The organism is Boudabousia liubingyangii (genome assembly GCF_001907245.1).
GTDB lineage: Bacteria > Actinomycetota > Actinomycetes > Actinomycetales > Actinomycetaceae > Boudabousia > Boudabousia liubingyangii.
The window spans coordinates 57672-115342 of the sequence record NZ_MQSU01000004.1 but is presented as its reverse complement, the minus strand read 5'-3'; the positions used below and the strand labels follow the sequence as shown (position 1 = coordinate 115342).

The following is a 57671-nucleotide window of genomic DNA, read 5'->3' as shown; positions in this document are numbered from 1 at the left end:
CGCGGAATCCTGTACTTCCAGTGGCGTCAGTCCCCCGGCGGTGCCGAAGCCATGCACTCTGCGATGGTTCCCCACAGCGGAAAAGCTTCCTATATTTGGGATGAGGTCTGTGAACACGGCAGGCTGCTGAAAGACCTGAGCGCCCTTGGTTCAGAAAACCAGGAGCAGCTAGATCTAACGACCCTACCCGTTGAGGCAAAGGTAGCTATCGTCCTTGATTGGGAGGCCCTGTGGGCCGCTGCCAGCAGTATTGGTCCGGCCGATATCGATGTGCAAAAACAGCTACGTAACTGGTACAAGACCTGTTATGAGGCCGGTCAGCGCGTTGACTTCGTGCGCCCCGGAGACGACCTCAGCCGCTACCAGGTAGTCATTGTCGTCGCCCAGATGGCTACCAGTCAGGGCCTGGAAGCGTCGCTGACTTCTGCCACTGAAGCCGGCGCTCAGGTCATCATCACGGCCCCCTTCGGAGTTTATGACCAAGACCTGCGGGTTCACCTAGGCGGATACCACGGTCCCTTCAGCCGGTTCACCGGAGTTAAGGTCACCGATGTGCTTCCCAAGACCACCGCTCCCTGCGAGGACCTAGCAGATAACGATCCGCGTACCGATCGCATTACCTCGGTGATTTACACTCCGGGCTACAACGAACCAATCCTGATTCGTGCCCACGGTCCCCTCTCTGAGATCCTGCCTGATTTTGATCTGGCTGAAGAAAGCCAGATTAAGGGCGGTGTCTGGGCAGAAAGAGTACAGCTAGAAAATGAGTCCGTTAAGGTCTTGGCAGAGTTTGCTCCCAATGGGGCCGTCGGCCAGCTGGCTGGTTCGCCCGCCCTCACCGTAAACCCCTGCGGAAAAGGCCAGGTTTGGTACAGCGCTACTGACCTAGACAATCTAGGTCGTGCCCTACTATTAGAGCTGGTCGGACAAGAAGCTGGGCTCCTACAGCCCGATTGGCTACCCGCCGGCCTAGAAATTGCCGAACGTGGCGGTTACGTCTTCTACCTAAACCATGGAGAACTAACTCAGACTCTACCCGAACCGGTGATGGACCTAGTTTCGGGCGAAACCGTGGACACCATCGAACCCCGACAAACGGTCATCGTTCGCAATTAATAAAAACTAGCTGCATTAGTGGTCGGTAGGGAGTTAATCCTACCGACCACTAGCTTTTTCCTGCTTAGCGCGGGCAAAGAACAAGTAAATACGATATTTTTATGCTCATGAGTGTGACCAAAGACCCGACTAAACTAGACACCCACGAAGACCAGAAAAATACTGCTGCCGAAGCCTCCTCGGCTGAAAAACAAAAGGTAGCAACACTAGAACTAGCCGACGGTACTACCGTGGTTGGGACCGAATTCGAAGACCTGACCACCAAACAACGCTACCTAGCAAAACCGCCCACGCTAAAAGAGGTCTTTACGGAACCGGGTCTACTCAACAAGGCCAAACTGGCCGGACGTTACTGGAGCGGCTCCCGCCTAGGGCGCACCATGTCCCGTTACGGCATGCAACGTGGCGCCATGATGTCCGGTGGTATTGCCTACAGCGCCCTATTCTCAATCGGTGCTGCGTTGACCATTGCTTGGACGATCCTCATGGCTTTCCTTGGCACGAACGAGGAACTGCTTAACCGCGTGATTAAAAGCGTTAATCAGTCCATGCCGGGCCTGCTGACCACCCCCGAAAAAGAGGGCTTGATTGACCCGGCAAGCCTAGTGATGGACTCCTCCTTCTCGATCGCGTCAGTAATCGCCATCATCACCCTGATCTTCGCAGCCACTCGCGTCATGGCAAACCTAAGAATCTCCATTCGCGCCATGTTCGGAATCGCCCGCTACCCGGTTAACTTCCTCATTGAAAAACTACGCGATATCTTAGGCTTCCTGATTTTGGCGCTGGGTGTACTAGTTACCACGGTTCTAGGAATCTTGGTTTCTAAAGTCGGTTCCCTAGTCCTACAGTACCTACAGCTCGACGGCCCCTGGGGCAGTTTCCTCCTGCGTCTGGGCTCGCTCAGTGCCGCAGCTTTAACCGATGCCACCGTGTTCGTCCTACTAATCACCTTCGTCTCTGGGGTACACCCTCCGCTAAAGGATCTTTGGATTGGTGGCGCCATCTTCGGCGTGCTCTCTGGGGTACTTCGCTACCTAGGCACCAGCGCCGTTGGCTCCGTGGCGGACAAGCCGCTACTGGCCTCTTTCGCGGCCCTGGCCACGCTAATGCTCTGGGTAAACCTCTTAGCTCGTGTCACCCAAATGGTCGCAGCCTTCACCGCGAACCCACCCGCCCCGGCGGCCCCGGCCTCACTTGAAGAACTACACCTAGATGAGCGCCCGAACTACGTGACGCTGACTCGCCCGGAAACTCTCAACTGGCCCCACCAGACCATCACTGGTGATGTTGATGCCGATCCGGAAGAGGATCCCAATAAGCCTGAACCGGTTAGCGAACCAGAACCCTACTGGGGTGGCCTGATTGGATTCCTCAAGCGTCAGCGAATCAAGTCGCTAGAACGACGCCTAGCTAAAGCTAAACTGAAGCTCTAGTCCCCCGCTTCAAAGTCTAACTGCTCAGATCAGGCTAAAAGTCCGCCAGAGCAAACCTTAGTAGACTCCAGAGCACTACCCTCAAAATTACAAGGGATCCTAATAATGCCCACTGCGTCCCCCGCTCCCCTTCCCGGAGACACGCTCCTAAAACTAATGGATCGTGCCCTGGGCTTGGCCAATCAGGCCGCCCAAAACGGTGATATTCCGGTAGGTGCACTAGTTGTAGACGCGCAGGGGAACATCGTGGCAGAAGGTTACAACACCAAAGAAGCCCAGCTCGATCCCACTGGCCACGCCGAGGTTAACGCCATCCGTCAAGCCGCGGAGCAGCTGCACCGCTGGCACCTAGAAGACTGCAGCCTGTTAGTAACCTTAGAGCCCTGCGCCATGTGTGCTGGAGCAATCATTCAAGCTCGACTAGGGGCCGTCTATTTTGGTGCTTGGGATCCCAAAGCCGGCGCAGCTGGCAGTCTCAGGGACCTGCTACGCGATGATCGTCTCAACCATAATCCAGCGGTCAAAGGCGGCATCCAAGCACAGGCCTGTCAAACCCAACTACAGGAGTACTTTCAAGCCCGGCGCTAAGGAGGCAGCGACCTCGGGCCAAGTGGGAACAGCCCCTCGAGGTTTAGGCTTCATCCAGCTGAGTAGTTAGCTCAAGCCAGTCCATCTCCAGCTCTTCAACCTGCGCTAACAGCTGCGCATGTTCGCGCGCAGTCTGGGCCAGATCACCAGCTCGCCCATTGGCGATGTCCGCCAGCTTTTCCTCTAGAGCGGCCGCCTGCTTCTGAGTCTGGTTCAGTCGTTTTTCAACTCGCGCAACCTCTTTCACCAGTTCGCGACGCTGCTGGGAGGTAAGGGTAGGACCAGCGGAAGAAGCATCCTGGCCACCTTGAGGTGAATCAGTAGCCTCCGCCTCTGCGGTTTTTGTCGCCGAGGATGCCGCACCACTAGCACTATCGGCCTGTTTAGCTTCCTCCCGCATTTCAAGGTACTGCTCTACCCCGCCGGGCAAGAAACGCACCTGCCCGTCACCTAGTAGAGCCACCTGATGGTCAGTGACGCGCTCCAATAGGTAACGATCGTGTGAGACCACCACGAGCGTGCCCGCGAAACCATCTAGTAAGTCTTCCATGGCAGCTAGAGTGTCGGTGTCAAGGTCGTTAGTGGGTTCGTCCAATAGCAACACGTTCGGTTCGCTCATCAATAGACGCATCAACTGCAGTCGGCGACGCTCACCACCAGAGAGTTCAGCAATGGGGGTCCAAGCGCGTTCCTTGGTAAACCCAAGACGTTCGACCAGCTGGGAAGCGGTTAGTTCCTTTTTGCCCACCTGAACCGAGGCCGCCACCTGGTTTACTGCCTCGACGACCCGGAGCTCTAGCAGGTCATCTAGCTCATGAGTCGACTGCGATAGCACGGCCACGGATACCGTCTTACCGCGTTTAATCCGACCCGCGGTCGGTTCCAGAACGCCCTCCAGTAAACGCAGGAGCGTGGTTTTTCCCGCCCCGTTCACGCCTACGATCCCGACGCGTTCTGCGGGGGCTAGTCGCCAGGTGACATCCTTCAGGATGGTGTTTTCAGTACCGTCAGGAGCCTGGTAGCTCAGGGTGACGTTCTCCAGGTCCAGCACGTCTTTACCAAGACGAGCGCTGGCCATACGCATCAGCTCTACTTGATCACGAGGTGGTGGCACGTCGTTGATTAGGGTTTCGGCAGCCTCGATGCGGAAGCGTGGTTTGGAGGTCCGCGCGGGTGCCCCGCGTCGGAGCCAAGCTAGTTCTTTGCGCAGTAGGTTTTCGCGTTTCGCTGCGTTCACTTGGGCCTGTCGGGCGCGCTCCGCACGGGCCAAAATATAGGCCGCGTACGAGCCTTCGTACTGTTCGATTCGGCCCGGTATCTGGGGGCGGCCGCCACCCGGATCAACACCCGGCACGACCTCAAGGACACGGGTACAGATTTCGTCAAGGAACCAGCGGTCGTGGGTTACTACGATCAGGGCACCTGTTCCCTTACTGGCCCCCTGGTAGCGATTTTTGAGGTGTTGAGCCAGCCAGTTTACGCCCTCCACGTCTAGGTGGTTGGTGGGTTCGTCCAGTAGTAGTACTTCCGCTTCAATGCAGAGTTGAGCGGCTAGGGCCACGCGTCGCTTTTGCCCACCGGAGAGTTCCCCCAAACGCTGGTTTAGGTCAAGATCTGCTAGCAGCCCTTCGTGTACTTCCCGATTGGCACGCTTGGAGGCCCATTCGAAAGCTTCCTTGCCGGGGTGTACGGTTTCTAGGACGGTCGCTTGCGGGTCCATCTGGTCGGCCTGTTGCAACATGGCGATTCTGGTTCCCTCAGCTCGGGTTACGAGGCCGGCATCGGGCGCTTGCGTGCCTGCGATTAGACGCAAAAGGGTTGATTTACCGGCTCCATTGGGTCCTAGCACGCCAACTCGGGCACCATCGTCGAATCCTAGGTTGACTTCGTCAAGGAGGATTCTTGGTCCGGCTAGGGCGCGGACGTCTTGTAAACCAATCAGGTGGGCCATAGGTGTCTTTCTGTTACGAGGTGCCTAGTGAAGTTGGGCGCCTGGGACGGGACCCTGCAGGATATAGCAGCGTTCAATCCCCGGATAAGTCTGGAAGGTTTGGGCAATCTTTTGGGCACTGGGTAGATCCAGAGCTGGAGCTGCCAGCGTGGGACCGGATCCAGAGAGTATGGCCCTTGTGAGGGGCTGCTGATCAACGTCTTTGAGGGCGTTGACGCCCGCTAAGGGGGCAGCTAAGTCCGGGCGCAATTCTAAGGCAGGCAGTGTTAGATCATTTTCTAGTAGTTCCAGAAAATCTGTCCAAGTATCAGATGAGTCGGTACCCTGCAGCAGTTTTAGTTCTGCTTCGCTAATTTCGGTCGGTAGTTCGGCAGCTAACTGCTCTGGGTGCCTATCAGCCTGTTGGAAAACTAACGGAGTGGATAGACCAGTCTGGTTGGTGGCCATTACCCAGTAGCGTTGCGGGACGGGACCAAGTAGTTTCAAGTGGTCTCCATACCCCGTTCCTAAGAGGATCTCTCCCAGGAGGCAAGCGGGGACATCGGCCCCCAGTTGGCGGGCCAAAGGCAGCAGTTCAACTTTTGGAACGCTCAGCCCGAAGGCATGTTTAGCGGCCCAGAGTGCAGCAGCGGCATCAGCCGAACCTCCCGCCATGCCTCCGGCGACGGGAACGGCTTTAGTGACCACTAGGTCAGCACCGGTTTTAATCCCATAGGTGTCTTGGATGAGTTTCACGGCCCTGACGGCTAGGTGTTTTTCTGCGGGCAGCTCATCGAGTTCGGGTGGGCAGGTGATTGCGCTTTGACTGAGGTCTGCCGGCTGGTTAGTGACCGTGATTTTCCCGTCTTCACGGGGCGTCAAACTGACGGTTTCCCGTAGATTTAGCGAGTGAAAAACGGTGAATAGCTGATGGTAGCCTTTTTCGTCAGGCTGGCCACAGCGCAAAAGCAGGTTGACCTTGGCAGGCGCGGAGGCAGTGAAAGTTGGACTCATACGGCCTCTGGTTTTGGGGAGTCAGTTAGGGTTTTTGCCGGCCCACAATCGAGTGCTTGGCGGGCCTCAACCAGGCGGATGAATTCGGCGATTTCGAGCTTTTCGCCGCGCAGGGTCGGGTCAATATTGGCTGCCCGTAGATAGGTTTCAGCCGCTTGCGGGCTGCCGGCCCAGGTTGCCAGCGCACTGCGTAGGGTTTTGCGGCGCTGACTAAAGGCAGCATCGATTGCTGCGAAGACTTCATTTTTTAGTTCCTCAAGTCCCTCTGGACGAGGCTGCACCTCTAGTAGTACCAGGGCCGAGTCAACATTGGGGCTGGGCCAGAAGACATTGCGTCCGACGGTGCCCACGCGCGAGGCCTTTCCGTACCACTGAGCCTTGACGGAAGGAACCCCGTAGGCTTTACTGCCCGGTTTGGCGGCTAGGCGGTCAGCGACCTCGGCTTGCACCATGACGAGGATACTCTGCAGGTCCGGTAGCTGAGGCAGCAGGGTGAACAGGACCGGGACAGCCACGTTATAGGGTAGGTTTGCCACCAGGTGGGTGATGGGACCAAAATTTGGTTCCGAGGTCGCTTTGGTGCTGGCCGTTACCGGTACCGCCTGGGCGGCCTCGAAGTCTTTTTGGTCTTTAATGGTCAGCGCGTCTTGGTTTAGGATCCGCAGGTGCCCGGCGTAAGGTCCGGCATGATGCTGAATGGTGGTCGGCAGGATTTGAGCCAGTTTGGGATCGATCTCTACCGCGGTCACGCTAGCGCCGGCTTGCAGTAGTGCTAGGGTCAGGGATCCTAAGCCGGGTCCGACTTCAAGGACGTGGTGTCCGGCAACGTCCGGGGCGAGGCGAACAATCTTGGCTACCGTTCCGGTATCGTGCACGAAGTTTTGGCCTAGGGTTTTGGTGGGCCGGATATCGAGGGATTCGCACAGGTCCCGTACTTGGGCTTTCCCCAGTAGGGTGACGGTTTCGGGAGCTACTTGTTCATTCACGTTTATAGATTACCTGCCAATGGGCCCGTCGGCTGCCTCAGGTGAGGTATGCCGCGGGCCCATTAGGTCGCTGTTTCAGCGGTTTTGACTTCGCTTACTTGATCTTAGCTAAGTAAATCTTGGATTTACTTTTCGGCTTAGTACCAGTGCTTAGCGTAGGAGTGGCTGAGTGCCGCACAGGGAGTACCGTAGCGGCCGGAAATATAGCCAAGTCCCCAACGAATCTGGGTGGCCGGGTTGGTACGCCAGTCAGCACCGGCAGAGGCCATCTTGGAACCGGGTAGGGACTGGGGAATACCGTAGGCTCCTGAGGAGCGGTTTAGACTGCGGTAGTTCCAGTTGGATTCGCGGTTCCAAAGGGTAACTAGGCAGCGGAATTCGCCGTCGCCCCACCCGCGGGCGGCTACCATCTGACGGGCGATTGCCTGTGCGCCAGCGGGGGTGGTTCCGCTTCCGCCACCGGCTGCGGGCTCATCAAGTTTCATTCCGGAAGCGCCCTGGGTGTCACCGCCGGCTGCGAGGATTTCCTCTTCCGGCTTGGGCGGTTCCTTGGTGCCGTTTAGTTCAACGCGGTCGACTGGGTTTTCCACGTTGGCGTCAAAGGTGACCGTGGAGAGGACTTCTTTACCGCCCACGATTTCCCGATACACAACCTTGCGGTGCTTTCCGACTTTGCCTTCGTTTTCGACCTTGGTTTCGCCCTTTAGTAGGTTCGCGTCATCCTTTTTTACGGTCTTGAACGGGACTTCACTTTCGGTGACTACCGTCCCGCGCTGTACGTGGTCAACGTGGATCTGTAGTTTTCCGTCTTGGTGGCGGTACTTTACCTGGTCAATGGGGCTGACCTTCACGTTGGCTGCGGCTAGAACCTGGTCGATCGTTTGACCGGCTTTGACCTGGATTTCTTTAGCTTTTCCGTCCTCGATTAGGAGACCTTTGGTGTCCTTGGTGGTGAGGATGTTCAGAGCGTTACGCACTTCCGAGCGGGAAGCAGCAATGGCAACGTTTCCCTTTCGGGCAGAAAGATCCGCAAGTACATCTGAGCTGGATTTTCCGGTAGACCAGAGTTCCACGTGTTTGCCATCCAGCTGTACCTGGTATGGGCGGGCCTTGAGGAAGGTGATCTTCGAGTTATCGAAGACTTCTGAGTCCAGCGCGGGGGTGACATGGTCCTTGGGGCTGACCTCGACTCCACCGGCTTTGAGGGCGTCGGCGACGGTATTACCAAAGAAGGAGACCTCTTTGGTGGTGCCATCGACATTCAGGGTGACCCGGTGGTGGGAGGAGGCAATCTGGAAGGAGCTCAGTCCGGCGACTGCGAGGCTGGCCACTACGGCAGTGGTCCAGACTCCGCGGGCGGGTAGGGCTCGCAGGCGAGCGCTAATCCCCTTTTCGCGGTGGGTTCGATGCGGGATTGCGTCAGCTTCGGGTGCCGTAGTTTCGGCACTGGCTGCTTGAGCTACTTCCGCTTCGTGGTTTTCTAGCTCTTCACTCATGTTCAGCGAACCCCGATCTTCCTAGAGCAGGCGGGCCACTGACCCCAGCCAGAGCGAGCCTGGATGATCTTAGCGCGTTTTAGCTGCTCTGCGGGAGAAGCTTGGGAGGGTAGGCCGCTACCACCGACGGAACGCCAAGTGGAAACGGTGAACTGGTATAGGCCGTGGTAGGGTCCGTGCACTAGGCGCGGGTTACCGCCCGATTCGCACATGGCGAGGGCGTGCCAAACGCCGCTGCTGGGTACGCTGCCCTTTGCTGGGGCTTCGGGTTTCTTAGCTTCCGGCTTTTTAGCTTCCGGTTGCTTCGCAGCCGGGGCTTTTCCGTCCGAGGAAGGCTGCTTCTGCTCAGCTTCTTCAGGGGCGGGTTTGGGCTGTTCTGCCACTACGACTTTGGTGCCCACGTTAATAACCTGTTTTACGGGTTCTTTGGTAACTTCATTAGCTACCTCTTTAGCGCTGGTCACCACCCCATTGGTCTTGGTTTCTTCGATGGTGAGGGTTCGTTCACCAGGCTGTCCCTTAGTGACTACCTTGGTTTCACCCTCGGCTAGGGAATCGTCGTTTACCCGTTGGGTTTCGAAGTCAATCTTCTGGGTTTCAGTCCGTTGACTGGTACGGATCTGGGTTACCTCAGCGGTAATCTGGCCGTCCTTTAGGGTCAGGATGGCAGAGTCTTGGTCCTGTAGGTCAGCGTTCGCACTCTTAAGAACTGAGCTTAGGTCCGCATCTTTGGTCAGCTTCACCTTGACCGGTTTGCCACCGATCATGAAGTTGGCTTCTTGTTCTTTGTCGCTTAGCGGGTGGCCAGCGTAAGTATTCTTGGCGTCAGCCTTCAGAGTGGGAGTGGCACCCGGATTCTGCTTTACAGCCGCCTGTAGGATGCTGTTCAGATCCTTAGCGGTACTCCAGACTGGAGTCTCTTTGCCATTCAGTAGTACTTGATACTGTTCAGCACGCAGGACCTTGATCTGGCTGTTATCGGTAAGTTTGGTGTCGAGGGCTGGTTGCACCTCATCGTGGTCGCCAAGCTTAACTTTAGACTTTTCAAGTGCTTGGCCGACGGTACCCTGGTAGAGACTACCGGTTAGGGTCTTGCCGTCTACGTTAATCTCGTAAGAACGGTACTGGCTATTTAGGTAGGCGGCTGATCCGCCTCCGGCTAGGGCTACGGCTAGTACGCCAGCGCCAATCATCCATAGGCGTTTCTTTTTGCCTTGGCCTTGATCGTCGGTGTTCTGCAGCTCAGAATTGGGCGCAGAGTTTTCATTGACAGTCATAGGGACCTTCTGTTTGGAAACACAATACCTGCTTAGCGTAACCGATTTGTTACCTAATTGGATAGTCCTAGCGCAGAGATTAAGGTATTTCACCTAGCCTTAAGGTTCACCACTGTCCGTAAACTTCTTCAGTATTTCGTTGAATTTGCTGGATAAAATCGAGCTCCGTCAAGCCTAGGAACTGAGCCATGAAACGAACCGTGTCCGCCATTAGATAAGAGGCATTAGGCTGTCCACGATGTGCCTTAGGGCTGAGATAGGGAGCATCAGTCTCTACCAAGATAAGTTCTTTAGGTAGTACCGCTAGGGCAGCTCGCAAGTCATGATTAGCGGGGTAAGTTACCGGCCCAGCAAAAGAGGCATACCATCCTTCTTCAGCTAGAACCCGAGCCATCTGTTCATCACCCGAGTAGCAGTGGAAGATAGTTTTTTCTGGTGCCCCACACTCTCTTAGGATCGCAATCGTGTCCTCATGCGCGTCACGATCATGAATCTGCATGGGCAGGTTTAAGGCTTTCGCTAGTTCAATATGAGCACGGAAGGAGACTTTTTGGGCTTCACGACCGGGTCCTGCAGTACGGAAATAATCCAAACCGGTTTCCCCGATCGCCGCTACGGCGGGATGAGCGGCAGCATCACACACGGCAGCAATGGCCGATTCTAGGGACATGGAATGATGGGCAGAGAATTCCGGCTCCAAGCCATCTGGAGAGGGCTCGTTAAAGCCGGCGTGCAAAGCGGCCTCGTTGGGGTGAATCGCGACTGCCACGCGTACTTGCGGATACTGTTCGGCAAGTGCAAGGGCCGGAGCTAGATCCATTACTTCACAGGCGGAGGTAATTACCTGGGTAATGCCGACTTCGGTGGCGCGTTGCAGTTGCTGCTCCAAAGAGAGCGAAGGTCCTTCGGTTTTCGGAATTTCCGAGGAGCGCAAAGGCAAATGCGTATGGTTGTCGGTGATCGGTGCAGCTAGCGGTTCTGGCGCTTCTGGCCAGTTTCGGCTTCGTTTTTTACCCATAAATGTCATTTTAGGCGTTTTGCACAAGCAGATTCACTTTTCTGCCCTCTGAGCAAACAATGTGGAAGTCTTAACATCTATCAAGCGAAATTTGACGTGATTCTCAACACATAGTAGAGTGCACGGTATCACATTGAGAGAGGGGATCCACATGGAGAAGCTGCCAAAGCTACCTCCGGGGCATTTAAGAGGAGAAGATGAAGCCGCGACAATCGAACTGATTCGGCTAGTAGAAGCTGGACTTGTCGCCACTAATCGTCTGAACCAACCAAGCCCGCGAGGTAAGTCTGCCGAGCTCAATGCGCTGGCAGAAGCTGGTCAATCCGCGTTCCAGCACCTGTTCTGGGTGTACCAGCCGCTAATTGTGGAACTCACCAATGCCCTCTGCCTAGGCTCGGCCGCCGTCCGCAAACCTTGGATGCGCCAACTTTTACTCCGAAAAGGTGGCCGTAGTCTGCGTTATGCCCTGCAGAGTTATGACTACCAAAAAGACGGAGAGCTGAGCGCCTATATCAGCGCCCAGCTCTCAGAGACTATTGGGAAATCACTCCCACTCGATGGTCCCCGGCGGCTTGGAAGTGCAGTCTAGGACCACGCGGTTAACTTCCTCAACCGAGTTGGTGATGCGGTTAGAAATCCGCGCCAACAGGTCATAAGGTAGGCGGGTCCAGTCAGCGGTCATCGCGTCCTCGGAAGAAACCGGGCGCAAAACAATCGGGTGACCATAGGTACGGCCATCGCCCTGTACGCCCACAGAACGCACATCAGCCAAGAGCACTACCGGGCACTGCCAGATTTCAGAATCCATACCGGCCTTGGTTAGTTCTTCACGAACAATCAAGTCGGCGGCACGGAGGATATCTAGACGTTCACGGTCTACCGCGCCCACAATGCGGATGCCCAAGCCGGGACCCGGGAAGGGCTGGCGGGCTACTAGCTTCTCAGCTAGACCCAAGCGACGACCGATCTCACGGACCTCGTCCTTAAAGAGTTCACGTAGGGGTTCGACCAGTTCAAAACGTAGGTCTTCCGGCAGACCACCAACGTTGTGGTGGGACTTAATATTTGCCGCGCCTTCACCGCCACCGGATTCAACCACATCCGGGTAGAGGGTGCCCTGCACTAGGAACTCGATTTCCTTACCGTCAGCACCGGCCTCAGCGATGAGCTGGCGCTGGGCGGCCTCGAATGAGCGAATGAACTCGTGACCGATGATCTTACGCTTCTGTTCCGGATCGGAAACGCCCTCAAGGGCTGCTAGGAAACGTTCAGAATCATCGATGGTGACGACCTTAATCCCCATGGATTCGGCATAGTCACGTTCCACCTGTTCACGTTCGCCGGCACGCAGCAGACCGTGATCGATGAAGAAGCAGGTGAGCTGATCGCCCACGGCTTCGTGAACCAGAGCGGCGGCCACGGAGGAGTCAACCCCACCGGAAAGCGCGCAGATAACCTGCTTATCGCCGACCTGCTCACGAATCTTCGCAACCTGTTCGTCAATAATATTGCCGGTGGTCCAAGTCGGTTCAATCCCAGCACCGTGGTACAAGAAGTTCTTTAGGGCGTCCTGACCGAAAGCAGAGTGACGCACTTCCGGGTGCCACTGCAGACCAAAGAGGCGACGCTTGGGATCTTCGAAGGCAGCTACCGGAGTCTGTTCAGTTGAAGCGGTAACGGTAAAACCTGCCGGAGCTTCCTGGACGGCATCTCCGTGGCTCATCCACACGGACTGATCAAGCGGGGTGCCAGCGAAGAGGCAGGACTGGTCCTGCACGGAGGTCTCAGTGTGCCCGTATTCGCGGGTGCCGGTCCGACCAACCTTGCCACCCAGGGCGGCGGCCATGGTCTGGAAACCGTAACAAATACCCAAAATCGGCACGCCGGATTCGAAGATCGCCGGGTCGATGGAGGGCGCACCCTCGGCGTAGACAGAAGCCGGGCCGCCAGAAAGAATGATCGCAGCAGGATCCTTTTCTAGCATCTTAGCCACCGGCATGGTGTGCGGGACAATTTCCGAATAGACACTGGCTTCGCGGACTCGACGAGCAATCAGCTGAGCATACTGCGCCCCGAAGTCAACGACCAGAACCGGACGTAATGGAGTCTGTTTATCTTTAGTCACGTCAATAGCCTACCGCAGGCAGTACTAATTAGGCTCTCTCACTGAGCAAAGTAATAGTGTGTGAAGGTACATAGGTCTTTGGGTTTAGTCTGGCGGCTGTGAGGACTAACATTAGAGGCGTAAACTAGGGTAAAAGCTCGAAAAGTTCAAGGAAGGAACATCATGCCTCAAAGCCTGTCCGTTTTAACCGTCGCCAACGTGCCCGCACGTGACGCCGTCATCGAAGGACTAAAAGTCCTAGTTCAAGAAACCGGCAAGAACGTCAAGGTACTACGGACCTTTGGTCGCGACAAGGTAGTTTCGGAAATGGGTACCAACCCCTACGCCGCCAGCTACCAGGAAGTTCGCGAGAACTCCGAGGCTGCTCTTTCCAAGATCGTCGAAACCTTCCGCGCTCAGGACGAAGATTTCGTCCTCGCTGCTGGTTCCGCCTACAACTACGTCGCTGGCTGGGATGAGTTTGGCTTCAATGCCTCCGTCGCCGCGAACTGCGACTCCCCCGTCCTGCTAGTCCTCAGCCGCACTCACGGCTGCCCCTGCAAGACCACCCGCGCCGCTCTAGAAACTCTAGAATCCAAGGGCGCCACCCTAGCTGGGGTACTACTAACCGACGCACCCGATCCGGCCGCTCAGGTTGCTCACCTAAACGAAAAGCTCGCTGATCTGATGCTACCCATCGGTGCCGTGGGCCAGCTCGGTGACGATGTCAACGCCAATGCCAACGCGCTGCGCGCCGGCTTCGGCGATCAGCTAGGCCGTCTGCTAGCTGCCCGCTCCACTGAGATCACCACTCCCCTACAGTTCCAGCTGAACCTAGTTGAACGTGCTCGTTCCCAGAAGACCACCATCGTACTTCCGGAACCCGATGACGATCGCATCCTGCAGGCCACCGACCAGCTACTCAAGCTTGGCGTGGCCGATATCGTCCTCATTGGTGACGAAAACCAGGTCCGTAACCGCGCTCAGGAACTAGGCCTAGATATTGCCGCCGCGCGCGTTGTCTCTAACCACGATCACGACCTCGTCGAAAAGTACGCGGAAGAACTAGCTAAGCTGCGCGCCAAGAAGGGCATGACCATCGAAAAGGCCCGCGAGACCGTTCAGGATGTCTCCTTCTTCGGCACCATGATGGTTTACTTCGGCGATGCTGACGGCATGGTTTCCGGCGCTGCTCACACCACCGCTCACACCATTCTGCCGTCCTTCCAGACCATTAAGACCGCCCCGGGAACCTCCATTGTTTCCTCGGTCTTCCTCATGCTCATGCCCAAGGAAGTTCACGTTTACGGTGACTGCGCTGTGAACCCGAACCCGACCCCGGAACAGCTTGCTGATATCGCCATCTCTTCAGCTCAGACCGCTGAAGCTTTCGGTGTGAAGCCGCGCGTGGCCATGATTTCCTACTCGACTCTTGGTTCTGGCTCCGGTCCGGACGTTGACGCCGTGGTCGAAGCTACCCGCATCGCTAAGGAAAAGGCTCCGGAGCTGGTCCTAGATGGCCCGCTTCAGTTCGACGCAGCCTACGACCCCAAGGTCGCTGCTTCGAAGGCTCCTGAATCCCCCGTTGCCGGCCAGGCTAACGTCTTCATCTTCCCGTCACTATCCGTTGGTAACGCCCTTTACAAGGCCGTGCAGCGCACCTCCGGTGCCGTTGCTGTGGGCCCCGTACTACAGGGTCTAGCCAAGCCGGTTAATGACCTATCCCGTGGCGCCCTGGTGGAAGACATTGTTAACACTGTCGCCATCACCGCCGTTCAGGCCCAGGCTTACAAGCAGGCCTGACCCCAGCTTTTCCCTCCGGGGAGGTTCGCCTTCCCGGAGGGTTCTCACGTCAATAAAAGATCCCAAAATAAAAGGTTAAAAATGACTCAACAGACTGTCCTAGTCATCAACTCTGGTTCCTCTTCCATCAAGTACCAGCTAGTTGATCCGGCAGCCGGCACCTCGCTAGCTTCTGGTCTAGTAGAACGCATCGGTGAAGAAACCGGTCACATCGAGCACAAGTTCGGTGACGTCACCCGCGAAATCGACGGCCCGGTCCCGGATCACGGCGACGGCCTCCGTAAGGTCCTGGCCCTGTTTGACGAGGTCGGCCCGAACCTTCACGAAGCTGGCATCGTAGCCGTTGGTCACCGTGTCGTTCAGGGTGGCAAGTTCTTCTCTGGCCCCGCCATCATTGATGAGGCTGTTGAGCAGAAGATCCGCGATCTGTGCCCGCTAGGCCCGCTACACAACCCGGCTCACCTGAAGGGTATCGAGGTCGCCCGCGAGCTCATGTCCGACGTGCCTCACGTAGCCGTCTTTGACACCGCTTTCTTCCAGAGCCTACCCGACGAGGCTGCCACCTACGCCCTAAACAAGGAAGTAGCTGAGAAGTACCAGATTCGTCGTTACGGCGCTCACGGCACCTCCCACCAGTTCGTTTCCGGCGAGGTTGCTCGCTTCCTTGACCGTGATGACCTAAAGCAGATTGTCCTACACCTAGGTAACGGCGCTTCCGCCTCTGCCGTAGTTAACGGCCACGCCGTTGACACCTCCATGGGTCTAACCCCTCTTGAAGGTCTAGTCATGGGCGGCCGCACCGGTGACATTGACCCGGCTGCCGTCTTCCACCTAGTACGTGAAGCCAAGATGGAAATCTCTGAGATCGACGACCTGTTCAACAAGCAGTCCGGCCTCAAGGGTCTAACCGGCGACAACGATATGCGCGTGGTTCGCTCTCGCATTGAAGCTGGCGACGCTGACTGCCGCCTAGCCATGGACGTCTACGTCCACCGCTTGCTCAAGTACGTTGGTGCCTACACCGCCGTCATGGGTGGTCTAGACACCATCACCTTCACCGCTGGCGCTGGTGAGAACGACTCTGATCTACGCCGCGAACTATGTGCTCGCCTCGAGTACACCGGTCTAAAGCTAGATCAGGAAAAGAACAATGTTCGTTCCAAGGAAGCTCGGGTTATCTCTACCCCGGATTCCACCATTACCGTGCTAGTTGTTCCCACCAATGAGGAACTAGCCATCGCCAAGCAGGCCATGACCCTGATCTGAGCCCCTGATAAACAGCTAGGTTTACTAGCTGTCTAGCAGCGTTGAGCCCCGGAACCGCAATGGTTTCGGGGCTCTGCTTTTTGCTTTCGGGAAGATTTTGCACAGCTGGAACCATCCCCTTGGTGGACATGGCATAATCAAAGGCATGGAGTTTAATAATATTTATCGTCATGGCATGATTCGTGCCGCGGCCGTCACTATGCCTCTAGTTCCCGCACAACCGGCTAAAAATGCTGCAACTGTAATCGAAGCAGTTAAGGAACTACACGAAAAAGATACGGCTTTGGCCGTTTTCCCCGAGCTTTGTTTATCAGGCTATGCCATTGATGACCTGCTGCTCCAAGACCAGCTCCTAGCGGATGTCCGCACCGCCATTGGCACCATTCGGGAGGCCTCTACTGAGCTGCTCCCGGTGATCGTAGTGGGCGCTCCCCTGCTGAACGGTAACCGCCTCTACAACTGTGCAGTCACCATCCATAAGGGTCAGATCCTAGGTGTCAGCCCCAAGTCATACCTGCCCAACTACCGTGAGTTCTACGAAAAGCGCCACTTCGCGCAGGGCACTGACTACATTGAAGACTTCATCTACCTAGATGAGGCCTACGTTCCCTTCTCGAATAAGCTGATCTTCGAATGTGAAGACCTGCCCGAGTTCCGCCTCTTCAACGAGGTCTGTGAAGACTTCTGGGTCCCGGTACCGCCCTCGGCTCATGCCGCCCTAGCGGGAGCTACCGTCCTAACGAATATTTCAGGCTCCCCGATTACGGTAGGTAAGTCAGCTGAACGTCACCAGCTCTGTGCTTCCCAGTCCAACCGCTGTCTAGCCGCCTATGTTTACTCTGCTGCCGGCGAGGGCGAATCCACTACGGACCTGTCTTGGGATGGTCAGACCATGATCTACGAGATGGGCTCCCTACTGGCCGAATCTCCGCGCTTCCAAACCGGCGTGCACTATTCCTTGACCGACCTAGATGTGGCTCGCATTGCCGCCGAGCGTCACCGCAATGGTTCTTTGGATGATAACCGTCGCGCCCTAGGGATCGACTCGGCCACTCAGCCTGAAAGCGAACGCTACCTGCGTATCCCCTTCAACCTAGAGGCCCCACAGGGTGAGGTTCCGCTGGTTCGCAGCATTGATCGTTTCCCCTTCGTTCCCGACGATCCGGCTCAGCTGGATCAAGACTGCTACGAGGCCTACTCCATCCAGGTTAGTGGCCTAATTAAGCGCCTCAAGGCGATTGGTGACGCGAAGGTCGTAATCGGTGTTTCGGGCGGCCTCGACTCAACCCAAGCGCTAATCGTGGCGGCTCGCGCCATGGACCTGATGGGGCGTCCTCGGACTGATATTTTGGCCTACACCATGCCCGGTTTCGCCACCTCCAAGCGGACCCGCTCTAATGCGGAGCTACTCTGCGAAGGCCTAGGGGTCTCATTCGAAACCATCGATATCACCCCCGCGGCAACCCAGATGCTCAAGGACCTCAAGCACCCCTACCACCCGGGCGTCACCGACGATTCCGTCTACGACGTGACCTTTGAGAACGTGCAAGCCGGCCTCCGAACCGACTACCTATTCCGACTAGCCAACCACCTGGGCGGCATTGTCTTGGGAACCGGTGATCTCTCTGAGCTAGCCCTAGGCTGGTGCACCTACGGGGTGGGCGACCAAATGTCCCACTACGCAGTCAACACGGGCGTCCCGAAGACCCTGATTCAGCACCTAGTGCGCTGGGTGGTCGCTGATGGACAGTTCAATGAGGCCACCAATAAGGTGCTGCTCTCAATCCTAGACACTGAGATTTCACCCGAACTGATCCCCGCAAAGGAAGGCGAAAAACCGCAGTCCACGCAGGACAAGATCGGCCCTTACGCGCTGCAGGACTTCAACCTTTACTACCTGCTCCGTCACGGCATGAAGCCCTCCAAGATTGCCTTCCTAGCGCAGGCCGCTTGGTCTGATGCCAGCCAGGGCGATTGGCCTCGTGACTACCCACAAGAGGATCGGATTGCCTATGATCTACCCACCATCTACAAGTGGCTACGCCTGTTCCTGTGGCGGTTCTTCTCGAACCAGTTCAAGCGTTCGGCACTGCCCAATGGCCCGAAGGTAATGGCTGGTGGGGCGCTCTCACCTCGCGGTGACTGGCGGATGCCTTCTGACACTTCCGCTCAGGCTTGGGTTGATGAACTAGACGCTGCTCTAGGTCACCTAACGTAACGGGATTCTTAGAGTCCGGTCTGGACGTTTTAAAGGTCGCTAGTAGTCTTCGGACTATTAGCGACCTTTAGTTTTGCGGGAAAGTTTAGCCGGCTTGCTCCCTAAAGCGCTGACCGCAAGCTAGGATAGGAACCTAGTTGCCTTCAGCGCCTAGTTGCTGCGCACTCAAAGCTACCTGCAAACAGAAGTTGAAACGCGGATTACCCAGATCCCAACCGGTCAGTTTAGAAATCTTAGTGATTCGATACCGGACCGTATTGGCGTGCACGTAAAGTAGTTTGGCCGCCAGTTTCGGGTCTGCCCCCGCGGAAAGGTAGGCTCTTAGAGTTTGGACGTATTCCTCATCTAGGTTCTCCATGGGGGCGAGGAAGCGTTCTAGATAGGGGGAAGCGACCTCGGCCCCGGAAAGACAAATAATCTCAGGGAGCAGCTCTTCAACCGAAGTCACCTGTTCAACCTGGGGGTTCGCGGTGCGGCCATGCGAGGCTAGCTTAAGCGACTCCATAAGCGGTATTAGACTGGCTAGTCCAGACTCAGTATTAGTCATCACCATAGGCTTTTCCAGCAGCTTAGCGATTTCATGGACCAGCTCGGTCATGCGCTCAAGGATTGGTTGTTCGGCGCCCAGCATCAACAGGTAGTGCTGATCTTGGGAATACCACTGCCACTTAATACTTTGGCTAGCCAAACGTCGACGGACCGCGGCACTCTGTTCTGGTAAAACCAGGCCTTCACCATGGGCAACCACGATGGTTCCAAGCTGTCCCCACCCAAGGTCTGCCAGCTTATCAGCGGCCGTCTGTCTACCTGCCAACAGGGCCTGAACGGCAATATTTTGCGCTTCCTCGTCCTGAATAGACCCGCGGGCCCCAGTACGAACCGCATAGTCAGCAGCCCAGAAAGCCAAGTCACGAGTGTAAGCCAGATGCGTGTGTGTAAGACATTCACGCTGAGCCGAGCTTAGCTGGGTGCCGAACATCGGAAGGAACTGCTCAGCGGTAGCACGCAGGTAGGCAATAAACTCTTCACGCGAGCGTCCCACCAGTAGTTCTTGAAGAGCCTGGTTGATAGCCGCCCGAAAAGCCGATAGGTCCAGTCGCTCCTGGTCGTTAAGCAGTGCCTGACAGTACCCCTGGAGGACAATCTGGGTTAGTCGGACAACCAGCGGACCATCATCGTTAAAGGCGCGACCGATCCAAGTCTTGGCGGTGGTGCATTCACGGTAGAGGCGCTGGGCCAGGGGGGAGATCTGCGGAGCTAGAATCTCCCCGATTTCGGGTCGCAGGGTCATTATTCTGAGGCTGACTCGTTAGCTAGGTGCTCTAGGCAGGCGGTTACATGAGCTACGGCAGCTTCTGCCGTATCAACTACGTGCAGTAGCTGGAGGTCGCTTTCCTTGATCATGCCGGCCGGCAGCAAGGTTCCCTGGACCCAATCAAGCAGACCCTGCCAGTAGTCTTTACCCACCAAAACCACGGGGAAGTTACGGACTTTCCCAGTCTGGACAAGGGTTAACGCTTCGAAAAGCTCATCTAGGGTGCCAAAGCCGCCAGGCATGACCACAAAGCCCGAGGAGTACTTCATGAACATGGTCTTACGGGCAAAGAAGTAACGGAAGTTAATGCCTAGGTCGACCCATTCATTGAGGCTCTGTTCGTGAGGGAGTTCGATCCCCAATCCCACCGAGCGGCCTCCGCTTTCGCTGGCGCCGTGGTTAGCGGCTTCCATCATGCCGGGGCCACCACCGGTAATGACTGCAAAACCGGCTTTCACTAGGCCTTGGGCGACCTCACGGGCCACCTGATAGTAGGGGTCTTTAGGGCTGGTACGGGCGGATCCGAAGACGGAGATCGCAGGGCCAAGGTCGGCTAGTGCGCCAAAGCCTTCCACGAACTCGGACTGAATACGTAGCACCCGCCATGGGTCTTGGTGCAGCCAGTTAGTTTTTTCTTGACTGGCTAGGAGTCGAGTATCGTAGGTTTCTTTAGGGGTCATGACTCCCCGGAAGACCAGTGAGCCCGTCTGGTGAGTATTTCGTTGTTCCATTGGTTCCCCTGACGTTTAAGTCTTACTTGGTTTGGCAGTCGCCTGGTTCGATTTCCCGGCAGCGCAGGGATGCGTCCCAGGCACCGACTGAGTCATCTTCCGGCAGGATTGAGACGGTTGGTAGTCGTTTTGCTTCATCAGGTCGGAGGGTGATGGCTTGTAGGGCTCGGGTTTCTGCCCCACGCCCGTTAAGCTCATAGGTTTCGTCACCGACCTTAATCTCCATACTACCGGTTCCTAGGTAGGAAACTACCAGTACTAGTTTCCCCTGCACGGAATAAGGTAGGGGTAAGAAACGCTGGGATTCGATGATTCCATCGGATGAGATCGTGGGTGTCCCTGGTTGCGTAAAAATAGCCTTTTCTGAGGACGGCACGAAGAGCGGTTCGGCGTCTAGCGCTTCTGCCATTAAGTGGCTATTAGCGGCGTCTGAAGAGTGTTTTTGCCGACGAGGAGGCTTCGGCGCTTCCGGGGTGGACGGCTGGTTCTTTTGCGGGTTAAGACCCGGGGTTTGGGGGCCTTCGGGGGATTCTTTAGTTTCCCCAGGGCGGCTTTCTTCCTTGGGGGCCGTTGAGGGGGCTTCCTGCGTCGGTGCCGGCTTTGAGGGGGCGGGGGCGGTCTGCGTCTTATCCTGCTTGATTGCCGGGTAGTACGGATTATCTGCGAGGTCGCTTCCACAGGCAGAGAGTGTCAGCGTCGCGCAGGCTAGGGTTAGCATCAAACCACGTTTCAGGCGTGCCATGTGTCCTCCAAGGTTTTCTCAATGAGGAAATCTTACCTGTTTTTGTGTCTTGCGTGCCATAATGGAGACCTATGTGGACAGAAGGTACTGTCCTTTAGCGGCCAATGGGGTGCGCTCCAGTACCTTTCTGGATTGCTTTTTATTGGGAGGTTACCCGATGGTAGCGAAAGAAAAGGTCGCAGCTTGGATTGCTCAAGACCCTGAGCCTCGTGATGTTGCCGCACTTGAAGGACTACTAGAACAGTTAGAAAACGGTGGCGATCAGGCCTCTGCCGCCCAGGTTGAGCTTGATGATGCTTTTGCCGGCGAACTACGTTTTGGTACCGCTGGCCTACGCGGCAAATTGGGGGCTGGCCCAAACCGTATGAATCGTGCGGTGGTTATCCGTGCAGCTGCCGGCCTATGTGCCTACCTGAAGGAAAAAGTCGGTCCTGACTTTGAAATCGTCATTGGCTACGATGCCCGTTACGGTTCCAAGCAGTTTGCTGAAGATACCGCGGCGGTGGCGGTAGCAGCGGGTGGCCGAGCCAAGCTCTTCCCCCGTTCCCTACCTACCCCGGTGACTGCCTATGCGCTTAAGTACCTGGGGGCAGATGCCGCGGTGATGGTTACCGCTTCTCACAATCCCCCGCAGGATAACGGCTACAAGGTCTACCTAGGCGGCCGTGCCATTTCGGGTTCTGGCCAGGGTGCTCAGATTGTGCCCCCAGCTGATGCGGAAATCTACGCTCAGATTCAGTCGGCAGCGCCCGCCAATGAAGTGCCCCTAGCCGAATCGGGCTGGGAGATGATTGGTGAAGACCTGTGGGAGAGCTACATCGCACAGGGTATTTCCCTAGCCACCCCGGGAAGTAAGGATTTGAAGATTGTGCTGACTTCCATGCATGGTGTGGGTGGCGAAACCTGCCTGCGCGTCTTGAATGGGGCGGGCTTTAAAGACATTCACGTCGTGAACGAGCAGCAGGAACCGAATCCTGACTTCCCCACCGTGGCCTTCCCGAATCCGGAAGAGCCCGGCGCGATGGACCTAGCCTTGGAGTTGGCTGCCAGTGTTGGTGCTGACCTAGTGTTGGCTAATGATCCGGATGCTGACCGTTGTTCTGCAGCGATTGCTGATGTACAGAACCCGGGCAAGTACCGTCAGCTTGCGGGCGATGAAATCGGCGCCCTGCTGGGTTGGCAGGCGGCTGAATTCTGGTCTGAGAATGCCCAGCAGCGCGAAGCCGACGGCCTGAATATGTTTGGTCCGGGCACGACCGGCACTTTAGCTTGCTCGATCGTTTCATCCCGTTTGCTCTCTCAGATTGCTCAGAGTCACCAGATGAACTTCCAGGCCACACTGACTGGCTTCAAGTGGATCTCCCGGACTGAGAATCTAGTTTTCGGTTACGAGGAAGCGATTGGCTTCTGTGTCGACCCGCAGCATGTTCGCGATAAGGACGGGATTACCGCCTGCGTCCGTCTAGCTTCCCTAGCGCAAGAACTGAAGCGTGAAGGTCGCACCCTACAGGATGTCCTAGATGATTTGGCCCGCGAACACGGTCTTTACCTGACTTCTCCCCTGTCGATCCGGGTAGAGAATCTAGCTTTGATTCAAGAGGGCTTGAAGAACCTCAAGGAACGCGGGGTTGAGTCCCTAGCTGGCTCAAAGGTCGTTGAGTTTGCTGACCTATCCACCGGCTATCAGGGTCTTCCAGGCACTGATGGTTTCTTGATCCTAACTGAGGCCCAGGATCGTGTCATTGTTCGTCCTTCTGGTACTGAACCAAAGCTTAAGTGCTACCTAGAGGTAATCCTCCCGGTCGACCAGGATGCAGACCTCACTCAGGTCCGCCAAGAGGCTCAGAGCCGCCTAGCACAGATGAAGGTGGAAATCCGTCAGGTACTTGGTATCTAGGCTGCACCTAGTAGGTGTTCGTAGAACGCACTTAAGGCTACCTTCCCGGCGCTTGGGGATCATTCTCCGGTCTAGGCAACGGGTTGGTAGCCAGAGAGTTTAGATAGAGCTGTGGGGTGGTTCCAATAGGGAACCACCCCACAGCTTTTTCTGCTTTGCTAACGGCAAGCTTCACCTTTCTAGGGCGTCGCTCCCCTAGTCTTCTTTTTGTTCCTTGCGGAGCTTTTGAGCTCGGTTCTTAGCGCCCGTATGCGGAGCATTGGTCCGGTTTACCCGTCGGCCAGAGGCCGTGAACTTGGTAATCCCGGTACTCATGCGTTTAGCAGCCCGAGGCAAGGAACTAACCGCGTCAAAGACCGGTTGGAATCGTTCCCGCTGCTCTGAACGGCGTGCCAGCTGATCATAGATTGGTTCGCAGTGTGCCGCTGAGGCCACTAGCATGGCCACGGCGCAGGCACCCAGCATCGGCGGCAACATGGTCGTCGTGCCGGTCATTTCGGTAGCAAGGATGAGACCCGTAACAGGAGCGCGTACGGTAGCCGTGAAGAAGGCTGCCATACCTACGATTGCCATACCGTGAATGGGCGGGTGTCCGCCTAGCCAATCGTACTTTTCCGCAATAAAACCAATCAGTTCGCCGGTCGTCGTACCGATAACCAGCATCGGGGCAAACAGACCGCCCGGGGTTCCCGCGGCGTAGCAGATTGGTCCCAGCACAAAACGAATCACCAAAATCGAGAGGGCAATGTAGAGGTCCCCGTGGGCAAAGAGTGCTTCTTGAGTGAGGTTGTCACCGCCGCCCACTAGATCAGGGTGGAACCAACCCAGTAGGCCAATCACGAGGGCAATAGCACCGGCACGAACCGAAATCGGAAGTTTTGCCCGGTCCGCAACGTGCAGGCAGAACATCACATACCAGTTGTAGGCGATACCCATCAAACCGCAGATTAGCCCCACTAGGATCGTCCAGTGAATATCACCTAGGTCCGGGGTTGGCAGCTGTCCCATGCGGAAGTCGGTGTCATCACCCACGATCACAATCGAGGTTAGGAAGCCCGCGGCAGAAGCCGAAAGGGTCGCTAGCGAGGTTCGGACATCAAAGCGTTTAACCAGCTCTTCCAAAATGAAAACGCCACCAGCGATAGGAGCGTTAAAAGCGGTCGCCAAACCGGCAGCAGCACCGGCACCAATAATGACGCGCAGGTCGTCTTTATCAAGGTGCAGTAGCTTATTGATGGTGATCGCAATATTTCCACCCATCTGCACCAGCGGGCCTTCACGACCAAGCATCATGCCAGAGCCGATTGCGAGCACACCGCCAGAGAACTTCACCGGTAGGATTCGCGAACGTCCCGGCTTCATATGCCCAGCCACAATCGCTTCAACCCGGGGAATACCCGAACCTTCAGCAGCTGGTTCAATACGCTTAACTAGTTCAGCGGCAACAATCACCGCGACTACCACGGTGATCAGGTAGAGCACGAAGCCCAAGTTGTCCTTGGACGACATGCCTTCATGGAACCAGAGGCGAAATTCGGCAGCCCAGTGTAGACAGAGCCGGAAAGTGGCAGCGACAGCACCGGTTAGCAGCCCGACGAGGGAAGAAACAATCGTCAGAACAACAAGAGAAATGGACTCCGGTGACGGACGATGAATATGTTTCACTTTTCTAGTGCGTCAAAGCCTGCTAGGACGGCAGCTGAAGAAGACAGGCCCAAACGGTTAGCGCCAGCTTCGATCATGGCCTGAGCGGTCTGGGCATCACGGATACCACCAGAAGCCTTCACCCCCATATCGGGGCCAACGGTCTTCCGCATCAGTTCCACCGCGTGAACACTGGCACCACCTGCCGGGTGGAAACCGGTGGAGGTCTTAACAAAGTCCGCCCCGGCAGCCGCCGCGGCTTCACAGGCCATGACGATTTCATCATCGGTTAGGGCGGCAGATTCGATAATCACCTTGAGGACGTGATCGCCCACCGCTTCCTTAACGGCCTGGATTTCGCCCTGTAGGGCGTGCCAGCGGCCTTCCTTAGCCAGCTGCAGGTTGATGACCATATCGACCTCGTCAGCGCCCTTAGCGACGGAATCTGCCGCTTCAGCTGCCTTAATAGCAGCGGCGTGGGCACCCGAGGGGAAACCACAAACGGTGGCTACCTTCAAACCGGCCGGCACCTGAATGGGTAGCTGGTTAGGGCTAACGCAAACGCTAAAAGTGCCCAGCTTAGCGGCCTCGTCAACTAGGGCCTGAACCTGCTCGGTAGTAGCTTCGGGCTTTAGTAGGGTGTGGTCGATCAGGACGGCAACCTCTGCGCTTTGCATTTGAACTCCTAAATGGTCGTTTAAGTCGTTAACGGGGCTTATTTTACCCCGCTCCTGCTTAACTGTCCGAGGGGGCGAGGGACGCGAACCTACGGGCCGCCTGATTTCCCGCCTCAAACTTTGCCTCCACCTGCGGATTCGGGCGGTAGGTGAGGTGCGAAATAATCATGGTGACCAGCAGGTTCACTACGAATCCGGGCAGGATTTCGTACAGGTCAAAGATGCCGCCGGTTAGCTGTTTCCAGATGACCACGGTGGCCGCGCCGGAAATCATGCCCCAGATTGCCCCTGCGGGAGTCAGGCGCTTCCAGTAGAGGGAAAGAATGATGATCGGGCCGAAGGAGGCACCGAAACCGGCCCAGGCGAAACCGACTAGGTCCAGAATCGTGTTGTTCGGGTTTAGCGCCAGGAGGGCCGCCACCACTGCGACGATTAGGACGGCTGCACGTCCCAGAATCACGCCATTATTCCCGCTAAACTCCTTTTTGCGAATCCCCCGGTAGATATCCTCAACCAAGGCTGATGAGGTCACCAGCAGCTGGGATGAAATCGTGGACATGATCGCGGCTAGGATAGCTGCCAGCATGAAGCCCGCGATGATCGGGTGGAACAGTAGCTGGCCGAGGGCGATGAAAACGGTTTCCGGGTTATCTAGCGGGTGTCCCTTGGCGCTGTACATGGCGATTCCGACTAGTGCGGTACCGCCAGCGCCGAAGACGCCTAGCAGCATCCAAGTGATACCGATACGGCGGCCGCTGATGGCTTCTTGGGGGTTGCGTAGCGCCATGAAGCGGACCAGAATGTGCGGCTGGCCGAAGTATCCAAAACCCCATGCCAGAGCTGAGACCATTCCCAAGGTGGGTGCGGCTAGGCCTAGGCTTAGCAGGTCGGGGCTGACCTGGTTTACGGCAGATACTAGATTGCTAACGCCACCTAGTTCGTAAATGCCCACTAGCGGGACCATAACGAGGGCGGTGACCATCATCAGGCCCTGGACTAGGTCAGTCCAAGAAACCGCTAGGAAACCACCGATCAGGGTGTAGAGCACGGTAATCGCGGTGACCAGCACTAGGCCTAGTCGGTAATCCATTCCGAAGGAGGATTGGAAGAAGACGGCGCCAGAGACGATGCCGGAGGAAACGTAGAAGGTGAAGAACAGCAGGATGATCAAGCCGGCGGTAATCCGGATGATGTTCCGTTGGTCTTGAACTCGGTTGGAGAGGAAGGATGGAATCGTAATCGAGTTATCCATTACTTCAGACTGGGCTCGAAGTCGAGGAGCGACATACTTCCAGTTAAGCCAGGCGCCGATGGTCAGACCAACTGCGATCCACATGTTGATTAGACCGGCACTGTAGATGGCCCCTGGGAGGCCCATAAGTAGCCAGCCAGACATATCAGAGGCACCGGCAGAGAGGGCCGCCACGAAGGGGCCTAGACCACGGCCACCTAGCATGAAGTCATCTAGGTTGGTGGTACGAAGGTAGGCGAAGAAACCGATCAGTACCATGACTGAAAGGTAGATGACCATGGTCATCGCTTGGTAGGAAGTTGCGCTCATCGGTTTCCTTTACTCTTGAGCAATACGATCCAAGATGAGTGACTGCGGTAGTTCAGGCACGTCGTGGCCGATCGTCCAGGCACCTTCTAGGGTGTCTAGGGCGCGGTCAAATCGGCTGTCTGAATCTGCGTGCAGGGTGGCTATCGGTTGGCCCTTGCGGACGGCTTCGCCCGGCTTGGCGTGAATCTCGACGCCTGCGACTGCAGAAACGGGGTCTTCTTTGCGAGCTCTTCCAGCTCCTAGACGCCATGCTGCCACACCAACCTGTAGTGCGTCAAGACACATTACGTAACCATCATCCTCAGCAAGGAGCTGATGTTGGCACGGAGCAACCGGCAAAGGTGCATCCACATCCCCACCTTGAGCGCTAATCATGGCTCGCCACTGGTCCATGGCGCGCCCGTCTTTCAGGGCCGCGGCCACATCCTCGTCAGGTTTGCCAGCGCAGGCCAGCATCTCCTGTGCCAGTGCAACCGTAAGTTCCACAATGTCTTCCGGTCCCCCGCCGGCTAGGACGTCAAGGGATTCTTGGACCTCTAGGGCGTTACCAACGGTGCGGCCTAGGGGCTGGTCCATCCGGGTTAGTAGCGCCACGGTATTTACGCCAGCGTCGGATCCAAGGTCAACCATGGTCCGAGCCAGCTCTGCGGCTTGCTCCTGCGTCTTCATGAACGCCCCGGAGCCGACCTTGACGTCAAGGACTAGCGAGGCGGTACCCTCGGCGATCTTCTTTGACATAATCGAGGAGGCAATCAACGGGATGCAATCGACCGTGCCGGTAATGTCCCGTAGGGCGTAAAGCTTCTTATCCGCCGGGGCTAGGTCGGCACCCGCCGCACACACAACGGCGCCCGGGCCACTGTCGAGCATCTGGAAGATCTCTTCATTGCTAAGGTTAGCGCGCCATCCCGGAATGGATTCTAGCTTGTCTAGAGTGCCACCAGTGTGCCCCAGTCCCCGACCAGAAAGCTGTGGGACGGCCACTCCGAAGACGGAGACTAGTGGTGCTAGCGGCAGAGTGATCTTATCGCCTACGCCCCCGGTGGAGTGCTTATCGACCGTGGTTTTTGAGAGCTTGGAGAAGTCTAGCCGCACGCCCGATTTGATCATGGCGTTCGTCCACTGCTGTAGTTCCGGACGGTTGAGCCCATTGAGGAAGATGGCCATGGCCAAGGCAGACATTTGTTCGTCCGCCACTACGCCGCGGGTGTAGGCATCGATGACCCAGGCAATCTGTTCTGGGTCTAGTTCCTGCTGATCGCGCTTGGCGCGAATAATATCAACTACGTCGAATGGTTCAATCTTTGGGGTCATCGTGAAACTCCTTCGTCCTCGATCGGTCATAGGGATCGGCAACAGGCTCAAAACGACGAGCCTAAAATCCAATAAAGTAGTTATTCTACGCTTCTAGATAGTCAGGCCCAAATGCTTCTGGAAGCACCTCTTTGAGGGAACACACGCCAGAGGGCATTGCCATCATTAGTTGGGCTCCGCCGTGTTCCCAAAGGAGCTGACGACAGCGTCCGCAGGGCACCAGGAGCTTGCCTTCTTTATCGACACAGGCGAAAGCTACCAGGCGACCACCACCGGTAAGGAGTAGTTGCGAGACGAGGCCGCATTCGGCGCAGAGGGTCATCCCGAAGGAGGCGTTTTCAACATTACATCCTTTAACGATGCGGCCATCGTCGGTGAGGGCGGCTGCACCCACGGGATAGTTTGAGTAGGGCGCGTAGGCATGCTGCAGGGCCTCTTGTGCCTCTGCTTGAAGCATTTCAAAGACTTGGTTATCGAGTTCTTGGTTGGCTTTCATAGACTTCCTTTCAGACTCAATTTGGGTTCTTAGAGAGTGAGCGCCCGGCCGGGTTGGTACCCGACCGGGCGTCAGTTATTGACTTAGTTATTTGTTTCGACGGTCTCCCGTAGTTGGGATTAGGCCGGGTAGGGCTTGCCTTCAGCGGCAGGCGCACGAACTGAACCGACGAAGCCGGCCACCGCCAGGATGGTGACCACGTAGGGCAGCATCAGCATGTATTCAGCAGGCAGCGGGGAACCAACGGACTGCATTACGGAGGCTAGGTTGGTAGCGAAGCCGAATAGTAGTGCCGCGGCTAGGGCCCCCTTCGGGTTCCAGCGACCAATGATCATAGCGGCTAGGGCGATGAAGCCGTTGCCAGCGGTCATTTCCTTTGAGAAGGCTAGGTTCTGTCCTAGGGTGAAGAAAGCGCCACCCAAACCGGCTAGAGCGGATGCGGCGATCACGTTGATCCAGCGTAGTCGGTTGACCTTCACGCCAACGGTATCAGCGGCCTTGGGGTGCTCACCGCAGGCGCGGGTACGTAGGCCCCAACGAGTGCGGAAGAGGGCGAACTGGAGTCCGATCACGGCCACGTACACCAGGTAAACCAGAATGGACTGGTTGAACATGATGGGGCCAATGATGGGAATGTCCTTCAGGATCGGAATTCCGATGGGCTTTAGCGGGACCGCGCGATTGTATTCGGCGGAATGCGTGAGCACGGTTGAGTACAGGAATGAGGTTAGGCCCAGTACCAGCATGTTAAGCACAACGCCGACGACGATGTGGTCAGCCCGGAAGTGCACGGTGAAGAGTGCCAGTAGGACACCGACCAGCGCGCCACCGACTAGGGAGCCGATTAGGCCCACGTACGGGGACGAGGTGGCCGAGGCTACGACTGCACCCATGAAGGCACCGAACAGAAGCTGGCCTTCAATGGCAATGTTGATAACGCCGGAGCGTTCACAAACCACACCAGAGAGCGCACCGAAGATGAGCGGTACTGCTAGGGTTAGGCCACCGATCAGCAGGGATACGGTGGGCATTACGGAAGAGGGCTTGTCGGCCACAGTCCAAACTAGGAAGCCAAAGACGAAGGCGAAGCCAGAGACTCCCAGCATCCAAGCCGGCGGGCTCTTCCGGGCATTAGCCTGGATCCAGGCCCAAACGGCTAGTGCGATCGTCAGTACCGTCAGGACCCAAAGGGTGATGCTGGCGGGTAGGGAAACGTTCGGGATTGAGAACCAGGAGGTAGCGCCCTCGAAAGAGAAGATCGAGTTGCCCTTAGCGCCAATGGCCATGGCCACTAGGAGGGCCGCGAAAACCGAGATCACGATCGGGTTGCGGACCGGCATGGGGAGCTTAATTTGCTCCTCCACGGGGGCTTTCTTAAGTGCAGTTTCGTTGCGGCTCATTTGGTGCCCTCCTGTCCAGTCATGCCACTAGTTGCCGGGGTTGCCTCCTGTGGCTCTGGTGGAGCTTTGGTACTGGCATCCTGGGTTTTGGCGGTAGCCTTTAGTTCGCGCTTCATGCGGAAGTATTTACGTCCCTCAGAGGCGGCGATCAGTAGCACGATGACGGCCTGGGTGATGGTGACGATATCGATCGGAATATCGGCGGCAGCCTGCATGGTTGAACCACCGGCGTTAAGTGCACCGAAAAGCAGGGCTGCTAGCACTACGCCCAGCGGGCTAGAACGTCCTAGCAGGGCGACGGTGATGCCATCAAAGCCGTAGGTGCCCTGGCTGGAGCCGGTGAGGAAGTGTTCGGTACCCAATACCGGGGCGGTGGCAGCTAGGCCGCCTAGGGCACCGGAAATCACCATGGTCAGGACGGTGACCTTGCGGGTGTTCATACCGGCAGTAGCCGCGGCGTCAGGGTTTGCACCGACGGCGCGAAGTTCGAAGCCGAAGGTGGAACGCGAGAGTAGCCACCACACTAGGTAGGCGGCCACTAGGGCCACTAGGAATCCTAGGTTCAAGCGGAAGCCAGTTCCTAGGAGGTGCGGGTACCAGGCGTTTTCGTTAATATTCGCGGACTTCGAAGGCAGGCCTTTGCCGATCAAAATGGGTAGCTGCAGCATCCGCGAGACCAGAAGGAGCGCGATGGTGTTCAGCATGATCGTGACGATCACTTCGTTAGCCCCTAGTCGGGCCTTAAGAATACCGGGGATCGCACCCCATAGCGCACCACCAAGCAGGGCGGCCAGCATGGCAACCAAGACGGCTAGACCAACCGGTAGGTGTAGGTTGACGCCTACGATGGTCGCGAAGATGCCACCTAGGATGATCTGTCCCTGGACACCAATGTTGAAGAGGCCAGCTTGGAAAGCGACCGTGACTGCTAGACCCGAAAGGATTAGCGGGGTGGCGAAGACTAGGGATTCAGTGAGCGGGTAAAGCATCCGCGCAAAGGAGGTTGCTTCCCAGTCGAAGAAGGCGCCTCGGACCAGTGCAATGAAGAAGCTGGAGAAGGCATCCCAAGCGGCGCTAAAGAAATCAGAGGGGCGTGCGAATAGGTAGCCCATGGTTTCTTCGACGCGCTTGTCGAAGAAGACAACTAGTAGCGCACAGATCAGTAGCGACCAGACGATGGCCTGGAAAATGGTGAAGGCGTCGGTGCGGAAGAGTCGCTTGAAGAAGCTCTGCTCGGCGGCCGGTTTTTGGTTTGCCATCAGTTTTCTTTCCCTTCTGCTGCAGAGTTTCCAATCTCTTCTAGCGGTACGCCCGCCATCATCAGGCCGAGCGTATCACGGGGAGTATCAGCAGGAACAATACCCATGACGCGACCGTGGTACATGACCACGATCCGGTCGGCTAGAGCCACGACCTCGTCCAGCTCGGTAGAAACTACTAGGACTGGGATACCGGAATCACGTTCGGCAATGATTCGTGAGTGCACGAACTCGATGGAGCCGACGTCCAGACCACGGGTGGGTTGTGAAACGACCAGGAGCTTGAGCTTCTTGGACATTTCACGGGCCAGGATCGCCTTCTGCGCGTTACCACCGGAAAGGGTTGAAATCGGGTCATGTACTGAGGTGACGCGAACGTCGAACTCGTCACGCAGATCTTCGGCGTTCTTGTTGATCACGGACTTGGAGAGCGCGATGCCCTTAGCGAAGGGGGCCTCATCGTACTGGTCCAGAATCATGTTTTCCGCAATGCTGAAGGTGGCAATCATGCCGTCACGGGAACGGTCTTCAGGGACAAATCCCAATCCGGAACGTAGACGTTCCTTGGGCTTTTGATTGGAGATGTCTTTTCCGTCTAGCAGCATTTGTCCGGCGGCTAGCGTGCGGGCACCCAAGATAGCCTCGGTTAGTTCGGTCTGACCGTTGCCTTGCACGCCGGCAATACAGACCACTTCCCCACCCTTGACATCGAAGCTGACCTGGTCAACTAGGATGTGTCCGGTGTCGGTAGCGACCGTAACGTCCTTGATTTCAAATAGGGACTCAGAGTACTGGGGGTCTTGCTTGTGGACGTTGAGGTCCACGGGACGGCCCACCATGGCGGAAGCTAGCTGGGTTTCCGAGGCGGAGGGGTGTTCTTTACCTACGACCTTGCCGCGGCGAATAACGGTGATTTCGTCGGCGATTGCCTTAACTTCACGCAGCTTGTGGGTAATCAGAATGATTGAGGTTCCCTGGCGGCGTAGCTGACGCATGATTTCGATGAGTTCATCGGTTTCCTGCGGCGTCAGCACGGCGGTAGGTTCGTCCAGAATCAGGACGGAGGCGTCGCGTGAGAGTGCCTTGATGATTTCTACGCGCTGCTGGGCGCCCACGGGAAGGTCTTTAATCAGGGCGTCCGGGTCTAGGTCGAAGCCGAATCGGGCTGAGAGGTCCTTGACGATCTTGCGTGCCTTAGGAAGATCGAGGACGCCACCGGCCTTAGTGGGTTCGTATCCGAGGGCGACCGATTCGGCGACCGTGAATACGGGAACTAGCATGAAGTGCTGGTGCACCATGCCAATACCGGCAGCAACGGCGTCGCCCGGGCCCTTGAAGGAGACCGGCTGGTCGTCGATAAGGATTTGGCCCCCGTCGGGCTGATAGAGCCCGTAGAGGACGTTCATAAGAGTTGATTTACCGGCACCGTTTTCCCCTAGTAGGGCGTGGATGGTTCCCGGTTCTACGACTACATCAATGTGGTCGTTGGCTACGAGTGGTCCGAAGACCTTGGTGATTCCACGTAACTCAAGCTTCACAGTGGCTCCTGACCCTAAGTCACAGATATAAAAACAGACGTGGCCTAAGCATAATGCCTAAGCCACGTCTGTGCTGAACTTAACGTTGATCAGTTTGGCGCTTTCTGCGGATAATCCGCAGAGTTAAGCCATTTTGACCAGTTTAGATCACTTGGGTGAGTTCGGGGATTCAACCTTTAGCTGACCGGAAGCGATCTGCTCGCGAAGAGCGTCGATCTGCTTCTTTAGGTCATCCGGAATCTTGCCATCGAACTCGTGGAACGGAGCGATGTCTACGCCCTTGTTCGCAATGGTGCCGATGTAAGGATCAGAGGTGAACTTCTTGCCATCAACCTGTTCCTTGATGGTGTCGAAGACGGCTTCACCGATCTGCTTCATGACGGAGGTCATGATGATGTCCTTGGAGTCAGGGTTGGTTAGCACACCGTCGGAGTCAACCCACACGACGGAGACGTCCTTGCCCTGACCGTTAGCTTCCTTGACGGCAGCTAGGGTACCAGCGCCAACCGGGCCAGCCACGGGCATGATCACGTCAGCGCCCTGGTTGATTAGGTTGGTGGTGGTTGCTTTACCCTTGTTCTGGTCAGAGAAGTCACCGGTGGCCTGGCCATCCTGCTTGGCCTTGTCCCAGCCTAGAACCTCAACATTGGTGCCCTTGTCCTGGTTGTACTTGGCCACACCATCAGCGAAACCATCAGCGAAGATGGCGGTGGTGGGTAGCTTCATACCTAGGTAGGTGCCGACCTTGCCGGTCTTGGTGGTGCCAGCAGCAGCGTAACCAGCTAGGAAGCCAGCTTCAGCGGTGTTGAACACTAGAGACTTTAGGTTCGGTAGGGCGGGTAGCGGTTCGAAGGTCTTCGGATCGGTGGGGATCGCGTCGATCAAACCGTAGTTGATGTCCGGGTGAGCCTTAGCAGCGTTGTAGGTAGCTTCTGCCAACATGAAGCCAACACCGAAGATGATGTTGCACTTTTCAGCGGCTAGCTTGTCTAGGTTCGGTGCGAAGTTTGCGGCATTTGAAGACTCAGCGGTCTTGATCTTGATGCCTAGTTCCTTTTCGGCTCGCTTTAGGCCCTCATAACCGGACTGGTTAAAGGACTTATCATCGAACCCGCCTTCATCAGAGACCATGCATGCTACGAAATCAGATTTCGGCGTGCCTTCAGCCGTGGACTTGCCAGCGTCTGCAGACTTATCTTCCGGGGCAGCGCCACAGGCACCCAGGGTCAAAGCTAGAGCAGAGGCAGCCGCGACTACGCTAAGAGCTTTCTTCAATTTTTTCTCCTTCAATGAGATGAACGGGCCGACGGCCGGTTCAGGATTGCAAACGCGAGGAGGCTCAGGCTTCTTCGCCAGCTTCAGCTTCTTCAGCTTCAGCGGCTTCTTCACCTTCGGCTTCTTCGCCTTCAGCTTCTTCGCCTTCTTCCGGCAGTTCTAGCTGCGGGATGGAGACGGTTAGAAGTACGGTTTCCGGATCGATGGAGGTTTCCACGTCAGCCGGTAGGGTGATGTCTTCTAGACGGATAACCGAACCATCTTCAAGTCCTTCAACGGAGATTTCGATGGATTCGGGGATTTCCATAACGGGAGCGGAAACCGCTAGAGTCATGGATTCAACGGAAACCATGGTGCCCTGTGCAGGTTCACCGGTGGTTACGATGGCGACGTCAACGTCAACCTTTTCGGAGCGGTTAATGCCTAGTAGGTCCACGTGCTGTAGAACGCGGGTCACGGGGTGACGCTGTACGTCCTTAACAAGTGCTAGCTGCTTATCGCCATCTAGTTCCACAGAGATAACTGCGTTGTCGGAGCCCTTTAGGATCATGAACATTTCGTGTGCGTCTAGGGTGACGTGCACGGGGGCGTCTAGGTGAGATGAGTAGATAACTGCGGGAACCTTGCCGGCCTGACGGGCGCGACGGGCAAAACCCTTACCAAAATCTTTACGTGCTTCTGCAGCGATGCGAGTTACTGCCATTTGTTTTTACCTCCGGGTACTTTTCATATCAAGTAGCCCCGGACGTCACAACAAAGGACACGGCCCAGTCGATAACGGAGTATCCCATTGGGGATCTCCCTCGCCGAGGCAACTGCTAAATACTAGCAGAAAACGCGTTTATGCGACACCGTCAAACAAAGAAGTGACCGATCCGTCATCGAAGACTTCACGAATCGCCTTTGCCAACAGTGGGGCGATGGAGAGGACGGTCAGTTTGTCGAACTTCTTATCCTCTGTTAAAGGCAGGGTATCAGTAATGATGACCTCACGGGCACCGCAAGTGGAAAGTCGTTCCTTAGCGGGGCCGGAAAGGACGCCATGAGTAGCGGCCACGAGGACGTCTTTGGCGCCTGAAGCCAGTAGTACCTTGACGGCCTCGGCAATGGTGCCGCCGGTATCGATTAGGTCATCGGTAATGACGCAGGTACGGCCTTCGACGTCACCGACCACGCGGTTAGCAACAGCTACGTTCGGGCGCGTGGTGTCGCGAGTCTTGTGAACGAAAGCTAGGGGGCAACCGCCCAGCTTCGCGGCCCACTTTTCGGCCACGCGAATACGGCCGGCGTCAGGTGAGACCACGCAAACTTCGTTCAGGTCAACGCGAGTCTTAACGTAGTCAACTAGGACATCCATGGCCCAGAGGTGGTCAACGGGACCATCGAAGTAGCCCTGTTCCTGAGCGGCGTGTAGATCCACGCTCATTAGGCGGTCGGCACCCGCGGTCTTGTATAGGTCAGCTACTAGGCGGGCCGAGATAGGTTCACGACCTAGGTGCTTCTTATCCTGGCGCGAGTAGGGGTAGAAGGGTGAAACTACGGTGATGCGCTTTGCGGATGCGCGCTTAAGGGCATCGACCATGATTAGTTGTTCCATCAGCCATTCATTGATGGGGCTGGTATGGGACTGCAAGACGAAGACGTCACACCCACGGACGGATTCATTGAAGCGAACATAGATCTCACCGTTCGCGAAGTTGTAGGCGGTGGTGGGAAGTAGTTCGATGCCCAGGTTACGGGCTACATCCTCGGCTAACTTGGGGTGCGCACGCCCCGAAACTAGAACCAGGTGTTTTTCTCCGGTGGTAAAAATGCCGGTCATGCGATCGGGACTCCTTAGCGAGGCGGACGGATAGTTTAGAGTTTAGTCCCAAGCGTGGAACAAATCCCACGCTAGCTCCGCCCCCAGGATTCGAACCCGGACTACAAGGCACCAAAGGCCTGCGTGCTACCATTACACAAGGGCGGAAAGTCCGTTGGATATTTTGCCATCTCAGGGACGAGGACGCAAAATCTGGGACCTATAACCGTCACCTTCCTCCATTTTCTCCAGCGAAACTGTTACCTATCTCTATTCCGGCCTTTATCAGCCTATTTGGGCTAGTCATAGCTACTCGTTTGCACTTAATGTGGAGGGTAATAAATGTTAATTAAAGGCTTTTGGCCTGCTATTCACCAAAGGAGGGCTTAGCATGACCACGCTTCAGTCGGAAATTCTACGCCTGGTCGGTGGCGTAGAAAATGTCAAGTTCCTGACACACTGCGCGACTCGACTCCGTTTTACTCTAAATGACACTTCTAAAGCCGATGTTGATGCTCTAGACGCCCTAGACGGCGTTCTAGGTGTTGTTCCCCAAGGAAACACCGGCGTTCAGGTAGTTATCGGTGGCGGCGTAGCGGCCGTCTACGATGACATCATGCACGAACCGGGCATGGCCGGACGCGGTGACGCTGACGGCGACGATGATGATTCGGACGGCACCTCAGATGCAGACGTCAAAGCCGCCATCCGCGCCAAAGCCAAAGGTAAAAACGCTTGGGTGGATGCGTTTTTCGAATACCTTTCCGATTCCTTCCGCCCGCTGCTAGGTGTCCTCTTGGGCGCTTCCATGTTTATTACTATCGCAGCGGTCCTAGACGCCTTTGGGGTCTACAACTTCCGCGATCCCAATAAGGGTGCCTCCTGGGTGTTCCTAGATGCCATGTGGCGTTCGGTCTTCTACTTCCTGCCCATCATGGTGGCTTACAATGCCGCTAAGAAACTCCGCCTCGACCCCTGGGTGGGAGCGGCAGTCATGGCCGCAGTAATGACCCCGGACTTCATCGCCTTGGGCTCACGCGCAACGACCACCTGTGTCATGAATGAAGCCCTTCAGCAGAAGCAGTGCACCGCACACATCTTCCAGCTGCCCATGCAGCTAAATGATTACGGCGGCCAGGTCTTCGTCCCGTTGATTATGGTGGCGATCCTAGCGATCTTCTACCGCCTGTTCCAGAAGCTGATTCCCTCTTCGGTACACATGGTCTTCGTCCCCTTCTTGTCAATGCTGGTCATGATCCCCATGACTGCATACCTGATTGGCCCCATGGGTATCTGGTTGGGTAACGGCATCGGTTTGGGTCTGGCTTGGTTGAACTCCAATGCCCCCATCGTGTTCGCGATCATCATCCCCTTGCTCTACCCCTTCCTAGTGCCGCTAGGTCTACACTGGCCGCTGAACGCGCTAATGCTGCTAAATATCCAGACCCTTGGATACGACTTCATTCAGGGCCCCATGGGTGCTTGGAACTTCGCTTGCTTCGGCGCCACCGCGGGTGTCCTTTACATCTCTATGCGTGAGAAGGACACCGCCATGCGTCAGGTTTCCTTCGGTGCGTTGGCCGCGGGCCTCCTAGGTGGTATTTCGGAGCCTTCCCTCTACGGTATCCACCTGCGTTACAAGCGGATCTACCCGAGGATGCTGGTCGGCTGCTTCGCCGGCGGTTTGATCGTAGGCCTAGGCGGCGGCATCAAGGCCAGCGCCTTCGTCTTCACCTCCATCTTCACCTTCCCGGTCTTCAGCCCCACCTACCTGTACTTGATTGCCATTGCGGTAGCCTTCTTCACCTCCATGTTCCTAGTAATCATCTCTGATTACCGGACCCCGGAACAGCGTGAGGAAGCCGCCGCTAAGCGCGCCAAGGCAGAAGCTAAGCAGGCTGCCAAGCACGGTCAGGCTGTAGCTGCCCCGGTTACCGGCGCTGCTACCTCGTCTGCCACCGCCACCGCCACTAAGACCGCTCCGGTAAAGACCGCGCTGCTACCTGATGCAGTGACCTTCCTAGACGCTCCTCTTCAGGGTCGCGCGCTAGAACTGAGCGAAATCCCCGACCCGGTATTCGCCGGCGGCAAGATGGGTAAGGGCGTCGGGGTAGATCCGACCGGTAACGAGGTCGTAGCCCCCGCCGACGGTAAGATCCTGATCATCCCCGATTCCGGTCACGCCGTGGGCATGCGCTGCGATAACGGCCTAGAAATCCTAGTCCACGTGGGTATTGATACGGTTGCCATGAATGGTGACGGTTTTGAGGTCCTAGCAGCTAAGGGCGACCAGGTGTTTGCGGGCCAGCCGCTGATTCGTTTCGATCGTTCCAAGATTGAAGCTGCCGGCTACTCCCCCATCACCGCCGTCCTAATCACGAACTCGAAGAAGTTCGCCGAGGTTGATGGCCCGATGGCTGATGCCGCCGCGCTTGGCGCCCCGCTAATCCGCGTAACTGCCAAGCCTGCAAAGACGGAAGGCTAAAGCCCAAAACTAGCCACTAGGCAGGTTAATCCACCTAGCAGGCAGACTTAAGGGGCCGGGAACTTGTACAGTTCCCGGCCCCCCAAGTTTATTTGCTTAGCGTTTAGCGTTTAACGCTGGCCCTTTGCTTAGGTAGCGTCCGCCTCAGAGTTCGTAATCAACGAATACCGGAGCATGATCTGACCAGCGAGCATCATAAGATTCAGCGCGGTCAACCATGAACTCCTGCGCCAGCTCGGCCAGTTCGGGAGTGGCCAACTGGTAGTCAATCCGCCAGCCCGCGTCATTATCGAAAGCCTTACCCCGCTGGGACCACCAAGTGTAGGGTCCCTGGGTTTCGGGGCCGACTAGCTGACGCTGGACATCAACCCAGCCAGCCTCCAGCCACGCGTCCACGTGCGCGATCTCTTCATCTAGTACGCCCGCGGTCTTATTGTGGTTACCCTTCCAGTTCTTAATATCCAGTTCGGTGTGAACAATGTTGAAGTCACCGCAAACTAGCGCCCAGGGTTGTTTACGTAGCTGGGCAAGGCGGGCATCAACCCAGTCTAGGTGCTGGTACTTGGCATCCATCTTTGGGGTGTCTACCTGGCCGGAGTGCAGGTAAGCACTGACCAAGGTGAGGGTCTGGCCGGCGACCTCAAAATCCGCCTCGAGCCAGCGTCCCGTGTGGGAGCCAGTTTCCTCTTCGTGTCCCATTCCGTTGCGGACTTCTAGGGCCTGGGTGCGCGCTAGGATCGCGACGCCTGCACGGCCTTTTAGCTCGCTTTCGGCGGCATAAACATGCCACCCTTCGGGGATCAGGTCGTTAAGGATCTGGTCATTCGCGCGCACTTCTTGTAGCAGGACGAAGTCGGCGCCGGACTGCTCCAGCCACTCCCCCATGCCCTTACGGAAGGCAGCGCGAATCCCATTGACGTTACAGGTAATAATTCGTGTGCTCATACCTGTTAGTCTAACGGATTGAACTACCAGCTCTGACTTGAACCAAAATCTTCCAAGAGTTGCGCTAGGGTTTCCGCCTGCTGCTTGGCTCGCTGGAAGCGTCCCTCCCAGCGGGGGTCAATCAGGTTGCTGTAGTTGCCCAACTGTTCTTGGCCGGATGCTAGTGCCTGCGCGGCGGCCTCGACGTTAAAGAGGTCCTCCAGGAAGACCTTCCCGGCCCGTAAATAGGCCTCCGCTGAAACTACCGGCATTCCCAGTTCCCCGAAAACTTTTCCGGCCGCGACAAAGCCGGGGGCGGCCTCGTCCGGATTGCGGGTAAAGAGGTTCACGAAGGCCGCATCGTCCGTAATGTCTGCCAAGTGGAAGCGGAAGATTTGGGCTTCGTGCGGGTCGCACTTAGGTAGCCAATCGAGGAGTTCCTCGCGGGCTTCTGTGAGCAGGGTCAGCGCGCGACTACGGTGTTCCTCGGCCTGCCCGGGGGTGGCGATATGGGCCAAAACCATTGCTAGATGTCGGCGCGCGTTGGAGATTTCCAGCAGTTCAGCCGCCGAGGTCGGGGCAGGCATCCCTGCCGCCCGCTCTAGGTAAAGCTCATAGGCGGCAATAGCGTTTAGAGGTTCTTCTGCCAGTTGGAACTGCTCTGCGGCACTAGCTAGGGTATCTTGCGCGACCTCGTGATCACCCAGTTCCCAAATCAGTGTCGCCGCTTCCTGCCCCACTTTCGCGGCCAGTTTGGACTCATCGAGGTCAGCGAGGATCTCTTGGTAGCGTTTGATCAGTACCGCGTAAAGTCGCGTGTGCTTGTCCTCAGTCAGATACCCAAGAGATTCTTCTAGGATTTCGGCGGCTTCTAGATAGCGACTCTGGTCCACCAGGGCGCTTAGCAGGCCATTGTTCTTTGAGACAATCATCAAGGGCTCATTGAGCTTAAGGGCCAGCTGATAGGCTTCCCGGAAGTTCTTGATGGCCGGCCGGTATTCACCCAGTTGGATATAGGCGTAGCCCATGAAGTAGTGAATCCAGGTGTAAGCCACCAGGGAATCCTTGGTGGTTCGCCCGCGCGCTTGCGTAAGGATCTCCAGGGCGGCCTTCGGGTCCTGTTCTACCAGCAGGTAGGCTTGGCGGATATCCCAACGCTGCTGCCAATCAACATGCTCCTTGACCAATTCTTCGATCTCCGCGCGCATCTCCCCTAGGATCGGATCGTGTTCTAGGCGCCAGGCGGCCTGGTAGATCGCTAGGGCGGTCAAGAATCGTTGCCCGCTTTGGTCTTGGTCGCGCAACTGCTCGTAGGCGCCCACCATTGCGCCCAGCATTTCGAAGGCGAACTGTTTCTTGTACGGGTTTTCCGGAAGTACGAAGGGTCGGTCTTCATCCTGGAGGACTTCCAGGTGAGTAGCTAGATATTCCAAGTCGGTCAGGTCGGTGACTTCCTCTGGTTCGGGTAGGCGCTGCCGCAGGGTCCACAGGGCCATCTCTGAAAGTCCAGGCAGCAGACTGGGTTGGCCTAGCTTTTCCACGACCATCAGTTCCGCATTGGTCATGGCGGCTAGTTTTGCCTCATCGAAGTCGTCTTCCCCGTTTCGGGCCTTGTTTAACAGTTCCCGACGGAATTGGTTTTGGTAGCGACTGCGGGTGCTTTCCATGTCGGGTTGGCGGCGCATTTCCAGCCAGGTCAGGCATTCGCGATCGTAGCTGACGACGGTGGGCGCGTCCTCGAGGTCGTCCAATGAGAGTTGCTGGGGCAGAACCGGCGGCTCCTGTAGTTCCATTTGGGCGGGCGGGAAGTCCGGTTGGGTTTCTTCCGGCTGCGGTAGTGGTAGCTTCGCGGTTTTTAGCAGTTCCAGTTCTTCCGGGCTTAGTCGCGCCTGGGTTTCGGGTTCCAGGAGCGCGGTGGCGCCCTCTACCTGGGGCGCATTGGGGTACGAGGCCGCTTCGATGACTCGCTGCACCTGCTGGCTGATCGCCTGGTTACCGTTTCGCCGGTCGAACTTCATAGCCATATGAATCGCATAATCACCTAGCAGGTCGCGTGCTTCGCCTAGGGTCTGATCGGGCTCTAAACCCGGCCAGCTAACGGTTTCCTGTTCGGCAATGCGAATCCCTAGGAGCTCATTTTCGGCCTGTTCTTCGGGGAGTTTGCTGAGCACTAGGTGCGCGGCAGCAGCCCAGTTCATGGCACCCCAGGGGTTGGTGGAGCGGGCTAGGAGTGGCGCTTGCTCAAGGAAGCATTTCAGGCCCCGTTCAACGGCCCCTAGGCGCGCCAAGTAGATCAGGTGGTAGGACCCCTCCCCCAGGTTTTCTAGGCGGTTTCGTTGCTGACGCCAAGCGGAAAGATGGCATTCCCAAGCGGTCGCGAAGCGTTGCGTTCGCCCTAGGGCATCAAGGATGATCGCCTGGGTAGCGGCGGGCTGTTCGGCGCAGGCTTCGGGCGAGCCCATGGTTTTAAAGCCCAGCTTGAGCGCGGCATCGTATTGTTCTTCGCGGACCAGGTGCGAAACTTCCAGCATGGGGTCGCAGCCGGGGCAGTTCGAGTTGGCGTCCACAGGCTCGGTTTTCCAGCCCTGGTAGGCACGTTCAGCTCCCTCGTTATCACCTAAGAAGCGGCAAACATCGTAGTAGACCGAGTAGAAGGATTGCAGGCTGGCCCCATTTTTGAGGTAGTAGTCGCGCATTTCTTGAGCGATTTCTTCAATCTGTTCGCGGCCCACCTCGGGGTGTGCGGGTAGCTCCCCCAGGGCAAACTTGTAGGCCCAGCACATCATTTCGATGGTTTCGTGATCGAAGTCTTCCGGGTGGGCTTTTTCGTGTTCTAGCAGCCAGACGAAGGGCGGGATGCAGTTCATGGAGTGGCCTTCGTTGGCGTAGCACAGGCACAGTTCGATGCGGGCACGAACCTGCAGGGAGCCGATTTCAGCTTCGTCAGCCCAGTTCACTGCTTGTGCGACCAAAGCTAGGCGGGCTTCACCGAAGGGGTAATGGCGAGCCAGGTAGAGCTGTTCAAGGATCTCATCTTCAGAGTGCATCATTTTCCCCTTCTGTGTCGTTTGGTGGCCAGTCGCTCCCCGAAGCATCCTCAGGTAGCGTCATGGCCAGTAGGTGCCGGTAGGTTTCTGAGGCCCACGTGCGGTCTTGCGCATTCATAGGGTGATGCCCAGAAAGCAGGCACTGTACCCAGAGGGCTTTGAGCAGAATTTCGGCCCGGTTTAGGTCTTCGAGGGCGCACAGGCGCGTCACGATACTGTGGTTTCGGTTTAGCACGAACCGCTGATTGTGGTTTTCCGAGGGCGCGTTTAAGGCCCCCAGGGCCTGCGCCCAGGCTCCCTGCGCGGCTTGGCGTCCGCGTCGGTCTACGACCTGGGCGGCATAGTTCGCATCGGGTAGGAATAGGCAGGGTACGGTGGCCGGTTCAAAGCGGCGGATGACGACCTGTAGTTCGCGGTCGTTTAGTAGTTCTTGCGCTAGGAAGATAAGGTCGGTTGCTTGGGCTTCTTCACTGGCGGTGACCGGCTCCATTCGGCCCAGTAGTTTGACCGGGTCCAGTAGGCTCAGATCCGCGCCGGTATCTTGAATCCAGGCGGTGATGATCGCTTCCTCGTAGGCGTATCCCCCGTTGATGAGGCAGATGTTTTGGGCGCGGGCTACCTCGTTAAGGGAACGGTATTCTTCGACGGTGCGGGTGTAGCAGACGGTCTCTTGGGTGGCCATCGCTTCAGTCAGGGTCAGCATGCCCTCAGAGGTTTCGAGGGGCAGATTGTTGACTACGAGTTCACGCATGCTCGCATCCTCGGCGGCCACCGCTTTTAAGGCGATTGCGTGCTCCTTAAGGAAGGTCGCGAACTTTTGGGGCGCGAACTGTCCCAGTTTCTTAAGCCAGTCACGTACCTGTTCACCGATCTGGGTGCGGACGGTTTCTAGTAGTTCGTCTTCAAAAAGGCCTTCCCGGGAGGCCAGGGGCCGTAGGTATTGGGCGTCAGCAATCACGCGGACGAAAGGAGCCCAGGTGGGCAGTAAGTTGCGTTGTTCTTCGTTTACCAGCATGCCGCGCAGGTAGATTTGGTGCGCTTGTGCGTTGGGGCTGACACGACTCTCCGGTACGTAGGCTAGTCCTTCTAGTCCTGCGGCGGGGACACTAATTTCGAAGGTATCCAGCGGGGAGTACCCAAAGTTTTCTCGACACCAGTTTTCCCGACGGACCTGTCCCTCATGCCAGGGGAAGGGCTGTTGACTGACCATTTCCTGGTGTTCTGGGCCCACCACGGTGATTGGCACGGCTAAATATTTCGCGTAGTGTTTGACCAGTTGGATGACCTGGGCAAAGTCGAACCAGTGTCCGCCGGGGCGAGATTCTAGTTCCACGGTGGTGCCGGCTTCTGCGCGAGCTTCCGTCGCAGTGGAGATCTGGAAGGTGCCGTCGGCGTTTCCTTGCCAGAGGATGGTCTGTGCTTGTGGGTCCCGGGCTGAACGAGAAGTGACCTTGATTTGGTCGCTGACTAGGAAGCAGGCCAGTAGGCCGATTCCGAACTGGCCTAGGAAGTCGGAGCGCCCCAGCCCTAGTTCGTCACGTTTGGAGGAGGCCCCGATGGTGGCCAGCAGTGACTGGGCTTCCGTTTCGGTTAGGCCAATGCCGTTATCGCTGATACTCAGGGAGTTTCCCCGAGCCTGGATGATGATTTCGGGGGCGGGTGCCTCACTGCGGGCTTCTTCCCCTAGGTTTTGGCGGGCGGTGATCGCGTCGAGGGCGTTTTGGATCAGTTCGCGGATGAAGACCCGGGGCCCTGAGTACAGGTTATGGGAGAGTAGTTCGACTACTCCCTGAAGGTCGACCTGAAAATTGGGCATGGGTTTCTCGCTTAGTTTTCGGTGTTGGCGGCGGGGTGGAGGGCAAGGGTGAGCGCTTGGTGGGCCTGGGCTAGGTTTTTGAGGCTGGCTTTTAGCTGGACTCGCAGTTGTTTATCGGTCAGGCCCCCAAAACCGTAAAGGTAGGTTTCTAGGAGCAGTTCTTGTTGCTGTACCTTAACGAACTTGAACTGGCTATTTAGGCGGTTAACGAGGTCGTTGTGCGCGTCCTCGTTTAGGTTCGCGGCCTCTAGGGCGGAGCTCCAGCGGGGGTCACTTAGCCGCAGGTAGGCAATCGGCTGTTCTGGTAGTAGGCCCACTTCGATTTCGGGACCGCCCACCAGCTGGGTTACGCCGCCCTCGGTGGGGTATTCGAAAATAATTTGATCCTCAGCTTTGAACCAGGGAATCTGGCGTTTGGGGGTGGGTTGGGGTCGGCTGCTGACCACGGTGAGGAGTTCATAGCCAAGGTTTTGCCCCAGTTTGAACCCCAGAGCTTGGAGTTGCTTGCGGATTCGACGAATTGTTAGCTCCGTGGGGATGCTAGCGCTCCCCTCTGGGCTTTGTGCGTTACGGCTCTTGAACAGGTTCCAAAATCCCATCATGCTTCCTGCCCTTCGAATAGAAAAGCCTCTGCGGCTTGTGCCAGACGCAAGACTTGAGTCATGGCAAAGGCAAAGAACTCGTCTAGTTGTTCTTCGTTAAAGCTGGCATCCACCTGAGCTAGTCGCCCGCGCAGCAGCAGCTGTCCGCTCTCTGGCCCGTCGTTGGGGGGTTCGTCCGCGGCTTGCGGGAGCCAGTGCAGGGTCGGTCCCACATTGTCAGCGTTCCAGTCGGCCACGAATGCTTGTAGTTCTTGCTGCCGGGAGGCCGGAATTGGAGCGGCCAGCTCGGTTTCCAGGACTAGGTTCGGATGCAGGGTCTTGCCGGTTTCAGGATCCTGTGGTTCTTGGTCCAGAATCCAGGTCAGGCGTTGGTTCGCTAACTCCAGTAGGAAGCGAGCTTGCGAGCCGTCTTTTAGCTCGACCGGTAGTCCTTCTGATTCCAGATAGCGTTGAAACTGCACGGCTGTGAGTTTGTGTGGCTGGTCCATAAGCTCCCCCATCTTGATCCGTGCTTGGGCACTTTAAATTCTGGTTTTAGTAACTTCCAATGTATCAGTTTGTGCTTAGCGATTCGATAGGTTTCGTTCAGCAGTTTCGACGACGTTTACTAGTAGCAGGGCACGGGTCATGGGTCCGACGCCACCCGGGTTGGGTGAAAGGTATCCGGCTACCTGGTCAACCCCGTCGGCCACGTCTCCGTGAAGGACGCCCTTGCCAGTTTCTGGGTCCACTACGCGGGAGACACCCACGTCTAGGACGGCTGCGCCGGGACGTACCATATCGGGGGTGATCAGCCCGGCTACCCCAGAGGCGGCCACTAGAATATCGGCCTGTCGGGAAAGTTCAGCCAAATCGCGGGTGCCGGTGTGGCAGGTGGTGACGGTCGCGTTGATTTCTTTACGTCCCGCTAGGAGGCCTAGGGAGCGTCCCACGGTTACGCCACGCCCGACCACTAGCAGGTGGGCACCGTTTAGCTCTACCCCACCGGCTTTGAGCAGTTCCAGGCAGGCCCGAGGCGTGCACGGGAGGGGCGATTCGATAGGCCCATTGGGACGCAGCACTAGACGCCCTAGGTTGGTGGGGTGGAGGCCGTCGGCGTCCTTATCCGGGTCGATAGCTTCGAGGATTTCGTTGGCGTCAATGTGCTTGGGTAGCGGTAGCTGCACGATGTAGCCCGTACAGCGAGGATCAGCATTGAGCTCTTCGACGACCGCTAGGATTTCTTCCCGGCTGGCGTCCGCGGGTAGTTCCTTTTGGATGGAAGCAATCCCAACTTCGGCACAGTCGCGGTGTTTTCCGGCTACGTAGGCGCGCGAACCGGGGTCCTCCCCCACTAGCAGCGTTCCGAGGCCGGGTTGTTGGCCTTGCTCGGTTAGTTTGGCAACGCGTGCTTTTAGGTCGGCTTTAATGGCGGCCGCGGTGGCTTTTCCGTCGAGGACGCGGGCGGGCCCTTCCCAAGGCGCGCGCATTACTGGGCGTCGCCTTCTACTAGGTTCCCAATCTGCGGGTACAGCGGGAAGGCGTCGGTGAGGGCGCGAACTCGTGCCTGTAGGGGCTGGAGTTCTTCATCGGTGGCCTGGGCGCCAAGTTTGAGGGTTTCGGCGATGATATCTGCGACCTCGGCGAACTCGGTCTTTCCGAATCCACGGGTAGCTAGGGCCGGGGTACCAATGCGCAAGCCGGAGGTAACGCGCGGCGGGCGCGGGTCGAAGGGGATGGCGTTACGGTTTACGGTAATGCCGACGCGGTGTAGTAGGTCTTCGCCTTCTTGGCCGTTTAGTTCAGAGTCCTGCAGGTCCACTAGGACTAGGTGTACCTGGGTACCGCCGGTGAGGACGCGGATCCCCTTTTCGCTTAGGTCGGCCTGGTTTAGGCGCTCGGCTAGTAGGGCCGCGCCTTCGAGGGTGCGTTCTTGACGATTCTTAAATTCGTCCGAGGCGGCGAACTTCAGGGCCACGGCTTTTGCGGCAATCACGTGCATGAGGGGACCGCCCTGCTGGCCGGGGAAGACTGCCGAGTCAAGTTTCTTACCGATTTCTGGGTCCCGGGAAAGCAGCATGCCCGAACGGGGGCCACCTAGGGTTTTGTGGATGGTGCTGGATACTACGTCAGCGTGTGGGACCGGTGAGGGGTAGAGGCCGGCGGCTACTAGACCCGCGAAGTGGGCCATATCGACCCAGAGGTAGGCGCCTACCTCGTCGGCGATCTCACGGAAGGCCGCGAAGTCTAGGTGACGGCTGTAGGCGGACCAGCCGGCGATGATCATTTTGGGTTGGTGCTCGTGCGCTAGGCGACGGACCTCATCCATGTCGATCAGGTAGGTTTCGGGGTTAACTCCGTAGGCGGCTACCTGGTAGTTTTTGCCTGAGAAGTTGAGTTTCATGCCGTGGGTTAGGTGCCCGCCATGGGCTAGGGAGAGACCGAGGATGGTATCTCCAGGCTGTAGGAGGGCGTGGTAGATGGCGGCATTGGCTTGAGCGCCAGAGTGCGGCTGGACGTTGGCCCACTGGGCACCGAATAATTCTTTGGCACGTTCAATGGCTAGGGATTCGGCTACGTCGACGTATTCGCAGCCGCCGTAGTAGCGGCGTCCGGGGTAGCCTTCAGCGTATTTGTTGGTCAGGACGGAACCCTGCGCGGTGAGGACGGCCGGGGGCACGAAGTTCTCACTGGCGATCATTTCTAGGGTTTCGCGCTGTCGTTTTAGTTCATTGTCTAGGACTTCTGCGATCTGGGGATCGAAGGTGGCTAGGTCTTGGTTCATTACGCTGTTTTCCATAGGGAAAGCATACCTGATGACTTTAGTCCCAAGCGCGCTGGGCGGCGCTTTTTGGGGACAAAATACTGGGGGCGTAAACGCCGTTGTTTACGCCCCCAGAGTTTGTGGTTTGGCTCTGTTTAGGTTTTTCTTAACCCTTCACAGAACCGGACATTAGGCCACCAACGAAGTACTTGCCTAGTAGGACATAGACCAGCAGGGTCGGGATGGAGGCCAGTAGCGCGCCGGACATTGAGGCACCGTAGTCAGCCATGATGGAGCCGTGCGCTAGGTTGTTTAGGGCCACGGTTACTACCGGGCTCTTGTTTCCGCCGAAGAACAGGGCGAAGAGGAAGTCGTTCCATGCGGAGGTGAACTGCCAGATCAAGACCACCACGAAGGAGGGAATGGAGATGGGCAGGACGACCGAAGCGTAGGTACGAATCATGCCCGCACCGTCAACGCGGGCGGCTTCGATTAGTTCTTCGGGGATGGTTTCGTAGTAGTTACGGAAGATCAGGGTGGTGATCGGGATACCGTAGACCACGTGCATCAGGATTAGGGTGTGGATACCGAAACCGATGTCGGCGTTAATCACGATCCGCATTAGCGGAATCATTACTGCCTGGTAGGGCAGGAACATGCCGAATAGGATCAGGGTGAAGACCACGTTTGCACCCGGGAAGCGCCACTTGGACAGGACGAACCCGTTCATGGATCCCAGCATTGCCGAGATAATCGACGATGGGATTACCAGCATTAGGGAGTTAAGGATTGCTGGTGAAAGAGTGGTCCAAGCTTTGGACCAGTTCTTGGTTTCCCAGACCTGCGGAAGCATCCAGGTACGTGAGGGATCCGCGTCAGCGCTGCCCTTGAAGGAGGTCACGAAGAGTACATAGACGGGCATTAGCACTAGGGCTAGTGAGAGGATCAGCAGCACGTAGCGCAGGAAGGTTACCCAGTTAAACGTTGGCTTGGTTTTGTCTAGTTGCTGGCTCATCGCTTACCTGCCTTCGTATCGTGGATTAGGTAGGGAACTACGAAGATCGCTACGATCACCAGCAGGATGGTGCCGACGGCGGCAGCGAAGGAGTAGTTGTTGTCGGTCATGAAGTTGTACATGTCAATGGCCGGAACCTTGGTGGAGTAGATTCGCTGACCGGTAATCGACATGATCAAGTCGAAGGATTTGAGGGACATGTGACCGATGATGACCACGGCGGAAAGCGCGATGGGAGCTAGCTGCGGGAAGATAATCTGGCGGTAGAGTTGCCATTCGGTGGCACCGTCTACGCGAGCGGCTTCGCGTAGTTCGTCAGGAATGCCACGGAAGCCGGCTAGGAAGAGAGCCATAACGTAACCGGCTAGCTGCCAGATGGCGGGAATGGCGATGGCCAAAATACCGAAGGTGACGTTCTGGGTCCAGGAGTTTTGTAGGAACCCTAGGCCTACCATTTGGAATAGTCGGTTCAGACCGGAGGCACTCTCACCCTTCGCTGGGTTTAGCATCCAGCGCCAAACTACACCGGAGGCGACGAAAGAGATCGCCATGGGGAATAGGAATAGGGAACGGAAGACTCCTTCGCCCTTGAGGGGGCGTTCTAGTAGCCAAGCCCAGAGGAACCCGATGATTAGGGTTCCGACTAGGAAGACGACCGTGAAGAGCACCAGGTTGATTAGCGAGTGCTGGAAGGAGCTGTCTTTGAAGAGGTCTATGAAGTTTTTGAAACCGACAAATTTGACGGGTTGAATCCCGGCCACCTGCGGAGCGGTGTACATGTCGGTGGTGGAGGTGTAAATATTTGAGCCAATCAGGCCGTAGACGAAGACGGCTACCAACAGGATTGATGGTGAGATCAGCAATAGGCCCGGAAGCCAACTAGAGATCCGTTTCCGCGATGAAACGGCCTTTTTCTTTTTTGCCATGTTTGTTCCCTTTTTCCATACCCCTAAGGGCGGGTTTGCCAAGTATTAAAGTGACGAGTGGGGAGCCCGACTGATAGCGCCAGCGGGCTCCCCTAGTCGTGCTTGTTTACTTCTTGAGGGACTCTGCAGCCTTTGCTAGTTCGGCCTGTAGAGTGGCTTCATCGGAAGCACCCTGTGCGAACTTGCCCAGTGCATCTAGCATGGCGTTAGAAACGGGGGCAGGTACGGCTGCACCGTGAGCGATGGAGGAAACAATGGTGTCCTTCTTGAAGTCTTCCATAGCGCTCTTCTGGTAATCAGAGAACTTCTCTAGATCGGCGGCCGGGATGTCGGAACGTGCCGGGATGGAGCCCTTAATGGTGTTGAAGGCAACCTGACCTTCTACCGAAGCACAGGTGTTCAACCAGTCCTTAGCGGTGTCCTTGTGCTTTGCCTTGGTAGGCAAGGTGAAGGAGTCAGCTAGGAAGTTGAAGGTGCCCTTGGTACCGGGGACTGCGAAGTAGACGTAGTCTTCGGGGGCCTTCTTCTGTGCGTTGTTGAAGGAGGCTAGGGCCCAGTCACCCATGACGTTGTAGGCGGCGGAGCCGTCAACAACGGGCTTCATGGCGGGCTCCCAGTCTTCACCCAACATGCTCTTGTCGGCTAGGTCTAGGATCTTCTTGTAGTGAGCGATAGCCTTCTTGACGCCGTCGCCGTTCCAGTCGGTCTTGCCGTCGAAGAGGCCGTTGTAGCCTTCAGCGCCTAGGTCCGCTAGGAGGATGTTTTCGAATAGGTTTAGCTGGGTCCATTCCATACCGATGGTGATCGGGGTCTTGCCAGCAGCCTTGATCTTCTCCATGTCAGCGATCCAAGCATCCATGTCAGCGGCGGGCTGGTTCGGGTCTAGACCAACTTCCTTGAGGACCGCGGTGTTGGCCCAAACTACGTTGGAGCGGTGGATGTTGGTGGGGATCGAGTAGATCTTGCCATCAACAGAGAGGCGGTCAACTAGGGTCTTGGGGAAGGCATCACGGAGTTTGAACTCATCGTAGAGCGGGGATACGTCATCTAGGTACTGGGCTTTAATAGCCTCATCTAGTTCCGCACCAGCGTGTGCCTGGTAGGTGTCCGGCGGGTTACCTGCAGCTAGGTCAGCGGCTAGCTTCTGCTTAGCCTGAGAACCGGCGCCACCGGCAACAGCCTGGTTAACGAACTTAATTCCTGCGTGCTGCTTTTCAAAGACCTTAACGAGGGCTTCTAGGCCGTCCTTTTCGGAGCCTGCAGACCACCAGCTGACTACGTCGACGACCTTGTCGCCGCCGGCTTCAGACGTCCCGCCGCCAGAGTTTTCGCTCCCGCCACAAGCGGCTAGGGACAGCGTCATTGCTGCGGCAATGGGTACAACATAGAGTTTACGACGCATTCTTTCCTCCATTTTTCTTTGGGGCAGCTACTTTGCTGCCCGACCGGCACTACCTTAGTGCCTTTAGTTGGGGCCGTTTGTTGTATGACACAACTAACGGTTTCCCGAATAGTCTAACACTTGTAGTGCATCGCACAACATTTATTGCCTTAAGTTTCCAAACTGTTATTTTTGTTCAGCGTCAAAGGTGACAAATAGATAGTTTGGATAAAATTGACCAAAATTTTAGGGACGTACTGGATTAACCAGTACGTCCCTAAATGAGTTTTAGAGGGCTCTGCTGAGCTCCGCTAGTCTCAGATTAGACCTAGTTCGCGAACGGCGTCGCGTTCTTCTTCTAGAGCCTTGATATTGCGTTCAATGCCGGCGCGGGTAGCGTCAGAGATTTCTAGATCCTTAACGATCTCCCATTCGCCACCGTTGGAGGTGCAGGGGAAGCCGTAGACTAGGCCTTCAGGGACACCGTAGGAGCCGTCGGAGGCCACACCAGCGGTTACCCAGTCACCCTCGGGGGTGCCGTTTACCCAGTTGTAGACGTGGTCGATAGCAGCGTTAGCAGCAGAAGCAGCTGAGGAAGCACCACGAGCTTCAATGATGGCAGCGCCACGCTTAGCAACAGTGGGAACGAAGTATTCGTCTAGCCAAGCAGCCTCGACTAGGTCGGCGGCGGGCTTGCCAGCAACGGTAGCGTAAGAAACGTCCGGGTACTGGTCGGCAGAGTGGTTACCCCAAACAGCCATCTTCTTGATGTCGGCTACCGGAGCGCCAACCTTTTCAGCTAGCTGAGCGATTGCACGGTTGTGGTCTAGGCGCATCATAGCGGTGAAGCGAGAGGCCGGAACGTCGGGTGCGGAAGCGGCGGCGATTAGGGCGTTGGTGTTGGCGGGGTTACCAACGACGAGGACGCGGATGTCGTCAGCGGCGTGGTCGTTGATGGCCTTACCCTGGGGGCCGAAGATGCCACCGTTGGCCTGTAGTAGGTCAGCGCGTTCCATGCCCTTGGTACGGGGACGGGCGCCAACTAGTAGACCCACGTTTGCACCGTCGAATGCCTTGTTAGCGTCATCGTAGATGTTGATTTCGCTTAGTAGCGGGAAGGCGCAGTCGTTTAGTTCCATGGCGGTACCTTCAGCGGCCTTTAGACCCTGAGGGATTTCCAGCATGTTTAGCTTGACCGGGGTATCCGGGCCTAGTAGCGCGCCGGAAGCAATACGGAACAGTAGGGCGTAGCCAATCTGGCCAGCTGCGCCGGTGACGGTTACGGTTACGGGGGCTTTCGTCATTCTATGACTCCTTCTAAAAAGATGTCGGAGCGGGTTTGATCCCGCCTTTTGGCTGGAGAATTTCCAAACCTTGATACCCTTTCGGGCACTGTTGCCAGTTTAGCGCGATCAGGGTCACGTTGCCTATTGCGCTCCCCCATTATTCCGGCAGCTACCGGCCCAATTTTGCCTAGCTAAAGAGGTTGGGAACTAGGTCCCATCGGGTGTAAAGTAGTTCACACCCCCGATCTAAGGAGATTCCATGGCAAAGAAGAAATCAGCCGCTAAGTCTGACGACAAGGATCTAAAGAAGAAATCCAAGGTTAAGGCAGATAAAAAGAAAAAGTCTGCAAAGCCTGAAAAACCCGTGAAACTGGGCGGTTGGCAACAAGACCCCCGGACCGCGCTACGGGTTGATGAACACTTTGACCTAGCGGCGTTTGATCGCTCCGGCACTCCGGGTTGGACCCTTGGCCGTAAGGCCGCAGAGGCCTTTATGGAGCAGCGGGCCCAGCACCTCTCGGACCTCCAAGAACAGCTTTTCGCCAATGGGAAAACCGGTTCACGTAAGCGCATCCTCGTCGTGGCACAGGGCCTTGACACGGCCGGTAAGGGCGGCCTAGCCCGTCACGTTATGGGGCAGGTAGACCCGCAGGGTGTGGCCCTAAAGGCTTTTAAAGCACCTACCCCCGAGGAACGTGCTGAACCATTCTTGGCCCGCATCGAACGGGCACTCCCCAAGCCCGGCATGATCGGTTTCTTTGACCGTTCCCAGTACGAAGATATGCTGGTCCCCGGCGTCAATGGCATGGGCGCAGAAGAACTAGCTGAACGTGGCCGGATGATTAACGACTTCGAAAAGCAGCTAGTGGATGATGAGTGCGTCATTTTGAAGGTTTGTCTGATGGTCTCCTATGGAGAACAGGGTCGTCGTCTTCTAGAGCGTTTGGATCGCCCAGATAAGCACTGGAAGTTCTCTCCCCATGATCTTGAGGTTCGGGGCCAATGGTTCAAGTACCAGAGTGTCTACCAAGAGGTCTTGCGTCAGACGTCTACCGATTACGCACCCTGGATGGTAATCCCTGCAGATCACAAGTGGTACGCTCGGGCGGCGGTTTCTGAAGCGCTGACTCGTAGCCTCGAAGAGATGGAACTGACTTGGCCCGAGGCTGACTTTAATGTCGCTGAAGAGCGTGCTCGTTTGGCTCTGACGCTGGATGCGGAACCGACCCTCTCCTGAGGTAGAGCATCGACCAGTATCCCCTAGTCCGGGAAGCGGCCGGCGCACCGTCGGTTAGCCCGCCAGTCTGCTGCGCTGGTCGTAACTAGTTTTATAAAGGTTTGTGCCCCACTGAAATAGATCAGTGGGGCACAAACCTTTAGTTTAGTTTCAGCGGTTTTCGCGGTAGTAGCGAATCAAGCCGGCGGTGGAATCATCCTGAGCGGCTAGGGCTTCATCATCCCCGGCGACTGCGGGGTAAATCTGCAGTGCTAGCTGCTTACCTAGTTCCACACCCCACTGGTCGAAGGAGTTAACACCCCAAACGGCACCCTGAACGAAGGTGATGTGTTCGTAAAGGGCAATCAGTTCACCCATCACGCGCGGGGTTAGGGCCGGCGCCATGATGGAGGTGGAGGGCTTATTGCCGGCGAAGACGCGGGCGGTAACAATCTCTTCGCGAGTACCTTCAGCGCGTACTTCCTCTTCGGTCTTACCGAAGGCTAGGGCCTTGGGCTGAGCGAAGAAGTTGGCGAGGAAGAGTTCGTGTGCGCTCTTATCGCCATCGTTTAGCGGGTAGGCCGGCTTAGCGAAGGCGATGAAGTCCGCGGGGATCAGCTGGGTGCCCTGGTGGATCAGCTGGTAGAAGGCGTGCTGGCCGTTGGTGCCAGGTTCGCCCCAGAAGATCTCACCGGTGGAGTAATCGATGGAGCTGCCATCCCAGCGGACGGACTTACCATTGGATTCCATGGTGAGCTGCTGTAGGTAGGCCGGGAATCGGTGTAGCTGCTGGGCGTACGGTAGTACGGCGTGGGAGGCAGCCTTGACGAAGTTGACGTACCAGACATTTAGTAGGCCCATTAGTAGGGGCACGTTTTCTTCGGGTGCCGCGGTGAGGAAGTGCTGGTCTAGGGCGTGGAAGCCGCCTAGGAACTCTTCAAAGTTTTCCGGGCCTAGGGCGATAGCTAGGGAGGTGCCGATGGCGCTATCTACGGAGTAGCGGCCACCTACCCAGTCCCAGAAGCCGAAGGCGTTAGCGGGGTCGATCCCGAACTCGGCGACCTTTTCTAGGGCGGTAGAGACGGCGATGAAGTGCTTGGCGACGGCTTCCTTGGATTCCTTACCGTCTAGGGCGCCAGCGGCCTCGAGGGCTTCTAGCAGCCAGGTGCGAGCTAGACGCGCGTTGGTGAGGGTTTCTAGAGTGGTGAAGGTCTTGGAGGCCACGATGAACAGGGTGGTCTCGGGGTCTAGGTCCGCGGTCTTCTGAGCGACGTCGGTGGGGTCAATATTGGAAACGAAGCGGCATTCTAGGCCTTCTTGGACGTAGGGCTTGAGGGCTTCGTAAACCATGACGGGGCCTAGGTCAGAGCCGCCAATACCAATGTTGACGACGGTTTCGATGCGCTTTCCGGTAATACCGACCCATTCGCCGTTACGGACGCGACGGGCAAAGTCGTAAACGCGCTCGAGGACGCGGTGGACGTCTTGGACAACTTCCTGACCGTCTACGGCCAGCTTGTCTTCCTTGGGGCGACGGAGCGCGGTGTGGAGGACGGCGCGGTCTTCGGTGTTGTTGATGTGCTCGCCGTTGAACATCTGGTCACGGCGGGTGAGGACGTTGGTTTCTGCTGCTAGGTCTAGCAGGTTCTTGAGGACGTCCTCGGTGAGGATGTTCTTTGATAGGTCCACGTGTAGGTCAGCGGCGGTGAAGGTGAATTTTTCGGCGCGCTGACGGTCGCTTTCGAACCAGCCACGCAGGTCTACCTGCAGGTCATCGTGCAGTTGGCCTAGTCGGGTCCATGCTTCGGTCTGCGTGGGGTTTACTGGTGCAGTCATTTTGCTCCTTAGTTGGGTACGAAAGTTTCGTTTGTTTATAAGCTTAGTTGAAAGGTGACGTTCAGGACGCGCCGATCTGGCTCATGGGAGCCAAGATCACCAGTCCGAGGGCTAACAGGCCGTAGAAGATCGCGTCAAAACGCCAGTTTTTGCCGGCGTTCCAGGCTTGATCAGAACGGTAGATCAGACGTGAGACCGCATTGACCGCACAGATTAGCGCCAGCATGTAGATGGCGACTTTTACGCTGCCGTAGATAGCAACGACGACAGTTAGTACCAGGGCGCACACTAGGATTAGGGCAGCCGTGTAGTTCTGTCTGGGCGGGCGATGGTCAGGCATTGATTTTCCGATTAGCTCTTAACGTGTTTGGTCGTCCGGTCTCAGTGGAAGAAGTGACGGACACCGGTCAGGTACATGGTAACGCCAGCAGCCTGGGCAGCAGCGATCGATTCTTCATCACGGATGGAACCGCCGGGCTGGACGATAGCTTTCACGCCAGCGTCGATCAGGTACTGTACCCCATCGGCGAAGGGGAAGAAAGCATCTGAAGCGCAGACGGAACCGCGGGCGCGTTCGGGGGCGCTGGGGGCGGCTTCGGCTCGGGCCCCACCGGGGGTGTCGATGTCAGCGGCGGCGTCACCGGTGCTGCGGGCACCTAGGGTGTTGGCACGTTCAACGGCTAGCTTCACGGAGTCAACCCGGTTTACCTGTCCCATGCCCACACCAACGGTGGCCTGGTCTTTAACCAAGAGGACGGCATTGGATTTAACAGCACGGACGGTCCGCCAGGCGAAGGCTAGGTCCGCTAGGGTCGCTTCATCAGCACCGGGGCCGGAAACTAGTTGCCAGTTGGCCGGGTCGTCACCATCCTGGTCGATTTGGTCGACGCTTTGAGCTAGCGCTCCCCCGCTGATTACCTTGAGTTCGCTCTGGGTTTGGGGGGCCGGCTCTACCTCTAGGACGCGGAGGTTCTTTTTACGGCTTAGGACCTCCAGGGCACCTTCTTCGTAGGCGGGAGCTAGGACGACCTCGGTGAAGATGGGGACGATTTGTTCGGCTAGTTCTACGGTCACGGGACGGTTGACGGCAATCACGCCACCGAAAGCCGATACCGGGTCGCAGGCGTGAGCTTTACGGTGTGCGGTGGCCACGTCCTCGGCAATGGCAATGCCGCAGGGGTTGGCGTGTTTGATGACGGCAACGCAGGGTTCTTCATGGTCGTAGGCGGCCCGCAGGGCGGCATCGCCGTCGGTGTAGTTGTTGTAGCTCATGGGCTTACCGTGGAGCTGTTTCGCGTTGGCGATTCCGTGGCCGCTGCCGTCGGTGTATAGTTCCGCGGCCTGGTGGGGGTTTTCGCCGTAGCGTAGGGTCGCTTGGGCTTCCCACTGCGGGTTTAGAGCGGCGGGTTTTTCGGGGGCCGAGGTTGCGTCCGCAGCTTCCTGCTTGTTGTCACCGGCTAGTTGCTGGGCCATCCAGGTGGAGATTTCACGATCGTAGTCTGCGGTGTGACGGAAGGCTTCCGCAGCTAGTTGCTTACGTTCTTCGGCATCGAAGCCACCCTTTGCGAGTGCGGCTAGTAGGTCGGGGTAACGTTCGGGGTTCACGATGACGGTGACGTCTTTGTGGTTCTTGGCGGCGGCGCGGACCATGGAGGGGCCGCCGATATCGATCTGTTCCACGCAGCTGGGGAAGTCCGCACCCGACTTAACGGTTTCTACGAAGGGGTAAAGGTTGCAAACCACAATGTCGATCGGGGTGATTTCTAGGGTGCTGAGTTGCTCTAGGTGAGTGGGGAGGCTGCGGTTAGCTAGGATGCCTCCGTGGATCTTGGGGTGCAGGGTTTTTACTCGACCGTCTAGGCATTCGGGGAATTCGGTGACCGCACTGACGGGGGTAACGGGCAGGCCCGCTTTTTCAATGGTTTGAGCGGTTGATCCGGTAGAAACGATTTCGATTCCGGCAGCCACCAGGCCGCGGGCTAGGTCTTCAAGGCCGGTCTTGTTATAGACCGAGATTAGGGCTCGACGGGTGGTGGGTGCTTTCGGCATAATCAGTTCCCTTCGTTTTCTGTTGCCGTTTCCACTGCCGCTTCTTCAACGACAGTTGCGGGTTTGGGTTTGCTTGGCAGGACGCCAATGACCCCGTGTGCGGCCGGTGAGCCGACCCGGGAAAGTCGGTGCGAGACACTCTTAGTGTAGACCTGAAAGCGGGCTTTGACTTCTGTAGCGAAAGCTAGTCGAATCAGAGCGTAGATTCCGAAACTTTGGAACCAAATACTGAAGGTGGCTCGGAGGACGGGTGGGCCAACTAGGGTTAGTCGACCGGGCCCTAGGGCTCCCTGCGAGGTCCAGATCAGCAGGAAGGTAGTTAGGAAGATGAAGGCTCCAGCTACCGGTACGGTGTAGCGCAACTGGGAGAGTTTCCGTTCTGAGCGCCAGACGGCCAGCAGGGCCCAAGCTAGGAAGAAGGGCCAGATGGCTGGCCAGAAGCT

46 protein-coding genes and 1 tRNA gene (2 of these 47 cut by a window edge) are annotated in these 57671 nt (G+C 56.9%); 10 read left to right on the top strand and 37 right to left on the bottom strand.

Going from position 1 to position 57671, the window contains the following annotated elements; genetic code table 11:
• From BSR28_RS07315 to tadA, 3 genes are all read left to right on the top strand, one after another.
• Positions 1-1116 carry the 3' portion of a beta-galactosidase gene (locus BSR28_RS07315; protein WP_073713813.1) on the top strand. Its footprint begins 1017 nt before the window's first position, so the window shows 1116 of its 2133 coding nt (coding positions 1018-2133); its start codon lies beyond the left edge, outside the window; its stop codon occupies positions 1114-1116.
• Positions 1117-1223: 107 nt separating this feature from the next.
• The gene (locus tag BSR28_RS07310; RefSeq protein ID WP_158020334.1) at positions 1224-2552 is read left to right on the top strand and encodes a YihY/virulence factor BrkB family protein; all 1329 of its coding nucleotides are present in this window, start codon (positions 1224-1226) and stop codon (positions 2550-2552) included.
• A gap of 105 nt (positions 2553-2657) precedes the next feature.
• Positions 2658-3140 (top strand): tRNA adenosine(34) deaminase TadA, encoded by a 483-nt coding sequence (tadA, locus tag BSR28_RS07305; protein WP_143237639.1) that lies wholly within the window; start codon positions 2658-2660, stop codon positions 3138-3140.
• A 43-nt stretch (positions 3141-3183) separates the two neighbouring features.
• Here the strand turns inward: tadA and BSR28_RS07300 are convergent, their stop codons facing one another.
• The 6 genes from BSR28_RS07300 to BSR28_RS07275 form a co-directional block, all read right to left on the bottom strand.
• Entirely contained in the window at positions 3184-5091 is a 1908-nt protein-coding gene (locus BSR28_RS07300) for an ABC-F family ATP-binding cassette domain-containing protein (RefSeq protein ID WP_073713812.1), read from the bottom strand.
• Between the two features lie 24 nt (positions 5092-5115).
• Positions 5116-6084: a GHMP family kinase ATP-binding protein gene (locus BSR28_RS07295; protein ID WP_073713811.1), complete on the bottom strand. Its 969-nt coding sequence runs from the start codon at positions 6082-6084 to the stop codon at positions 5116-5118.
• Positions 6081-7070, bottom strand: a complete 990-nt coding sequence (gene rsmA, locus BSR28_RS07290; RefSeq protein ID WP_073713810.1) for a 16S rRNA (adenine(1518)-N(6)/adenine(1519)-N(6))-dimethyltransferase RsmA — start codon at positions 7068-7070, stop codon at positions 6081-6083. Before rsmA ends, BSR28_RS07295 begins: the two co-directional genes overlap by 4 nt.
• Positions 7071-7207: 137 nt before the next feature.
• On the bottom strand, positions 7208-8566 hold the full coding sequence (locus tag BSR28_RS07285; RefSeq protein ID WP_073713809.1) for an aggregation-promoting factor C-terminal-like domain-containing protein: 1359 nt from the start codon (positions 8564-8566) through the stop codon (positions 7208-7210).
• Between the two features lie 2 nt (positions 8567-8568).
• The gene (locus tag BSR28_RS07280; protein ID WP_073713808.1) at positions 8569-9843 is read right to left on the bottom strand and encodes a resuscitation-promoting factor; all 1275 of its coding nucleotides are present in this window, start codon (positions 9841-9843) and stop codon (positions 8569-8571) included.
• Positions 9844-9949: 106 nt separating this feature from the next.
• The gene (locus tag BSR28_RS07275) at positions 9950-10861 is read right to left on the bottom strand and encodes a TatD family hydrolase (protein WP_073713807.1); all 912 of its coding nucleotides are present in this window, start codon (positions 10859-10861) and stop codon (positions 9950-9952) included.
• Positions 10862-11012: 151 nt separating this feature from the next.
• Here BSR28_RS07275 and BSR28_RS07270 point away from each other — a divergent pair, with 151 nt between their 5' ends.
• Positions 11013-11450 carry a hypothetical protein gene (locus BSR28_RS07270; RefSeq protein ID WP_073713806.1) on the top strand — a complete coding sequence of 146 codons (438 nt, stop codon included), beginning with the start codon at positions 11013-11015 and terminating at the stop codon, positions 11448-11450.
• Here BSR28_RS07270 and guaA read toward each other — a convergent pair.
• Positions 11406-12986, bottom strand: a complete 1581-nt coding sequence (gene guaA / locus BSR28_RS07265) for a glutamine-hydrolyzing GMP synthase (RefSeq protein ID WP_073713805.1) — start codon at positions 12984-12986, stop codon at positions 11406-11408. The genes BSR28_RS07270 and guaA overlap by 45 nt on opposite strands.
• 162 nt (positions 12987-13148) lie before the next feature.
• Between guaA and pta the strand changes: the two genes are divergently transcribed.
• From pta to BSR28_RS07250, 3 genes are all read left to right on the top strand, one after another.
• The gene (pta, locus tag BSR28_RS07260) at positions 13149-14768 is read left to right on the top strand and encodes a phosphate acetyltransferase (protein ID WP_073713804.1); all 1620 of its coding nucleotides are present in this window, start codon (positions 13149-13151) and stop codon (positions 14766-14768) included.
• A gap of 81 nt (positions 14769-14849) precedes the next feature.
• The gene (locus BSR28_RS07255; RefSeq protein ID WP_073709771.1) at positions 14850-16034 is read left to right on the top strand and encodes an acetate/propionate family kinase; all 1185 of its coding nucleotides are present in this window, start codon (positions 14850-14852) and stop codon (positions 16032-16034) included.
• A 145-nt stretch (positions 16035-16179) separates the two neighbouring features.
• Positions 16180-18252 (top strand): NAD(+) synthase, encoded by a 2073-nt coding sequence (locus tag BSR28_RS07250; protein ID WP_073713803.1) that lies wholly within the window; start codon positions 16180-16182, stop codon positions 18250-18252.
• Positions 18253-18385: 133 nt separating this feature from the next.
• Here BSR28_RS07250 and BSR28_RS07245 read toward each other — a convergent pair whose 3' ends face one another.
• The 3 genes from BSR28_RS07245 to BSR28_RS07235 are packed head-to-tail and all read right to left on the bottom strand — an operon-like array spanning position 18386 to position 21040.
• Positions 18386-19543 carry a PucR family transcriptional regulator gene (locus BSR28_RS07245; RefSeq protein WP_073709769.1) on the bottom strand — a complete coding sequence of 386 codons (1158 nt, stop codon included), beginning with the start codon at positions 19541-19543 and terminating at the stop codon, positions 18386-18388.
• A complete protein-coding gene (locus tag BSR28_RS07240; protein ID WP_073709768.1) occupies positions 19543-20298 on the bottom strand; it encodes an LOG family protein in 756 nt (251 codons plus the stop codon). The genes BSR28_RS07245 and BSR28_RS07240 overlap by 1 nt, the downstream gene beginning before the upstream one ends.
• A gap of 22 nt (positions 20299-20320) precedes the next feature.
• Positions 20321-21040, bottom strand: a complete 720-nt coding sequence (locus BSR28_RS07235; RefSeq protein ID WP_073713802.1) for a hypothetical protein — start codon at positions 21038-21040, stop codon at positions 20321-20323.
• A gap of 157 nt (positions 21041-21197) precedes the next feature.
• Between BSR28_RS07235 and BSR28_RS07230 the strand changes: the two genes are divergently transcribed.
• Complete coding sequence (locus BSR28_RS07230) at positions 21198-22937, top strand: phospho-sugar mutase (protein ID WP_073713801.1); 1740 nt, start codon at positions 21198-21200, stop codon at positions 22935-22937.
• A gap of 195 nt (positions 22938-23132) precedes the next feature.
• Here BSR28_RS07230 and BSR28_RS07225 read toward each other — a convergent pair whose 3' ends face one another.
• The 12 genes from BSR28_RS07225 to BSR28_RS07170 form a co-directional block, all read right to left on the bottom strand.
• A complete protein-coding gene (locus BSR28_RS07225; RefSeq protein WP_073709765.1) occupies positions 23133-24602 on the bottom strand; it encodes a ClC family H(+)/Cl(-) exchange transporter in 1470 nt (489 codons plus the stop codon).
• On the bottom strand, positions 24599-25258 hold the full coding sequence (gene deoC, locus BSR28_RS07220) for a deoxyribose-phosphate aldolase (RefSeq protein WP_073713800.1): 660 nt from the start codon (positions 25256-25258) through the stop codon (positions 24599-24601). The genes BSR28_RS07225 and deoC overlap by 4 nt, the downstream gene beginning before the upstream one ends.
• A gap of 58 nt (positions 25259-25316) precedes the next feature.
• The gene (putP, locus tag BSR28_RS07215; RefSeq protein ID WP_073713799.1) at positions 25317-26819 is read right to left on the bottom strand and encodes a sodium/proline symporter PutP; all 1503 of its coding nucleotides are present in this window, start codon (positions 26817-26819) and stop codon (positions 25317-25319) included.
• A gap of 9 nt (positions 26820-26828) precedes the next feature.
• Positions 26829-28121, bottom strand: coding sequence for a thymidine phosphorylase (locus BSR28_RS07210; protein ID WP_073713916.1), 1293 nt, complete (start codon positions 28119-28121; stop codon positions 26829-26831).
• 97 nt (positions 28122-28218) lie between these two features.
• Positions 28219-28629: a cytidine deaminase gene (locus BSR28_RS07205; RefSeq protein WP_073709762.1), complete on the bottom strand. Its 411-nt coding sequence runs from the start codon at positions 28627-28629 to the stop codon at positions 28219-28221.
• A 119-nt stretch (positions 28630-28748) separates the two neighbouring features.
• Positions 28749-30029 (bottom strand): ABC transporter permease, encoded by a 1281-nt coding sequence (locus BSR28_RS07200; protein ID WP_073713798.1) that lies wholly within the window; start codon positions 30027-30029, stop codon positions 28749-28751.
• Positions 30026-31288, bottom strand: coding sequence for an ABC transporter permease (locus BSR28_RS07195; protein ID WP_073713797.1), 1263 nt, complete (start codon positions 31286-31288; stop codon positions 30026-30028). Before BSR28_RS07195 ends, BSR28_RS07200 begins: the two co-directional genes overlap by 4 nt.
• Complete coding sequence (locus BSR28_RS07190; protein WP_073713796.1) at positions 31288-32826, bottom strand: ABC transporter ATP-binding protein; 1539 nt, start codon at positions 32824-32826, stop codon at positions 31288-31290. Before BSR28_RS07190 ends, BSR28_RS07195 begins: the two co-directional genes overlap by 1 nt.
• 147 nt (positions 32827-32973) lie before the next feature.
• Positions 32974-34101, bottom strand: coding sequence for a BMP family lipoprotein (locus BSR28_RS07185; protein ID WP_073709811.1), 1128 nt, complete (start codon positions 34099-34101; stop codon positions 32974-32976).
• Positions 34102-34165: 64 nt separating this feature from the next.
• Positions 34166-34804, bottom strand: coding sequence for a 50S ribosomal protein L25/general stress protein Ctc (locus tag BSR28_RS07180; protein ID WP_073709758.1), 639 nt, complete (start codon positions 34802-34804; stop codon positions 34166-34168).
• 138 nt (positions 34805-34942) lie between these two features.
• Complete coding sequence (locus BSR28_RS07175) at positions 34943-35923, bottom strand: ribose-phosphate diphosphokinase (RefSeq protein WP_073709757.1); 981 nt, start codon at positions 35921-35923, stop codon at positions 34943-34945.
• Between the two features lie 75 nt (positions 35924-35998).
• Positions 35999-36070, bottom strand: a tRNA-Gln gene (locus BSR28_RS07170).
• A 223-nt stretch (positions 36071-36293) separates the two neighbouring features.
• On the opposite strand from BSR28_RS07170, the gene BSR28_RS07165 reads away from it, so the two are divergent.
• Positions 36294-38387, top strand: a complete 2094-nt coding sequence (locus BSR28_RS07165) for a glucose PTS transporter subunit IIA (RefSeq protein ID WP_073713795.1) — start codon at positions 36294-36296, stop codon at positions 38385-38387.
• Between the two features lie 144 nt (positions 38388-38531).
• Here the strand turns inward: BSR28_RS07165 and BSR28_RS07160 are convergent, their stop codons facing one another.
• The 11 genes from BSR28_RS07160 to BSR28_RS07110 form a co-directional block, all read right to left on the bottom strand.
• Positions 38532-39332: an exodeoxyribonuclease III gene (locus BSR28_RS07160; RefSeq protein ID WP_073713794.1), complete on the bottom strand. Its 801-nt coding sequence runs from the start codon at positions 39330-39332 to the stop codon at positions 38532-38534.
• Between the two features lie 23 nt (positions 39333-39355).
• On the bottom strand, positions 39356-42361 hold the full coding sequence (locus BSR28_RS07155; protein WP_143237637.1) for an ATP-binding protein: 3006 nt from the start codon (positions 42359-42361) through the stop codon (positions 39356-39358).
• Complete coding sequence (locus BSR28_RS07150; protein WP_073713792.1) at positions 42348-44174, bottom strand: HSP90 family protein; 1827 nt, start codon at positions 44172-44174, stop codon at positions 42348-42350. The genes BSR28_RS07155 and BSR28_RS07150 overlap by 14 nt, the downstream gene beginning before the upstream one ends.
• A gap of 11 nt (positions 44175-44185) precedes the next feature.
• Entirely contained in the window at positions 44186-44776 is a 591-nt protein-coding gene (locus BSR28_RS07145; protein WP_143237635.1) for a hypothetical protein, read from the bottom strand.
• A complete protein-coding gene (locus BSR28_RS07140) occupies positions 44773-45264 on the bottom strand; it encodes a hypothetical protein (protein ID WP_073713790.1) in 492 nt (163 codons plus the stop codon). Before BSR28_RS07140 ends, BSR28_RS07145 begins: the two co-directional genes overlap by 4 nt.
• A gap of 75 nt (positions 45265-45339) precedes the next feature.
• A complete protein-coding gene (locus BSR28_RS07135; RefSeq protein WP_073709750.1) occupies positions 45340-46245 on the bottom strand; it encodes a bifunctional methylenetetrahydrofolate dehydrogenase/methenyltetrahydrofolate cyclohydrolase in 906 nt (301 codons plus the stop codon).
• Positions 46245-47555 (bottom strand): serine hydroxymethyltransferase, encoded by a 1311-nt coding sequence (gene glyA, locus BSR28_RS07130; RefSeq protein ID WP_073713789.1) that lies wholly within the window; start codon positions 47553-47555, stop codon positions 46245-46247. The genes BSR28_RS07135 and glyA overlap by 1 nt, the downstream gene beginning before the upstream one ends.
• Before the next feature lie 130 nt (positions 47556-47685).
• The gene (locus tag BSR28_RS07125) at positions 47686-48534 is read right to left on the bottom strand and encodes a carbohydrate ABC transporter permease (protein WP_073709748.1); all 849 of its coding nucleotides are present in this window, start codon (positions 48532-48534) and stop codon (positions 47686-47688) included.
• Positions 48531-49460, bottom strand: a complete 930-nt coding sequence (locus BSR28_RS07120; protein ID WP_073709747.1) for a carbohydrate ABC transporter permease — start codon at positions 49458-49460, stop codon at positions 48531-48533. Before BSR28_RS07120 ends, BSR28_RS07125 begins: the two co-directional genes overlap by 4 nt.
• Before the next feature lie 106 nt (positions 49461-49566).
• The gene (locus tag BSR28_RS07115; RefSeq protein WP_073709746.1) at positions 49567-50862 is read right to left on the bottom strand and encodes an ABC transporter substrate-binding protein; all 1296 of its coding nucleotides are present in this window, start codon (positions 50860-50862) and stop codon (positions 49567-49569) included.
• Between the two features lie 296 nt (positions 50863-51158).
• Positions 51159-52145: a malate dehydrogenase gene (locus tag BSR28_RS07110; protein WP_073709745.1), complete on the bottom strand. Its 987-nt coding sequence runs from the start codon at positions 52143-52145 to the stop codon at positions 51159-51161.
• Between the two features lie 241 nt (positions 52146-52386).
• Between BSR28_RS07110 and BSR28_RS07105 the strand changes: the two genes are divergently transcribed.
• On the top strand, positions 52387-53364 hold the full coding sequence (locus BSR28_RS07105; RefSeq protein ID WP_083563195.1) for a PPK2 family polyphosphate kinase: 978 nt from the start codon (positions 52387-52389) through the stop codon (positions 53362-53364).
• A gap of 150 nt (positions 53365-53514) precedes the next feature.
• Here BSR28_RS07105 and pgi read toward each other — a convergent pair whose 3' ends face one another.
• The 4 genes from pgi to BSR28_RS07085 form a co-directional block, all read right to left on the bottom strand.
• On the bottom strand, positions 53515-55179 hold the full coding sequence (gene pgi / locus BSR28_RS07100; RefSeq protein ID WP_073713788.1) for a glucose-6-phosphate isomerase: 1665 nt from the start codon (positions 55177-55179) through the stop codon (positions 53515-53517).
• Positions 55180-55240: 61 nt separating this feature from the next.
• Positions 55241-55519 (bottom strand): hypothetical protein, encoded by a 279-nt coding sequence (locus BSR28_RS07095; protein WP_073709743.1) that lies wholly within the window; start codon positions 55517-55519, stop codon positions 55241-55243.
• A gap of 41 nt (positions 55520-55560) precedes the next feature.
• Positions 55561-57228 (bottom strand): bifunctional phosphoribosylaminoimidazolecarboxamide formyltransferase/IMP cyclohydrolase, encoded by a 1668-nt coding sequence (purH, locus tag BSR28_RS07090; RefSeq protein WP_073713787.1) that lies wholly within the window; start codon positions 57226-57228, stop codon positions 55561-55563.
• A 2-nt stretch (positions 57229-57230) separates the two neighbouring features.
• On the bottom strand, positions 57231-57671 hold the 3' portion of the coding sequence (locus tag BSR28_RS07085) for a cell division protein PerM (protein WP_143237633.1). It continues 909 nt past the right edge of the window; only the last 441 of its 1350 coding nucleotides appear in the window; the start codon falls outside the window, past its right edge; it ends in the stop codon at positions 57231-57233.

Coding starts and splice junctions, on each gene's coding strand:
- BSR28_RS07310 (WP_158020334.1), top strand. CDS start 1,224: ATGAGTGTGACCAAAGACCCGACTAAACTAGACACCCACGAAGACCAG.
- tadA (WP_143237639.1), top strand. CDS start 2,658: ATGCCCACTGCGTCCCCCGCTCCCCTTCCCGGAGACACGCTCCTAAAA.
- BSR28_RS07300 (WP_073713812.1), bottom strand. CDS start 5,091: ATGGCCCACCTGATTGGTTTACAAGACGTCCGCGCCCTAGCCGGACCA.
- BSR28_RS07295 (WP_073713811.1), bottom strand. CDS start 6,084: ATGAGTCCAACTTTCACTGCCTCCGCGCCTGCCAAGGTCAACCTGCTT.
- BSR28_RS07285 (WP_073713809.1), bottom strand. CDS start 8,566: ATGAGTGAAGAGCTAGAAAACCACGAAGCGGAAGTAGCTCAAGCAGCC.
- BSR28_RS07280 (WP_073713808.1), bottom strand. CDS start 9,843: ATGACTGTCAATGAAAACTCTGCGCCCAATTCTGAGCTGCAGAACACC.
- BSR28_RS07275 (WP_073713807.1), bottom strand. CDS start 10,861: ATGGGTAAAAAACGAAGCCGAAACTGGCCAGAAGCGCCAGAACCGCTA.
- BSR28_RS07270 (WP_073713806.1), top strand. CDS start 11,013: ATGGAGAAGCTGCCAAAGCTACCTCCGGGGCATTTAAGAGGAGAAGAT.
- pta (WP_073713804.1), top strand. CDS start 13,149: ATGCCTCAAAGCCTGTCCGTTTTAACCGTCGCCAACGTGCCCGCACGT.
- BSR28_RS07255 (WP_073709771.1), top strand. CDS start 14,850: ATGACTCAACAGACTGTCCTAGTCATCAACTCTGGTTCCTCTTCCATC.
- BSR28_RS07250 (WP_073713803.1), top strand. CDS start 16,180: ATGGAGTTTAATAATATTTATCGTCATGGCATGATTCGTGCCGCGGCC.
- BSR28_RS07245 (WP_073709769.1), bottom strand. CDS start 19,543: ATGACCCTGCGACCCGAAATCGGGGAGATTCTAGCTCCGCAGATCTCC.
- BSR28_RS07240 (WP_073709768.1), bottom strand. CDS start 20,298: ATGGAACAACGAAATACTCACCAGACGGGCTCACTGGTCTTCCGGGGA.
- BSR28_RS07235 (WP_073713802.1), bottom strand. CDS start 21,040: ATGGCACGCCTGAAACGTGGTTTGATGCTAACCCTAGCCTGCGCGACG.
- BSR28_RS07230 (WP_073713801.1), top strand. CDS start 21,198: ATGGTAGCGAAAGAAAAGGTCGCAGCTTGGATTGCTCAAGACCCTGAG.
- deoC (WP_073713800.1), bottom strand. CDS start 25,258: ATGCAAAGCGCAGAGGTTGCCGTCCTGATCGACCACACCCTACTAAAG.
- putP (WP_073713799.1), bottom strand. CDS start 26,819: ATGAGCGCAACTTCCTACCAAGCGATGACCATGGTCATCTACCTTTCA.
- BSR28_RS07205 (WP_073709762.1), bottom strand. CDS start 28,629: ATGAAAGCCAACCAAGAACTCGATAACCAAGTCTTTGAAATGCTTCAA.
- BSR28_RS07200 (WP_073713798.1), bottom strand. CDS start 30,029: ATGAGCCGCAACGAAACTGCACTTAAGAAAGCCCCCGTGGAGGAGCAA.
- BSR28_RS07195 (WP_073713797.1), bottom strand. CDS start 31,288: ATGGCAAACCAAAAACCGGCCGCCGAGCAGAGCTTCTTCAAGCGACTC.
- BSR28_RS07180 (WP_073709758.1), bottom strand. CDS start 34,804: ATGGCAGTAACTCGCATCGCTGCAGAAGCACGTAAAGATTTTGGTAAG.
- BSR28_RS07175 (WP_073709757.1), bottom strand. CDS start 35,923: ATGACCGGCATTTTTACCACCGGAGAAAAACACCTGGTTCTAGTTTCG.
- BSR28_RS07165 (WP_073713795.1), top strand. CDS start 36,294: ATGACCACGCTTCAGTCGGAAATTCTACGCCTGGTCGGTGGCGTAGAA.
- BSR28_RS07160 (WP_073713794.1), bottom strand. CDS start 39,332: ATGAGCACACGAATTATTACCTGTAACGTCAATGGGATTCGCGCTGCC.
- BSR28_RS07155 (WP_143237637.1), bottom strand. CDS start 42,361: ATGATGCACTCTGAAGATGAGATCCTTGAACAGCTCTACCTGGCTCGC.
- BSR28_RS07150 (WP_073713792.1), bottom strand. CDS start 44,174: ATGCCCAATTTTCAGGTCGACCTTCAGGGAGTAGTCGAACTACTCTCC.
- BSR28_RS07145 (WP_143237635.1), bottom strand. CDS start 44,776: ATGATGGGATTTTGGAACCTGTTCAAGAGCCGTAACGCACAAAGCCCA.
- BSR28_RS07140 (WP_073713790.1), bottom strand. CDS start 45,264: ATGGACCAGCCACACAAACTCACAGCCGTGCAGTTTCAACGCTATCTG.
- BSR28_RS07135 (WP_073709750.1), bottom strand. CDS start 46,245: ATGCGCGCGCCTTGGGAAGGGCCCGCCCGCGTCCTCGACGGAAAAGCC.
- glyA (WP_073713789.1), bottom strand. CDS start 47,555: ATGGAAAACAGCGTAATGAACCAAGACCTAGCCACCTTCGATCCCCAG.
- BSR28_RS07125 (WP_073709748.1), bottom strand. CDS start 48,534: ATGAGCCAGCAACTAGACAAAACCAAGCCAACGTTTAACTGGGTAACC.
- BSR28_RS07120 (WP_073709747.1), bottom strand. CDS start 49,460: ATGGCAAAAAAGAAAAAGGCCGTTTCATCGCGGAAACGGATCTCTAGT.
- BSR28_RS07115 (WP_073709746.1), bottom strand. CDS start 50,862: ATGCGTCGTAAACTCTATGTTGTACCCATTGCCGCAGCAATGACGCTG.
- BSR28_RS07110 (WP_073709745.1), bottom strand. CDS start 52,145: ATGACGAAAGCCCCCGTAACCGTAACCGTCACCGGCGCAGCTGGCCAG.
- BSR28_RS07105 (WP_083563195.1), top strand. CDS start 52,387: ATGGCAAAGAAGAAATCAGCCGCTAAGTCTGACGACAAGGATCTAAAG.
- pgi (WP_073713788.1), bottom strand. CDS start 55,179: ATGACTGCACCAGTAAACCCCACGCAGACCGAAGCATGGACCCGACTA.
- BSR28_RS07095 (WP_073709743.1), bottom strand. CDS start 55,519: ATGCCTGACCATCGCCCGCCCAGACAGAACTACACGGCTGCCCTAATC.
- purH (WP_073713787.1), bottom strand. CDS start 57,228: ATGCCGAAAGCACCCACCACCCGTCGAGCCCTAATCTCGGTCTATAAC.